Annotated in this window: 56 protein-coding genes, 4 pseudogenes and 1 riboswitch (1 of these 61 cut by a window edge); of the genes and pseudogenes, 6 read left to right on the plus strand and 54 right to left on the minus strand. The window is 51.7% G+C overall.

Annotated features, from left to right (window positions below; all coding sequences use genetic code 11):
- Positions 1-117 precede the first annotated feature (117 nt).
- The gene (locus ACTNCH_RS07410) at positions 118-1335 is read right to left on the minus strand and encodes a C40 family peptidase (RefSeq protein WP_441017461.1); all 1218 of its coding nucleotides are present in this window, start codon (positions 1333-1335) and stop codon (positions 118-120) included.
- A gap of 133 nt (positions 1336-1468) precedes the next feature.
- Positions 1469-2560 carry a hypothetical protein gene (locus ACTNCH_RS07415; RefSeq protein WP_441017464.1) on the minus strand — a complete coding sequence of 364 codons (1092 nt, stop codon included), beginning with the start codon at positions 2558-2560 and terminating at the stop codon, positions 1469-1471.
- A 194-nt stretch (positions 2561-2754) separates the two neighbouring features.
- Here ACTNCH_RS07415 and ACTNCH_RS07420 point away from each other — a divergent pair, with 194 nt between their 5' ends.
- Positions 2755-3054, plus strand: a complete 300-nt coding sequence (locus ACTNCH_RS07420; protein WP_441017467.1) for an ArsR/SmtB family transcription factor — start codon at positions 2755-2757, stop codon at positions 3052-3054.
- Positions 3055-3064: 10 nt separating this feature from the next.
- Here the strand turns inward: ACTNCH_RS07420 and yfcE are convergent, their stop codons facing one another.
- The 3 genes from yfcE to trxA are packed head-to-tail and all read right to left on the minus strand — an operon-like array spanning position 3065 to position 4813.
- Entirely contained in the window at positions 3065-3610 is a 546-nt protein-coding gene (gene yfcE, locus ACTNCH_RS07425) for a phosphodiesterase (RefSeq protein WP_441017470.1), read from the minus strand.
- Positions 3611-3633: 23 nt separating this feature from the next.
- Positions 3634-4500 carry an NAD(P)/FAD-dependent oxidoreductase gene (locus tag ACTNCH_RS07430; RefSeq protein ID WP_441017473.1) on the minus strand — a complete coding sequence of 289 codons (867 nt, stop codon included), beginning with the start codon at positions 4498-4500 and terminating at the stop codon, positions 3634-3636.
- A 1-nt stretch (position 4501) separates the two neighbouring features.
- Entirely contained in the window at positions 4502-4813 is a 312-nt protein-coding gene (gene trxA / locus ACTNCH_RS07435; RefSeq protein ID WP_441017476.1) for a thioredoxin, read from the minus strand.
- A 233-nt stretch (positions 4814-5046) separates the two neighbouring features.
- On the opposite strand from trxA, the gene ACTNCH_RS07440 reads away from it, so the two are divergent.
- A complete protein-coding gene (locus ACTNCH_RS07440) occupies positions 5047-5316 on the plus strand; it encodes an autorepressor SdpR family transcription factor (protein ID WP_440321762.1) in 270 nt (89 codons plus the stop codon).
- Complete coding sequence (locus ACTNCH_RS07445; protein ID WP_441017480.1) at positions 5316-5960, plus strand: SdpI family protein; 645 nt, start codon at positions 5316-5318, stop codon at positions 5958-5960. The genes ACTNCH_RS07440 and ACTNCH_RS07445 overlap by 1 nt, the downstream gene beginning before the upstream one ends.
- Before the next feature lie 86 nt (positions 5961-6046).
- On the opposite strand, the pseudogene ACTNCH_RS07450 reads toward ACTNCH_RS07445, so the two are convergent.
- The 8 genes and pseudogenes from ACTNCH_RS07450 to ACTNCH_RS07485 all read right to left on the minus strand — a co-directional run.
- A pseudogene (locus tag ACTNCH_RS07450) lies at positions 6047-6472 on the minus strand (DUF5692 family protein); the annotation flags it as partial.
- 20 nt (positions 6473-6492) lie between these two features.
- Positions 6493-6657 (minus strand): annotated as a pseudogene (locus ACTNCH_RS07455) (hydrogenase maturation nickel metallochaperone HypA); the annotation flags it as partial.
- 170 nt (positions 6658-6827) lie between these two features.
- Positions 6828-8153: an IS200/IS605 family accessory protein TnpB-related protein gene (locus ACTNCH_RS07460; protein ID WP_441017483.1), complete on the minus strand. Its 1326-nt coding sequence runs from the start codon at positions 8151-8153 to the stop codon at positions 6828-6830.
- Between the two features lie 16 nt (positions 8154-8169).
- Positions 8170-8613 (minus strand): IS200/IS605 family transposase, encoded by a 444-nt coding sequence (tnpA, locus tag ACTNCH_RS07465; RefSeq protein WP_441017486.1) that lies wholly within the window; start codon positions 8611-8613, stop codon positions 8170-8172.
- Between the two features lie 2 nt (positions 8614-8615).
- Positions 8616-8807, minus strand: coding sequence for a hydrogenase/urease maturation nickel metallochaperone HypA (locus ACTNCH_RS07470; protein ID WP_441017489.1), 192 nt, complete (start codon positions 8805-8807; stop codon positions 8616-8618).
- 18 nt (positions 8808-8825) lie between these two features.
- Positions 8826-10766: pseudogene (locus ACTNCH_RS07475) on the minus strand (hypothetical protein).
- A 160-nt stretch (positions 10767-10926) separates the two neighbouring features.
- The gene (locus ACTNCH_RS07480; RefSeq protein ID WP_441017492.1) at positions 10927-11748 is read right to left on the minus strand and encodes a lysostaphin resistance A-like protein; all 822 of its coding nucleotides are present in this window, start codon (positions 11746-11748) and stop codon (positions 10927-10929) included.
- 13 nt (positions 11749-11761) lie between these two features.
- A complete protein-coding gene (locus ACTNCH_RS07485; protein ID WP_441017495.1) occupies positions 11762-12598 on the minus strand; it encodes a putative manganese transporter in 837 nt (278 codons plus the stop codon).
- A gap of 195 nt (positions 12599-12793) precedes the next feature.
- Positions 12794-12902: riboswitch (THF riboswitch) on the plus strand.
- Positions 12903-13009: 107 nt separating this feature from the next.
- Between ACTNCH_RS07485 and ACTNCH_RS07490 the strand changes: the two genes are divergently transcribed.
- Complete coding sequence (locus ACTNCH_RS07490) at positions 13010-13585, plus strand: folate family ECF transporter S component (RefSeq protein WP_262670624.1); 576 nt, start codon at positions 13010-13012, stop codon at positions 13583-13585.
- Positions 13586-13658: 73 nt separating this feature from the next.
- On the opposite strand, the gene ACTNCH_RS07495 is transcribed toward ACTNCH_RS07490, so the two are convergent.
- The 9 genes from ACTNCH_RS07495 to ACTNCH_RS07535 form a co-directional block, all read right to left on the minus strand.
- Positions 13659-14300 carry a Spy0128 family protein gene (locus ACTNCH_RS07495; protein WP_441017498.1) on the minus strand — a complete coding sequence of 214 codons (642 nt, stop codon included), beginning with the start codon at positions 14298-14300 and terminating at the stop codon, positions 13659-13661.
- A 6-nt stretch (positions 14301-14306) separates the two neighbouring features.
- Positions 14307-15050 carry a class B sortase gene (srtB, locus tag ACTNCH_RS07500; protein WP_441017501.1) on the minus strand — a complete coding sequence of 248 codons (744 nt, stop codon included), beginning with the start codon at positions 15048-15050 and terminating at the stop codon, positions 14307-14309.
- 3 nt (positions 15051-15053) lie between these two features.
- Positions 15054-16124, minus strand: coding sequence for a DUF7601 domain-containing protein (locus ACTNCH_RS07505; protein ID WP_441017504.1), 1071 nt, complete (start codon positions 16122-16124; stop codon positions 15054-15056).
- Between the two features lie 34 nt (positions 16125-16158).
- On the minus strand, positions 16159-16656 hold the full coding sequence (gene lepB, locus ACTNCH_RS07510; RefSeq protein WP_441017507.1) for a signal peptidase I: 498 nt from the start codon (positions 16654-16656) through the stop codon (positions 16159-16161).
- On the minus strand, positions 16646-18523 hold the full coding sequence (locus ACTNCH_RS07515) for a vWA domain-containing protein (protein WP_441017510.1): 1878 nt from the start codon (positions 18521-18523) through the stop codon (positions 16646-16648). Before ACTNCH_RS07515 ends, lepB begins: the two co-directional genes overlap by 11 nt.
- 251 nt (positions 18524-18774) lie before the next feature.
- Positions 18775-19581, minus strand: a complete 807-nt coding sequence (locus ACTNCH_RS07520; RefSeq protein ID WP_441017513.1) for a sirohydrochlorin cobaltochelatase — start codon at positions 19579-19581, stop codon at positions 18775-18777.
- A gap of 28 nt (positions 19582-19609) precedes the next feature.
- Positions 19610-20257, minus strand: coding sequence for a DUF3786 domain-containing protein (locus ACTNCH_RS07525; protein WP_441017516.1), 648 nt, complete (start codon positions 20255-20257; stop codon positions 19610-19612).
- Between the two features lie 37 nt (positions 20258-20294).
- Positions 20295-22226, minus strand: a complete 1932-nt coding sequence (gene acsV, locus ACTNCH_RS07530; protein ID WP_441017519.1) for a corrinoid activation/regeneration protein AcsV — start codon at positions 22224-22226, stop codon at positions 20295-20297.
- 173 nt (positions 22227-22399) lie between these two features.
- Positions 22400-23458, minus strand: a complete 1059-nt coding sequence (locus tag ACTNCH_RS07535) for a PTS transporter subunit IIC (protein WP_441017522.1) — start codon at positions 23456-23458, stop codon at positions 22400-22402.
- Between the two features lie 269 nt (positions 23459-23727).
- Between ACTNCH_RS07535 and ACTNCH_RS07540 the strand changes: the two genes are divergently transcribed.
- The gene (locus ACTNCH_RS07540) at positions 23728-24171 is read left to right on the plus strand and encodes a hypothetical protein (protein ID WP_441017524.1); all 444 of its coding nucleotides are present in this window, start codon (positions 23728-23730) and stop codon (positions 24169-24171) included.
- A gap of 107 nt (positions 24172-24278) precedes the next feature.
- On the opposite strand, the gene ACTNCH_RS07545 is transcribed toward ACTNCH_RS07540, so the two are convergent.
- From ACTNCH_RS07545 to ACTNCH_RS07625, 17 genes and pseudogenes are all read right to left on the minus strand, one after another.
- Positions 24279-25049: a Cof-type HAD-IIB family hydrolase gene (locus ACTNCH_RS07545; protein WP_441017526.1), complete on the minus strand. Its 771-nt coding sequence runs from the start codon at positions 25047-25049 to the stop codon at positions 24279-24281.
- A gap of 15 nt (positions 25050-25064) precedes the next feature.
- Complete coding sequence (locus ACTNCH_RS07550) at positions 25065-25649, minus strand: hypothetical protein (RefSeq protein ID WP_441017528.1); 585 nt, start codon at positions 25647-25649, stop codon at positions 25065-25067.
- A 179-nt stretch (positions 25650-25828) separates the two neighbouring features.
- Positions 25829-27964, minus strand: coding sequence for an acetyl-CoA decarbonylase/synthase complex subunit alpha/beta (gene acsB / locus ACTNCH_RS07555; RefSeq protein ID WP_441017530.1), 2136 nt, complete (start codon positions 27962-27964; stop codon positions 25829-25831).
- Between the two features lie 197 nt (positions 27965-28161).
- On the minus strand, positions 28162-28896 hold the full coding sequence (locus ACTNCH_RS07560) for an amino acid ABC transporter ATP-binding protein (RefSeq protein WP_158361991.1): 735 nt from the start codon (positions 28894-28896) through the stop codon (positions 28162-28164).
- On the minus strand, positions 28886-29554 hold the full coding sequence (locus tag ACTNCH_RS07565) for an amino acid ABC transporter permease (protein WP_441017532.1): 669 nt from the start codon (positions 29552-29554) through the stop codon (positions 28886-28888). Before ACTNCH_RS07565 ends, ACTNCH_RS07560 begins: the two co-directional genes overlap by 11 nt.
- 151 nt (positions 29555-29705) lie before the next feature.
- On the minus strand, positions 29706-30530 hold the full coding sequence (locus ACTNCH_RS07570) for a transporter substrate-binding domain-containing protein (protein WP_441017534.1): 825 nt from the start codon (positions 30528-30530) through the stop codon (positions 29706-29708).
- Positions 30531-30675: 145 nt separating this feature from the next.
- Entirely contained in the window at positions 30676-31266 is a 591-nt protein-coding gene (locus ACTNCH_RS07575) for an AAA family ATPase (protein ID WP_441017536.1), read from the minus strand.
- 150 nt (positions 31267-31416) lie between these two features.
- Entirely contained in the window at positions 31417-32205 is a 789-nt protein-coding gene (gene acsE, locus ACTNCH_RS07580; protein WP_441017537.1) for a carbon monoxide dehydrogenase/acetyl-CoA synthase methytransferase subunit, read from the minus strand.
- Positions 32206-32235: 30 nt separating this feature from the next.
- The gene (gene acsC, locus ACTNCH_RS07585; RefSeq protein WP_441017539.1) at positions 32236-33588 is read right to left on the minus strand and encodes an acetyl-CoA decarbonylase/synthase complex subunit gamma; all 1353 of its coding nucleotides are present in this window, start codon (positions 33586-33588) and stop codon (positions 32236-32238) included.
- A 24-nt stretch (positions 33589-33612) separates the two neighbouring features.
- Positions 33613-34554, minus strand: coding sequence for an acetyl-CoA decarbonylase/synthase complex subunit delta (gene acsD, locus ACTNCH_RS07590; protein ID WP_441017541.1), 942 nt, complete (start codon positions 34552-34554; stop codon positions 33613-33615).
- An 86-nt stretch (positions 34555-34640) separates the two neighbouring features.
- Positions 34641-36770 (minus strand): acetyl-CoA decarbonylase/synthase complex subunit alpha/beta, encoded by a 2130-nt coding sequence (gene acsB / locus ACTNCH_RS07595; RefSeq protein WP_158361984.1) that lies wholly within the window; start codon positions 36768-36770, stop codon positions 34641-34643.
- A 154-nt stretch (positions 36771-36924) separates the two neighbouring features.
- Positions 36925-37557, minus strand: a pseudogene (locus tag ACTNCH_RS07600) (nucleotide-binding protein); the annotation flags it as partial.
- Between the two features lie 42 nt (positions 37558-37599).
- Positions 37600-39492, minus strand: coding sequence for an anaerobic carbon-monoxide dehydrogenase catalytic subunit (cooS, locus tag ACTNCH_RS07605; protein ID WP_441017543.1), 1893 nt, complete (start codon positions 39490-39492; stop codon positions 37600-37602).
- A gap of 37 nt (positions 39493-39529) precedes the next feature.
- Positions 39530-40303, minus strand: coding sequence for a nucleotide-binding protein (locus ACTNCH_RS07610; protein WP_158361981.1), 774 nt, complete (start codon positions 40301-40303; stop codon positions 39530-39532).
- A gap of 76 nt (positions 40304-40379) precedes the next feature.
- Positions 40380-41315: a methylenetetrahydrofolate reductase gene (locus ACTNCH_RS07615; protein WP_441017546.1), complete on the minus strand. Its 936-nt coding sequence runs from the start codon at positions 41313-41315 to the stop codon at positions 40380-40382.
- Positions 41316-41399: 84 nt separating this feature from the next.
- Complete coding sequence (locus ACTNCH_RS07620) at positions 41400-41594, minus strand: CooT family nickel-binding protein (RefSeq protein ID WP_441017548.1); 195 nt, start codon at positions 41592-41594, stop codon at positions 41400-41402.
- Between the two features lie 15 nt (positions 41595-41609).
- Complete coding sequence (locus ACTNCH_RS07625) at positions 41610-41951, minus strand: cobalt transporter (RefSeq protein ID WP_441017550.1); 342 nt, start codon at positions 41949-41951, stop codon at positions 41610-41612.
- Between the two features lie 240 nt (positions 41952-42191).
- On the opposite strand from ACTNCH_RS07625, the gene aroE reads away from it, so the two are divergent.
- Positions 42192-43067 (plus strand): shikimate dehydrogenase, encoded by an 876-nt coding sequence (gene aroE / locus ACTNCH_RS07630; RefSeq protein WP_441017552.1) that lies wholly within the window; start codon positions 42192-42194, stop codon positions 43065-43067.
- Here aroE and ACTNCH_RS07635 read toward each other — a convergent pair.
- The 15 genes from ACTNCH_RS07635 to ACTNCH_RS07705 form a co-directional block, all read right to left on the minus strand.
- Complete coding sequence (locus ACTNCH_RS07635) at positions 43064-43816, minus strand: TraX family protein (RefSeq protein ID WP_441017554.1); 753 nt, start codon at positions 43814-43816, stop codon at positions 43064-43066. The two genes, aroE and ACTNCH_RS07635, sit on opposite strands and share 4 nt — an antisense overlap.
- The gene (locus tag ACTNCH_RS07640) at positions 43809-44477 is read right to left on the minus strand and encodes an acyltransferase (protein WP_441017556.1); all 669 of its coding nucleotides are present in this window, start codon (positions 44475-44477) and stop codon (positions 43809-43811) included. The genes ACTNCH_RS07635 and ACTNCH_RS07640 overlap by 8 nt, the downstream gene beginning before the upstream one ends.
- The gene (locus ACTNCH_RS07645) at positions 44474-46513 is read right to left on the minus strand and encodes a DNA topoisomerase (protein ID WP_441017558.1); all 2040 of its coding nucleotides are present in this window, start codon (positions 46511-46513) and stop codon (positions 44474-44476) included. The genes ACTNCH_RS07640 and ACTNCH_RS07645 overlap by 4 nt, the downstream gene beginning before the upstream one ends.
- 32 nt (positions 46514-46545) lie before the next feature.
- Positions 46546-47478: an RluA family pseudouridine synthase gene (locus ACTNCH_RS07650; RefSeq protein ID WP_441017560.1), complete on the minus strand. Its 933-nt coding sequence runs from the start codon at positions 47476-47478 to the stop codon at positions 46546-46548.
- Between the two features lie 46 nt (positions 47479-47524).
- Positions 47525-48808 carry a tRNA(Met) cytidine acetate ligase gene (locus ACTNCH_RS07655; protein WP_441017562.1) on the minus strand — a complete coding sequence of 428 codons (1284 nt, stop codon included), beginning with the start codon at positions 48806-48808 and terminating at the stop codon, positions 47525-47527.
- 1 nt (position 48809) lies between these two features.
- Positions 48810-49439, minus strand: a complete 630-nt coding sequence (locus ACTNCH_RS07660; protein WP_441017564.1) for an HAD family hydrolase — start codon at positions 49437-49439, stop codon at positions 48810-48812.
- Positions 49440-49519: 80 nt separating this feature from the next.
- A complete protein-coding gene (locus ACTNCH_RS07665) occupies positions 49520-50884 on the minus strand; it encodes a PFL family protein (RefSeq protein ID WP_441017566.1) in 1365 nt (454 codons plus the stop codon).
- Between the two features lie 25 nt (positions 50885-50909).
- Entirely contained in the window at positions 50910-51179 is a 270-nt protein-coding gene (locus tag ACTNCH_RS07670; RefSeq protein WP_441017568.1) for an ACT domain-containing protein, read from the minus strand.
- A gap of 33 nt (positions 51180-51212) precedes the next feature.
- On the minus strand, positions 51213-52010 hold the full coding sequence (locus tag ACTNCH_RS07675) for an MBL fold metallo-hydrolase (RefSeq protein ID WP_441017570.1): 798 nt from the start codon (positions 52008-52010) through the stop codon (positions 51213-51215).
- Positions 52007-52636 carry a dephospho-CoA kinase gene (gene coaE, locus ACTNCH_RS07680; protein ID WP_441017572.1) on the minus strand — a complete coding sequence of 210 codons (630 nt, stop codon included), beginning with the start codon at positions 52634-52636 and terminating at the stop codon, positions 52007-52009. Before coaE ends, ACTNCH_RS07675 begins: the two co-directional genes overlap by 4 nt.
- Before the next feature lies 1 nt (position 52637).
- Positions 52638-55298: a DNA polymerase I gene (gene polA / locus ACTNCH_RS07685; RefSeq protein WP_441017574.1), complete on the minus strand. Its 2661-nt coding sequence runs from the start codon at positions 55296-55298 to the stop codon at positions 52638-52640.
- On the minus strand, positions 55295-55624 hold the full coding sequence (locus ACTNCH_RS07690) for an anti-sigma factor family protein (RefSeq protein WP_441017576.1): 330 nt from the start codon (positions 55622-55624) through the stop codon (positions 55295-55297). The genes polA and ACTNCH_RS07690 overlap by 4 nt, the downstream gene beginning before the upstream one ends.
- Before the next feature lie 230 nt (positions 55625-55854).
- Positions 55855-55974 (minus strand): Ltp family lipoprotein, encoded by a 120-nt coding sequence (locus ACTNCH_RS07695; protein ID WP_441017828.1) that lies wholly within the window; start codon positions 55972-55974, stop codon positions 55855-55857.
- On the minus strand, positions 55971-56507 hold the full coding sequence (locus ACTNCH_RS07700) for a zinc ribbon domain-containing protein (RefSeq protein ID WP_441017578.1): 537 nt from the start codon (positions 56505-56507) through the stop codon (positions 55971-55973). The genes ACTNCH_RS07695 and ACTNCH_RS07700 overlap by 4 nt, the downstream gene beginning before the upstream one ends.
- Positions 56508-56523: 16 nt before the next feature.
- Positions 56524-57220 carry the 3' portion of a zinc ribbon domain-containing protein gene (locus ACTNCH_RS07705; RefSeq protein WP_441017580.1) on the minus strand. It continues 194 nt past the right edge of the window, so only the last 697 of its 891 coding nucleotides appear in the window; its start codon lies off the right edge, out of view — the gene reads right to left on this strand; it ends in the stop codon at positions 56524-56526.

Genomic DNA, 57220 nt, shown 5'->3' on the forward strand with positions numbered 1-57220 from the left:
ATATCATATATATACATTATAGTCAATCATTTTTTGCATTTAATTTTGCCGTAAAAAGCGCCTGCCTCCGGTTTCCCGAAAGCAGACGCCTGTAAGCTCTGTCTGTTTTATTTCATTTTAATAATATCTCCTGACCGAAAGAATACTCCGGTAGGTGGCAGAGCTGATCTTGATACCCGTTTTGGCTGTGCTGGCATGGACGATACGTCCTCCGCCAATATAGATTCCCACATGGCCGCCATAATAGATGATATCTCCCGCCTGGGCGTCCGCATAGCTGACAGACTTGCCGGAATGTCCCTGGGCGTCAGACTGCCGGGGAATGGAAATGCCAAAATTCTGGTACACTGCCCAGGTAAAACCGGAGCAGTCCGCGCCGTTGGTCAGACTGGTGCCGCCGGACACATAGGGATTGCCCACAAACTTTAAGGCATAGCTGGCGATAGACGCGCCGGAACCTCCGCCGGACACAGTGGCTGAGGATCCGCTGCCGGAGCTGTTGCCGGAACTGCTGCTTGCGGAACCGGACGAAATGGTTCCTGTAGTTGTCTTTTTATCATTCTTGGCCGCTGCAGCAGCTGCCTCCTGTTCTTTTTTCTTCCGCTCCGCTTCCAGCTTCTTCAGCTGGCTCTGCTGCTCCTGCAGTTGCTTCTTATATGTGGCTGCCTGGGATTTGGCGGCCGCCAGCTGACTGTCATAATCGGCCTGCTCTGCCTTCTTCTGCGACAAAGCGGCCTCCGTAGCGCTCTTCTGATCCTCGTACTCCGCCTGCAGATCCTCCATGTCGGCCTTTTCCTGCTCCAGCTCCTCCAGCAGATCCGCTACCTCCTGCTTGGTCTCCTGGTATTCCAGAAACATCTCCCGGTCCTTGGTCTGAATCTCCTGGGCAAAATCTGCCCGGTTCAGGAAATCCGAGAAATTCTCCGCCTGCAGGAACAGAGAGAGATAATCCATATCGCCCTCCTCGTATATGTACTGAATCCGGAGCTTCATGGCCTCATACTGCTCTTCTTCTTTCTTCTTGGCCGCCTCGTAATCTGCCTGAGCCTGCTCCACCTCTTCCGCCTTCGCCTCGATATCGCTTTCCAGAAGCTCCATGTTCAGCACCAGCGTCGTCAGTTCGGAATTCAGGGAATTCACCTGGCTCAGTACGCTGTTCCGCTGGCTCTCGATGGACTTCATCCGGGAATTGATCTCATTTAACTGCTTCTGTGTGGCCTGCTGCTGTTTTTTGATCTCCGACTCTGTGGTCGCCGACGCGGTAATGGAGAAGCTCATGACTCCCACCAGCACCAGCGCCGCAATTTTCTTACCTGTATATCTGAATTTTTTCATCCAAATGCTCTCCGTATTCTTATGGTTTTCCCTGCTCATAGATGTCTTAATTATAGCTGTTTTTCAGCCCTATTTCAAGCAATAATGGACAATTTCAGTTTCCTTTTTCTGGGAAATTCCTATCTGCGTATTTTTATCCCTGCAGCACTTTTTTCAAAAGCTCCAGTCTGTGGCAGAACATCTCATAGTACTGCGGCAATGCTGCGAAGCAGGCCCGTTCCACTTCTTTTTTCTGGCACAGGCCGACGCGTCTGACCGCCTCAACAGCCGCCTCCTTCTGCGTCTTGTGCTCCCGGTGAAACAGCGTCTGACAATTTGCTCCCTCTTCCGTATCATAGGCATAAAACGCCCGGTTAAAATCCATCAGCTTATGCAGACCCACCGGCTTATTGGTTTTATTTTTTACCAGCACGCCCCAGTTTCCCCAATGCCGATCCGTATTGCCCGTCAGATAATCCAGAATATTCATCATGTAATAGCTGTGGCGATCCAGTCCCAGCACATATTTTTTTGTATCCCGTCCATGATTGGCCGAATAGATTTCAAAAGCCTCCATAGAAACAATGGAATATTCCTTGGAGGTAATATTATCACTGGCCGTCACCATTACTCCGTCAAAATAGTCCTTTTCATAAAGCACCTGATTTGCGTCAAAGCAGCGACAGATTTGACTAGCCAGAAGCTCCCGTTCCACTGCTTCCTCTCCGCCGTCTTTCAGTAATCGGAAACCGCCCTCCACTCTCTGCCAGGCCTTGGGAAAGCAGCCGTTGGTGGCCAGATCCTGCGCCAGCTGTTCATGATTTACCGTATATTGTTTTCCCCGCAAGGCGATATCCATAAAGGTGTTGGAAAGGTGGTTATCGTAGAGATTCACCTGTGCAAAGGTGACCTGTTCTTTCTGATTGCGGACCCAGAATACATCCGTCAGGGACACACAGCGATAGGACAGGGCAATCCGGGCACGTTCCCGATCCGTAACGGCCTGCTGCATTCCGATGCTGTTCAGAATCTCCTTTGCGTACTGCCTGTCCAGCGTCAGGACGCGGGTGGAGCACCAATAATAAAAATTCGTCACATTATTGACCAGTGTATCAATATCCGTCTCTTCTTCCAGATACAGATTGTAGGGCAGAAAAGAGCGGTAATAGATTTTACACCGCCCGGAAGTATCGATTCTCGCTACCCGTCTGTCCATATGCATAATTTCATAGATTTCTACGCCCATCGGTTCTCTCTCCCTTTTCTTCATTCCTTATTATATACCAGATTTCCGGCGCTTTTCCACTGTTTTTTACATATGAATCAGTAAATACATATTCTCATATCATCATATTTTCAAATATTATTCTTGTCACCTTTTTTTTCTTATGTTAAAATAAATACAGTTTTATCAAATATTTCCAAAAGGAGGGATTGTTTTTGAGCAGTGAACTGACGCCCGCCGATGACGAGGTGTATTATCTTTCTGAATTTTTTAAGGTGTTCGCGGATTCTACGCGGATTAAGATTCTGTTTGTTCTCCGGGAAGGGGAAAAATGTGTCAACGATATCGCTACGGGGCTGGAGATGTCCCAGAGCTCTATCTCCCACCAGCTGCGGGTGTTAAAGCAGAATCGGCTGGTAAAATTCCGCCGGGACGGCAAAACCATCTACTATTCTCTGGCTGACGACCATGTGGTCAACATTCTGTGTCAGGGACTGGAACACATCGAAGAATAAAGGCCGGATTTTATTCCGGCCGAAATTCCTTCTGTATTGTTCCATCTAAATCTTTCCAGGTAAAGGTACCATCCTCCAGAAGCATATAGCCATGCCAGCTGTCCTCCTTCGGGATCGACACGGAGCCGGGATTCAGATAGACGTAATCCTCCGTCTCCCTGCATACGGGCACATGGGTATGTCCGTGAAGCAGAATGTCGCCCTTATGAAGCTGCGGCAGGTTCTTCTCGTGAAACACATGGCCGTGGGTGGCGAAAATCATCCGGTTATCCAGATACAGGATACAATAATCTGCCAGAATCGGGAATTCCAGCACCATCTGATCCACCTCAGTGTCGCAGTTTCCGCGCACACAGAGAAGGTCCTGCTTTCTGGGGTTCAGCATGGCAATCACCTGCTTGGGCGCGTAATCCTTCGGCAGATCGTTGCGGGGACCGTGGTACAGGATATCGCCCAGCAGCAACATTTTATCCGCCTTCTCCTCATCGTAGGCTTTCAGAAGCTTTTCACAGTAATAAGCGGAACCGTGAATATCTGACGCTATCATCAGTTTCATTTTTCATTCTCCTTTGTTATCCATTATTTTTTATGCTGCCGTACAAACCGAATCATGCTCATGGCAGCTTTTGCGCCCTCGCCTACTGCCTTGGAAATCTGCAAAAGGCCTCCGGTGCAGTCTCCAGCCGCGTAAAGACCGGGTACGTTGGTGGCCATTTCTTCGTCCACCTTGATGCTCCGACCTTCGGTCATGGCACCGATTTTCCGGGCCAGGTCCGCAGCGCCGGCGCTTCCGAGCGCCACGAAAATACCGTCCAGGGCAAGGCTTTCCCCGTCCTCAAAGGTGACGCCCTCCACCTGCTCTTCTCCGTTTACAGCCGTAAGTTTCTTCTCATAAACCGCTACACCCTCCGGCACGTCTGTATGCAGAGGCTTTCCATTGGTCAGAAGCACCGCCTCTCCCACCACCGGAAGAAGCTGGCCCAGCTCATGGGCGGCATAGTCCTCATTTCCCAGAACGCCCACCTTCCGTCCCCGGTAAAAGAAAGCGTCGCAGACAGCGCAGTAGCTGATGCCGCGGCCCTCCAGCTTCGAAAGGCCCGGAACATCGGCTGTCTTCCGGGAGGTTCCCGTAGCCAGCAGCACGGCCTTCGCTTCATAGGTTTCCTTCCGGCCTTCCAGCCGGAAGCTTCCGTTCCAGCTGATATGGAAGATCTCGTCCTCTGTAAGCTCTGCTCCCAGCGTTTTCGCCTGCCTCTTGGTATTCTCCACCAGCTCGCAGCCGGATACCGGCTCTGCCATGCCGAAATAATTTTCGATTTTATCCGCCTTGGTCAGGGCGCCGTTGTCCTTGCCGATCACCAGGGTCTGAAGCTTCGCCCGGCTGGTGTAAAGGGCCGCCGACAATCCGGCCGGCCCGTTTCCCACTATAATTACATCGTATACCATCTTATACTCCTAACAGCTGCTTCACGGTATCCTTGGACTGCAGACCCACCAGGGTGGCGGCTGCCTGTCCGTCCCGGAAAAGCATCAGGGTCGGAATGCTCATGACCCGGAACTTCTGGGCCAGGCCCATGTTCTCGTCCACATTCAGCTTTCCAAACTTTACGCCCTGTACCTCTTCCGCCAGCTCGTCGATAATAGGTCCCTGCATCTGACAGGGTCCGCACCATACAGCCCAGAAATCCACCAGTACGGGAACGTCGGACTTCAATACCTCAGCCTCAAAGTTTGCTTCTGTAATCTCTATCACTGCCATTATATCTGCCTCCTGTTATACGAATTTTTCTTACCGCTTTACTCTATCACATTTCCATTGAAAATGCTACCTTCTGTTCTCAAAGCTTCCCCGTTTTTGTTCTTTTATTCATTTTTTATCCATTATGAATGTGCTTGACATTTGGATGCCTCTATGGTATTTTGTGTTTAGATAGTTAGATAATCGTCTAATTATCTAACTGTCGGTTTTGGATTGCTTTGAAAGGAGGAACTATGTTAAATGACGCATTTAAGGCTCTGTCGGATCCCACCCGACGGCGGATTCTGGAGCTGCTGACCGAGGGAGATCTGACTGCCGGGGAAATCGCCGGCTGCTTCGATATCTCCAAGCCTTCCGTCAGCCATCACCTGAATGTCCTGAAGTCCTCAGGCCTGGTGCTGGACGAGCGCAGGGGCCAGAACATCGTCTACAGCCTGAATATGACCGTTTTTCAGGAACTTATGAAATGGTTTTTTGACTTTTCCAAAGGAGGAAATAAATAATGAAATTAACGAAAAAGGATTCTTTTTTTATCGGACTTTCCGTAGTCTCTCTGCTGGCCCACGCCTGCCTGCTGCCGGAGATGCCGGATATCGTGCCTACCCACTGGGGCTTTGACGGGACGGTCAACGGCTATTCTAACAAATACGTGACCCTGTTTCTTGCGGCGCTGCCCTGTATCCTGTTCTTTTTCATGAAGCTGCTGCCCTGTATCGATCCGAGAAAGAAAAGCTACACGCTCCATAAGAAGGCCTATGATATTTTTATTTACACCATGACCCTGTTTCTGATCTGCCTTACCTGGGCTACCGACGCTGTCATTTTCGGCCTTCCGGTGCGGATCGAGCAGGTGGTTCCCGTGGCCGTGGGAATTCTCTTTCTGGCCATCGGCAACTATATGCCGCAGCTTCGCACCAATTACACCATGGGAATCAAGACGCCCTGGACCCTGGAAAATGAATATGTCTGGAAGAAAACCCACGCCATGGGCGGCGTTCTCTTCTGTATCATGGGAATTCTCCTGATCCTGTCCGGCATCTTCCCCTCCAGACTTATGACCGTGCTGGCCTTTGGCTTCATTCTTGCAGGCACCCTCTGGCTCTACGTATATTCCTGGCTGGTATACCGGAAGCAATCCGGCTCATAATCCGTTTCTTCAATATCTTCAATAAGGGGCGTGCGCGGAGCGGAATTTTTTCGTCCCGGGCACGCCCCTGTAACTGTTTCAAAGCCTTATCTGGTTCTGGCCATTGCCTCCTGATAATCCTTCGTATCCACGAATATCTCTTCCTTCCACGGATTCTTCTTCTGTACCTTCGCCTGCTTCAGGATATAAGCGAAGCTAAATACGTTGACTGCAAACGCAATCACAGAAATCAGTCCCTGCGCCGTAGGATTCGCGGTAACCGGCATGGTGCTTCCCATTGCCGCGGCTATGCCGCCCTCGCCGTAGACGGAGGTCACCGTAGTGAAACGGCTGGCGTCCTGGAACAGCGGAAATACCTGCGCGAACATACACCACAGTGCCAGGGTATTGGCACGGTTCTGGATCCAGCCGCCCTTATTCCAGAGAGCCGCTGCAAAGGTGGGCGCCAGAAGCAGCGCCAGACCGCAGTACCAGGAATGGGTCGGCAGATTCAGATAGGTATACTGGAAATCTTTTTCTTATAGCTCGTGAATTATTCCACTTCTATTTCCTTAATGTTGAACTCATTTCCGTGCAGAAGATAGGTCTGCCCGCTGCCGCAAAAGGGGCAGGTTTTCCCATGCTCCACCGTGGGATAGGTTTTCTTGCAATCCTCACAGTAGGTAACTGCGGGAAGCGTCTCAACAATAAGTTCTGCTTTGTGAACCTCACATGACTAAAGTCACGTGCTTCTCAGCCGCCTTAAGCGGCAAGACTTCATATCGGCGGATACGCCTGCGACTTAGAATCGGCGCGGTTACGCACTTTTTCTGGCCGGATACGGTCAGTTTCCACATCTCAGGTAGTCCACTGTATATCTGCCTGTATCTATGCTGCCTTCTGGCTCGCCAGTTCTGCACTAAGCAGCCGTAAGTCTGCATAGACGCATGAGGTTCTACGCTTTACCGAAGGAACTTTTGCCTCCAGCAAAGACCTTTCCGTTTCCGAAAAGGGTTTGAGTAATTCCCGTATAAAATATCTTGCTCCGATATTATAAGCTGCAGACAGATCACAGTTATACTGTTTTCCTGTCGGGAAGGTACAAAGGCTGTGATTCTCCGGATTTCGAACTACCGGACCGCTTCCATCATATGCCAGCCTGCTGGTGTTTCGGGCGCTGATCCTGGATACGTGGATTCCTTGCCGGTGCGCCTGATGCTCGCACTGCTTCTGGATATCCCGTTTTCTCCACAAATGCAACCTCTGCTTTTTATTTCCGCTGATCTTGCCCTGCATTTCCAGATACTCAAAAACGATAACATCTGCGTGATTTTCCGCAGCGTAGGCTGTAATGGCCGCCGCTGTCTTCCGGGCCAGCTCCATATTCAGCCGCTTTGCGTAAGCCCAGCGGCTCTGTGTCTGTCCGGAGCCATGCTTTCTCTGAAATTTGCGGATTCTGCCCAATGCATGATGCAGCCGGTCTTTATCACTGGGGAAGTCGATAAACTTCCGTCCCAGGACAGTTCCGTCTGCCTGCATGATGGTGCAGGCCGCGTCCGTGTTGATTCCCAGATCCACACTGCAAATGGTCTGTTCTTTGATATCTGTTTTGGTAAGGCTTACTTCTTCCGTATAAGAAAAGCGCAGAAAGTACTTGTGATGTCGTTTTTCCAGAGTAGGAGCAGAGGCCTTTTCCCTAACCCAGTTTTTTCGCAGATATTCCATATCCGTATGGAGCAGCTTTACCCGGAACCATTTCCAGTCGTGGCCGTCATACAGCTTCAGATACGCCGCATCCTCCTGCGGTTCTGCCTCCCGGTACATGACGTCACGGTAAAATACCGGCATGGCATGATTTTCCGAAACCAGCTTCGGTTTTCCCGTAAGGAGTCCATTTTCCCATAAATCAAGTCTTGTTTCATAGGAAGCGACGCTTCCAAGCGCATGCTGTATCGCTGCCCTTCTCAGGTAAGATGGCATCTTCGGAAAATGCAGGTCGAAATCATACCTTGCATGGTTCTTTTTCGTCTCATGCACCAGATGTTCCGCTGCATTAAACCGCTTCTTTGCGTTATCAATCTGGGAAAGTCCTTCCCAGCTTTCCGCGTACACCTGAATCAGATAACTGACTGCAGAGCGGTAAATCCGCAGCGTATGGCGGATGGGAATATTCTGTTTTTTGATTTCCACGCCATAACTGGATGTGAGCCGCATGATAAAACCTCATTTTCTAGTTTCTTCGCTTTTCTTTTTCTTTCTGCCCCTCAATGTATGCCAGGACCTGTTCCCTGCTCCGATCACTGACTGTCACCGCGCAATAAGATGGATTCCACAAATGCCCGCCCCACAACTTCTGCTTTAATTCCGGATGTACAAGAAACATTTGTCTTGCCAGATTTCCTTTCATGATTTTTATCATATCAGAAATAAAAAACTGTGGTTTACAATCCACCAGCAAATGGATATGATCCGGCATAACCTCCATGGCCAGAATCTGAAAGCGGTATTCCTCCGCCAGCTTTTGCAGCATTTCCTTGCATTCTGTATCAAGGCCATCTGTCAACACCTTTTTCCGGTATTTTGTACACCAGACGAGATGATATTGCAAAGAGTACACATAACCTCGACCATATGAAAGAATGTTTTCTCTGATAGTAAATATATCTTTTCCCATATTTATATCTTACCATATGTAGCACAGAAAGTAAACATCAGTTCTGCTTTTTGGTCAAAATGGAGATAGGACTCAATCACCGTAGAGACCTCCCCCAGCTCCAGAACCACCTTCCGGACCCTTTCCAAATCATTTTCCTGGGCTACCTTCTCCAGCTGATCCATGATGTGAAACGTCACGCCTAATTCATGCATGCCTGCATTCTCCGATCCTTATTTCTTCTTTGCGAATTTTACCTTTACCGACTGCTTTACCATATTCGGAAGAATGTATTTCAGCTTGTCCTCAGAAGCGCGCATAACCGACGCTCCCGGAAGCTCTCTGTGCAGATGGATCGCGTCGAAGACGCACCGGGTCGTACAGATTCCGCAGCCGATACATTGATTCGGATCTACCACAGAGGCTCCGCAGGACAGGCGGCGGGAGGTTTCCACCTTTACCTGTTCCTCGGTCAGACTGTGGGACAGATCCCGGAAGGTTGCCGCCTGGGCTTTCTCATCCGCTTTTTCCGGAACCTAGCGCTTGGAGGTATCATAGCTGTCGATGGAGATATTCTCCTTGTCCAGCTCCACAAAATCACGGCGGTTTCTTCCGATGGTCAGCGTACAGTTTTCGTGTACATACCGATGCAGGGAAATCGCTCCCTCCCGGCCTGCCGCAATCGCGTCAATGGCAAACTTCGGTCCGGTATACACGTCTCCTCCCACGAAGATATCCGGCTCTGAGGTCTGATAGGTCAGTCTGTTGGCCAGGGCTCCTCCATTGGGCCGTCTCTTCAGATCCAGATTGTCCAGCATATTGCCCCAGTCAATAGCCTGTCCCACAGAGAAGAGCACATGCTTACAGGGAACCGTAATGGTCTCTTCCTCGTCATATTCCGGTGAAAATCTGCCCTGCTCATCCAGAACCCGGGTGCACTTCTTGAACACTACCGCCGTTGCTTTTCCATTTTCTTCCAGCACTTCCCTGGGACCCCAGCCGCAATTTAACTGAATTCCTTCTTCCAGCGCCAGATAGTATGCGCAGGAGAGTCCTGCGGGACCCGCTCCGATTACCGCGATTTTTTCCTCAAATCCGCCCTTCAGGGAGGGAACGGTCTTTTTCGGAATGTATCTTGTCTCCGTCTTCAGATCCCGCTCTGCCAGGAAGCGTTTTACTTCATCGATTGCTACCGCCTCGTCGATGGTTCCTCTGGTACAGGCGTCCTCACATCTTCGGTTGCAGACATGGCCGCAGACAGCCGGAAGCGGATTATCCTTTTTGATCAGCACCAGAGCCTCCTCATAGCGGCCTTCCTTTGCCAGCTTTAGATAGCCCTGCACCGCGACATGGGCCGGACAGACCTCCACACACTTGCCGCAGGCTACGCAGTTGGCCTTTTCTACCTTCGCCACATAAGCGGAGCGGGACATATTCGGCGTGTTGAACAGCTGGGAGGTGCGCAGCGCGTAGCAGACATTTACATTGCAGTTGCAGATGGCAAAAATCTTGTCCGCGCCGTCAATGTTGGTAATCTGGTGTACGAAGCCGTTATCCTCCGCCGCCTTTAAAATCTCCAGCGCTTCCTCGCGGGTAATATAGCGTCCATCCTTCTGGGTTTCCACCACATAATCCGCCATATCGTCCACTGCGATACACCAGCCCTCCGGATCGTCCGCGCAACCCTCTCCGTGAGTAAGGCGGGATATGTGCTCAAAGAAAGTTCCCATCTCCGGATTGGATTCCAGGAGCCCTGCGTTCATGTTGAAAATTTCCGAGCAGCCGGGCACGTACATGGGAAGCACATACTGTTTTTCGTGTTTCTCATTTTCCCAGTTGTATTCCAGAAGGCCTTTTCGGGACATTTCCTCCAGCATAGCTTCGCAGGCCTTCTCCTCCATACCGGAAAGCTTCACGATCTGCGCCAGCGTCTTGGACTTTCTTACGCCCAGCTTCAGGGCCAGCTCTGCCTCTTCATCGGTCAGAACCCCGGCCAGCCCCCAGTATTCCGGATCGTTTCGGGTAATCTTCTTAAGACCCAGCTTCTGCGGAATCCGGTCGGTAATCTTCTTTCCCAGCTTCGCAATGGGCTCCCGGAACGCCTCGTCCGGATCCGGGGTAAATTCCGGATAGACATACTCCGGATACAGCTCTTTGTCCAATTCTTTCTTCATCTTCTTTCTTCTCCCTCGTTTATCTTTTTTATCACGCGTTTCCGGTCTTCCATTCCCGCACCTGTCCGATCGGCTCCCGATCAATCCGGAAACATAGACAAAAAAAGTGAGAGATGATTGGTGAAAAAGTCATCTCTCAAATCTTATTTCTATTGTATTTTTATCCGATGGTCCGTTCTTCTGTTTTCCGTATCAGTCTCCGCAGGGGCAGCGCCACAAGAAGCAGGCCGAATACCACGAGGCAGATCACCTGCAGTACCTCAGGTAAAAAGCCCAGGGCTCCGGCTACCAGCGGTTCCACAAGGTAATACCCGTTAAACAGCATATGGAAGGCAATCCCGGCCCAGATGGAACGGCAGCGCAGCACCAGATATCCGGCCAGAAGACCTATCAGAAAGGCATAGCTTCCCTGTACCAGGTTGAGATGGGCAATGCCAAAAAACAGAGCCTGCAGGATATTGATCACCCAGAAGGAGGCTCCCGCCCGCTTCAGATATTCGACCGTCAGGCCGCGGAAGATCAACTCCTCCGCAACCGGGCCGATGATGACCGTCGCCAGGATCGCGGAAATTCCGCTTTCTCCAAGCCCAGCGCCCTCTATCAGATCCGTGTACTCCTGCATGGATTTCGGATCCAGCACCTCCCAGCCGCTCATCAGAATCCCTATCAGAAACTGCGCGCCCACCGCCATCAGAAGTAATCCTATCAGATCTTTTTTTTGAAACAGCGACGTCTCCCGGATCCCGTATTTCTCCCGCCGCCGTACCACACTGATATAATACCAGAGACCTGCTACGCCAAGCAGCAGTACGTCCGAGATCAGCAATATCGTCATGGTATCGTTCATGTATATCTGTGTTCCCTCTTCCACGCCATATTGCACTATGAACCTTATCATCTGAACCGTAGAAGCCGCAAATTGTATCCCCAGCATAGCCACCAGCGGCAATATGCTCTTTAAGTATCCCCCAACCCTTTTCATAAGTACCTCCTTATTATAAGACAAGCTCCAGCAACAGGCCAGCACCTGCGGAAAGCAGATACAGAAGCGCTACAATCCCAATATTCTCCTTCATGGGGTGGTTTTCCCGGAACAGCACGGCCAGACCGATGCCCGCTCCGGCGCACAGTCCCCCCATGGCGGAGGCCAGGCTCAAACCGCCGGCCAGATACAGCTCGGTTATCAGAATCGAGGACGCGCAGTTGGGAATCAGGCCCAGGAGCGCCGTCAGAAACGGCTGGAACCAGGTGTCCTTGCCCAAAAAGGTGGTCAGGGCGTCCATACCCACCAGACCCAGCACCAGATTCAGGACCGCCGTAAACAGGAAGATATAGAGCGTCAGCTGAACCGTATGACGCACCGCAGGCTTCACGATACCGCTGTCGTCGCTGCAGCCGCAGCCCCGGCACATATCCCCGATATGCTTATGCTCTTTTTTATTCCGGAACAGGAAATCCAACAGATAGCCGAACACAATTCCGATCGCAATCTTACCCAGGAGAAGCTGCGCGATGACCCGTCCGCTGCCCGGATGGCCAAACAAAATCAGCACCGCCTCATCGGATGTAGAGAGAAATACGGCCATCAGGGTTCCCAGGGTAATGACGCCGCCGGAATAGAGATTGGCCGCCGTCACCGAGAAACCGCACTGGGGTACGCAGCCGAAGATGGCTCCCGCCAGCGGTCCCGCCTTTCCCATTTTTCCAAGGGCCCGGTTCATATAATTATTGGAATAGTGCTCCAGCGCCTCCAGTATCAGGAACGCGATCAAAAGGAAGGGCACGGTTTTCACCGTATCCAGGAGCGCGTCCAGCAAAGCATCCAGAATCATGGTTACACCTCTTTCTATCACATTTCTATCACAAAACATTTGTTTTCTAGAATACCATGTCCTGAAAAAATATGCAAGGAGCAGCTGCAAAAGTTTTGTTAATTTTTTGATAATCTTTCTTGCTTTTTTAGGAATCTATGATATAATGTACCTGTTCCGATACAATTCCAGTATCCGCGGACAGAAATAAATAATAGCGAAGTAGGATTTTATGCGTCAAGTGTTCGCAGGCTGGGGAGTCGCCGCGAAACGAAAAGTAGAGTTTCTGACTCGGTCTTACGATATATTATCCGCACCCGTTGCTACAGATGAGTACATCTCATGTGTGGAGGAATCGGGCTTCATAAGCAGTCTTGATATTATTTATTTTGTAACCTGTTTCTCACACATCATTATGGAGGTGTATTTTTTATGCAGTTTTTTTCCAAAGACGCCCTCGCCTTTCGTGATCAGTTTAACAATCTCCGGAAGGTTCAGAGTATCTGCCTCTGCGGTCTGTTCGTGGCCGCTTACGTGGCGCTTTCCTTTTTCAATTTAAAGCTTACTCCCTATCTGGAGTTCCGCTTCGCGTTCCTGGCGCTGGCTGCTGCCGCTGCCTACGGTGGACCTGTGATGGGTATGACAGCCGGTATCGCAGGCGATGTGGTCAGCTTCTTTGCTGCCCCCCAGACAGGCCCCTTCTTTCCGGGCTTCACACTCAGCTACGCGATTCTCGGCTTTGCCTTCGGTCTGATCCTGTACCGTTCCAAAGTGACCCCGGTCCGTATTTTTGTGGCTACCTTTTTTGAGTTTGTAGAAGCCTGCACCCTGAATACCCTGTGGCTGCACTTCATGTACGGTATGGAATGGAAGTATCTTTTCACCATTCGTCTGGTGAAGTGTATCGTATCCCTGGGTATCAATACCGTGCTGCTCTTCATCTTTATGAAGGCCTTCAGCAAGATTATTTCCAGTGTTCTGACTCCCGCAAGCGCATCCAGATCCTAGGATTCTAAAAGAAATAGATTCTAAAAAACCACAGTCCGGAGAATCGAGCTCCGACTGTGGTTTTTTGCCTTTCTTATGCTTTTCTTCTGCGGCTTCCCATATAGCTCCACAGACAGCCGAAGCCTGTCAGCGCCGTGGCTCCCGCTGCCAGAAGCCAGCCTGCCGGGTTCTTTGTATCCCCGGTCTGAACCGCCCGGACGGTACTTCTGTGGCTTCCGGCTCCGGAGCTTTGTTCCGGAGCGCAGTATTGATTCGAAAATCGGATCGCTTCTGCCTTCTCCTTCTTTCCCTCACGCTCCACGTAAAGCCTTGCTGTCAGCGCCTGATTTTCAAGCCTTGTCACCTGCACCGTCACCAGATACTTCTCCCGGTCACAGGTGAAGCCTTTTGTCTCCTCCGTGGTCTGGAGAATCCGGTACTGGTATGTCCCGACCTTCTCATAGGATACCGGCCCAAGCTTCACCAGACCCGCCCCGGTCCGGCTCTTCTTCCTTTCTGCCGGAAGGGGCGCGTCCTTCGTCACCGCCTCCAGCGCCACCTGATACTCCTTTTTCCCCGGAATATGCTCTCCTTTTGCCTCGATCTCCACCGGAATCGTCAGCTCACAGCCGTTTCCTGCCGCCTGTACCCTTCCGGGAACTGACAGTCCCAAAAGCAGAAGCAGAAGCGGCACCCAGATCCGGCCCTTTTTTTTCTTTTCCTTCTTTTCTTTCATAAGTGTCTACACCTCCCTTCCGTCCGGCTCCTCCAGAAGCCAGCCGAATATCACTGCGCGTCCGTTGGTCTCTGTCTCATCGGCACAGGTGGAAAGTCCGATCAGGTTCTCTCCCTTTTCTATATCCCGGTACTGCACCGACCGTTCCCGGATATGCGACAGCAGCTTTTCCGGATCCGCGTCTTCTCCGCTGTGATAAATGATTTCATCATAGGCGTCCGTCTCCACGCAGGCGAAGAAACAGATGCGATAGCTTTTCTCCGGCAGATAAAGGGTCCCGTCCGGGTGATCTTTAAAATACGCTTCTTCCTTAAATCTTGTCACATCTCCAAACATGGCTCCATTTTCCATATGGTGTCCGTATAGCAGACTGTAGCCATCTGTGAAATCCGGACGGTTCTGACTGGACAGAAAGATGGCTCCCGACAGAGAAAACGCCCCGTAAACGTCCTGATTCACGTAGACCATGTCATGTTCTCCCTGCACCACCGGATAATCGATATGGGTACCCGGAACCGTAATCCAGGCCCGCACATCCGGGTTCAGCTTCTTAAGATCCTCCAGGCCTGCCTCTCCCTCTCCCGGCTTGTAGGCCAGAAGCGCCTCTGACACATAGGCGTTTCCCGTAATCTGAAAGGTATCCCAGAGAGAGTAGGTACCGTAGGTCAGCATTACGAAAACCATAAGGCCTGCCGTCACCGTCAGAATCCGGTTGCCCAGTCCGGCCGCCCGGCCAAGCACCCTCCACATACATTACGCTCCGAGATGTTTTTTCTTCCGGCCGAAGAATGCCAGCATAGCCGCTCCAAAGGCAAGCAGCAGGGCATAAGGAGCTACAGTTGTCGCTACGCCGGTGGGAATGCTGGCCTCACGGTGATTGGTTACCGTAACGATAGCTCCATCTGTCTCTGCAGTTCCCGTGTTATTCTGATTGGTCGTAATGTAGCCGTCAGCAGTATAACTCTGCTCATTGACCGTATAGGTATCGCTGGCACTCAGACCAAGAATCTGAATGCTTCCGGTATCTTTGATTGCATATTCCACCGGCTCCTCTCCGCTCTTTACCTGATATTCCCTGGCCGCCGCGTTCCCAGTCTCCTTTACCAGCAGCTTATACCATTCTCCTTCTCCGCCGGCCACAGAAACCTGAAATTTGAACAGCTTATCGGTTTCTCCCATATTTCCGGTTACTTCCTTTTTGATGGTCACGTCATGGGTGCTGTCATTGCTTCCTTCTCCGTAATTATTGGTAAAAGCCAGATCCGCCTTTACCGCCCTGCCATTTTCATCCGGCTTCGTACAGAGGATGCTCTTTACGTACAGGCTTCCGGTCTGATCCCGTAACACAAAGGCATAGAGATCGTACACCGTACCGTCATAGAGCATTCCCTCGTATCGGTCAGCCTCCTCCGGTATGGTCTCCCTTGCCTGATAATGATAGACGCCGGGTTTGGTGAATTTCGACAGATCCACCCGGATACTGTCCGTCCCTTCATAGGAAGCCGCCGGACTGGTTCCGGAGGGAGCAAAGGCAATCTCTCCCTTTTCCAGGCTCAGACCTCCGGCCACGCCGGAGGATACCACATTTCCCTCAAAAACCGCCGGATTCTGATCTCCGCTGTGATCCACCGGCGTCAGCCAGAATCTGAAAATGGTGTTGGGCGCATAGGTTTCGCCGTCGGTGGTTACGGTTTTCTTATAATCCAGCTTCGTTACCGGAGCATTTTCCGGAGCCGCAAACGCGGTTCCTCCAAAGGCGGTAAGGATTACCGCTCCTGCCATTACGCCTGCCGCCAGTCTTTCTGCCATGTTCTTAGTTTTCATAGGATTTCCTCTTTTCTTTCCTGTTCTGTCTGATTTACAGTTCCGATCTACGGACCGCCGTCATGACGATCCCCTTTATCTCCCCGCGCTTCACAGGTCCGAAATATCGGCTGTCCTTTGCCCCTTCCCGGTAATCGCCCAGAAGAAAAACCTCGTCCTCTCCCAGCTTCGCCGGATACTCTACCCTTCCTTCATAAAAGGGGGTGCGATAGTAAATGTCATTTTCCACAATCCGGCTGCCGTTGATATAGATTCCCTCATCGCCGGTCACATCTACCGTATCTCCGCCCCTGGCTACGATTCGTCCGATGTACTGCTGTCCGTCCTTCTTTATGACCACTACGGAACGATCCTTTGGCTTCTTATCCAGGCGGTAATACAACACCAGATCCCCGGCCTCCAGCTTCGGGCTCATAGAATCGTCCTTCATGGATGTCACGCCGAATACAACGCCAAACAACAGCCAGAAAACCACCAGCATGACGCCAAGGCGTAAAAGGAAATATTTTACTTCTGCCTTGTCACGTTCCATGGAGCCGGCCTTTCCGAAGCCTCAGACCACACAGCACTGTCATGAGAAACAGACCCAGCAGCAGGGAAAGCCAGCCACCTTCCGGCTGTCCGTCCAGGGTAAGCCCCGTAGGCACCGGAATATCCACTCCGTCCAGCTTCACCACCGGCCTGGGAAACGCTTCCTCCCGCGGGGTGTTCCCGTTCCAGAGATACGTAACCTTTGCTCCGTCATTGGAATAAAAGCCCAGCCCCTCCGCATGGGTTCCCGTATCTGCGTCCGCCCGATCCGGATAGGCTTCTCCCGCCGCAAAGTATTTTCCGTATGCAGCCTCTGAGGGCTTCATATGCAGGGTAATCCGGTAGGTCCAGCCATCTTCCAGTTCATAGGAGTCCGGAAAATCCAGCGTAAGGCGCCGGGAAGCCCCGTCGTAATGAACGGTTGTCCCCTCCGGCACACCTGCGGCTTTCCCGTCCGCATCCAGGACAGAAAGAGTGTATACCGGCTCCGCTGTGCCGGTCAGGATTTTCCCGTCCTGATCCAGAAGCGCCACATTTTCACTGAGCACGTCGGTAATCGTCACGTCGGTGCAGACCAGCTCCAACATATGGCCCGCCATCTCCCGAAAGGCGCTTTTCAGCTCCTCCAGGCTGCCGCAGAGATAGGGATCGTTTCCCTCCCGTACCTTGCAGCCTCCCTGATTTGCCGCCGCGATCCGTCTGCTCAGCTCCTTTAAGGTATTCGGGTTGATGGCGTTTTCATCTTTTCCAATCCCGATGGTATAGAAATACTGGATTCCTGTCATTGCGTCCGCCTGGGTATACGCCGCCCCGGAGCAGCTTCCCGGATTCACCAGCTGTCCCCACCAGCTTCCGTCCGCATCCTCATTTCCATGTCCTACGGTTTTTCCCGAAGCGTTATAGTAATACGTTGGCTTTCCGTCTGACAGAAACAGAACGGCCTTTTCCGCATCGGAACGGGCCTTTTGAAGCTGTTCGGCCCCGGTGCGGAGCCCCGCCTGATAATTGGTTCCACCGGAGGGTTCTCCGGCCAGGCTCTGATACACCACGGTTCCATTCCCGGCGCTGCTCCAGTCCAGCCGTACCCTGGCGTCATTGTAGGCCCGATCCCGGTCGCTCTGATCTCCGCTGTAGCCCACAATGCTGTATCGCACGTCCAGGCCCTGGTTTGCCGCCAAGGTATTGACAAGCTCGGCTGCCGCCGCCTTGGCGCTTTCCCAGCGGTTCTTTCCGCTTCCGTCATTCATGGCTTCCTTCATGGAGCCCGACTCGTCCACAATCAGAAGGACGTCCAGCTTTCTGGGCGTGCTTGTGGTATCTGTTTTTCCGGTAATTTCCAGTGTCAGATCGTAGGTGCCGTCCGCCCTGCGCTCTGCGTATTTCCGGCGTGCCAACGACACCGACGGCTCCGGATCCTCCAGGCTCAGGAAGACTGGCTCTGGCGGTTCCTCCTCCGCAGGTTTCTCCTTCGCAGGTTCTTCCTTTACCTCTTCTACCGTCTCTTCCGCTTCTGTTGTCTCCGGGGCTTTTGTTTCCTCCGGGACTTCGGTTTCTTTTTCTGTCTCTGTCGCTTCTGTTCCCTCCGGGACTTCGGTTTCTTTTTCTGTCTCTGTCGCTTCTGTTCCCTCCGGGACTTCGGTTTCTTTTTCTGTCTCTGTCGCCTCTGTTTCCTCCGGGACTTCGGTTTCCTCCTGCATGTCCTGTTTTTCGTCCTTTTCTTCTGCTGTCTCAGCTACTGTCTCAGCTTCTGTCACCACCGAAGCGCCTTCCTCCTCCGCCCGTACAGAGAAGCTACTTCCTCCGGTCACTGAAAAAAGCAGCAGAAGCACCAGCAGACCGGCCCAGATTCTTTTTGCTTTTCTCCTCAACTTTCTCATTCTCCTTTTTCGTTGCAAGCTGTCCGGTTCCTCATTCCCTCCTCTCTTATCAGCTACTTTCCATTCTATGTGATTTTTCCCAGATTATTACAATCCATGTTGCAAATCGTTCGCCGGATTTCGCAAAAAAGCGACTAAAAAAGGTCCACCGGACCTTTTTGTCGTATGCTTGGCAACAAAAATACCGTATCAGACAGGAGCTTCTCCTCTCCTTATCTGATACGGTATCTGTCTTTCTATTTTCAGTTCTGATTCTCCAGGCTCTTCCTTGCGGCCTCCGTATGGGCCAGATACATCTTTCGCACATCCGGGTACTCGCCCAGTCCCTTCATGACGCAGGACACCTGATATCCTTCCGCCTCAAACTGGCTTCTCCAGGAATCCTCGTCCTCCCCGGACATATCGTGAATGGCATGATCACCCGCCACTACCATAAAGGGCGCCAGGATCAGCTTTTTGGGCGACAACGCGCGAAGCTGCTTCTTCAGGGATTCCATGGACGGGTAAGCTTCCACCGTTCCCAAGAAGGTTCTGGGATAACCCAGATCCTTAAAGGTATAATCCAGGGCTGCGTATACGCTATTGGCGTAATGGGTGGTTCCGTGGCCCATAAATACCAGCGCCTCGTTCTCCTTCATCTCCCCGAACTCTGCCATAACCGCCTCGATCACCGCCACATGATCCTCCGTCGTTGTCAGCAGCGGATCGCCAAAGGCAATCTTTTCAAAGGCGTCCCTTCTGGCCAGCACAGCCTCCTTCATCAAATCATTCTCAATGCCGTTGATGATATGGGTGGGCTGCACCAGCAGCTCCTGTACCCCGTCCGCAGCCATCTGCTCTACCGCCTCTTCCACCGTGGGAACTTCGATTCCGTCCCGGCGGCGGAGCTTCGCGATGATCATCTTGCTGGTCCAGGCCCGGTACAGTGTATAATCCGGATACGCGGCGGCGATATCTGCCTCGATCCGATCGATGGTCTTTTCTCTGGTCTTGGCAAAGCTGGTGCCGAAGCTCACCACCAGAATCGCTTTTTTCTTATTCTGTTCCATATATCTGTTCTTTCCTCTTGATTCCGTTTTACTTTCCGGCAAGAATCTTCAGGGTCGTAATCGAGATATCTCCTACCACTGCCAGATCCTCTGCCTGGTAAGCATAGGGGAAATTATCCTCGAAAAGGATCTGGGACGCAGGCGGAAATTCATCGTCGCCGGTCCAGAGGATAAAGCGCACATGAAGACCGTTGATATATTCAAATTCATAGGAGGCGTCGCCCAGGGTCAGCTTCTTTGCGCCCAGCTTCTCCATGGCCGCGCAGAATTTGTCCAGTTTAAAGCCAAAACCAAATTTCAGCCTGGTCAGGCAGCGTCCCTCGAACTGACGGAAATACACCTCTCCCCAGGGAACCTCCCGGTAGGTCAGATATTTTCCGGAGCTCTGTACCAGCTGTCCGGAAATCAGAAAACGAAGTACGCTGATCTGCGCCGCTACCGTATCCAGCAGCAGAAACGGCCCTTCCTCTTCCTCATGCTCCTTATGCACCGAAAATTCCGGATAGTCTACCAGATAATGATAACCCATCAGCCGTATATGAAACTGCTGCTTTTCTTCATCATATTCCACGTTGCAGCGTTCCGCGGCGTCCTTCGGATCGATTTTCCGGTATTCATTCAGGTAGTGCTCCAGGGGGATTCTCTCTTTATTGTCCTTCTCGTAAGGAAATTCCATAGTTAGCTTGTCTCTCTTTCTCGTTAAAATTCTGTCTTTATAACTGTTCCATCACGGTCGGGAACAGGGAGCTGTCCGTATGGGGCAGGAAGCAGCAGGCCACAAATTCGTCCATATATCCGGGCTCTGTGGAAAGCTCCAGATAAGTCATATTTCTGGCAAGTTCATAAACCTTGCGCTCTGCCTTCGTAGACAACAGCATCGCGTAAGCGCCGCACAGGGAGGAGTTGCCGATATAGTGGTAATATTCGATCGGAATATCCGGGAACATACCGATATTCACTGCGTTCTGCATATTGATACCGCTTCCGATACCGCCTGCCACGTATACCTCCTCGATCATGCTGATATCGAAATCCAGGCTCTTCAGCATGGTCCGGATAGCGGAGAAAATCGCGCCCTTGGCACGGATAAAGTTGTCGATATCTACTTCCGTGATCTCCACATCCTTGGAGCTCTCAGCCTCCTCTTCGAAGGCCAGCACGTAGCTTCCCATGCCATAGTGGTCATGCTTGATCCGCTTACCCTCCCGAACAAACTTGCCCTTGGGGCTGATGATACCACAGCGGAACAGCTCTGCAATCACATCGATAATACCGGATCCGCAGAGACCGATGGGCTTCTGTCCCGGATCACCGATGATATCAAAGGTCGGCTCCATGGTTTCTTTATCAATCTTACATGCCTCGATGGCGCCGTCGGTCGCGCGCATACCACAGCTGATGTCGCCGCCCTCGAAGGCAGGACCTGCTGAGCATGCACAGCTCATCATAAAGTCAGAATTGCCGAACACCAGCTCGCCGTTGGTTCCCAGGTCGATAAACAGGGAGAAATGCGGCTGGTTCCAGAGCATGCTGACCAGTGCTCCCGCTGTAATATCGCCGCCTACGTAGCTGCCGATATTGGGAGCCATAATGATATGGGCGTCCGGATGTACCTTCAGGTTAATATCGGACGCGTAAAAAGCATTGGTCTTAAAGAAGGCCGGAATATAGGGCTCCATACGCAGGGGATCCGCATTGACGCCCACCAGCAGATGATTCATGGTAGAGTTGCCCGCGATAGCCAGCCGGTATACCTGCAGCGGACTGATTCCGGCGGAATGGCACATCTTAAGAATCATGGGATTCAGGGTTTCCTCCACAATCGCGTCCTGCAGCTTCTTATGTCCGCCCGGCTTCTGGGACTCAATGATACGGTTGATGACGTCCGCGCCGTACCGGATCTGTCCGTTGCCTGCGGACGCCTTGGCCAGAATCTTTCCGGTCAGCATGTCTACTGCAACTGCAGATACGGTGGTGGTTCCGATATCGATCGCCACTCCGGCCGCCACAGCCTTCTTTTCTTTTTCCAGAACGTCGTAGACAAATACCTGGGTCTTGCCCTGGGCAACGACACACTGTACATCAAAATCGCTGGCCCGCAGCACGTCCGGCAGCTTCTTCAGCACGTGATAGGGAATCCGCACCTTCTCGACGCCGGTCTCTGCCTGCAGCGCCCGCTCCAGACGCTCCACGTCCGGCATGGTATCCTCCAGACTGGGGACATCCATCTTCACGGAAAGGATCCGCATATTGTTGCCATGCTCCAGATCCGCTTCCTTCAGATGCTCCATACAATCATCAAAGATCTTGATCTCCTGGGGAGAGCTTAAATCTGCCACCTTCATACGGCTCCGGTAGGCGGACGCAATATCCGGTACCATAATCTGCACGTCTCCCACTACCTTACTGCAGCAGGCCAGACGCCAGCCCTCTGCGTACTCCTCGTCGCTGATATGACGGGTCTTCTTGGAATCCAGTTCTCCGCCTAACAGCTTTACGCGGCACTTTCCACAGGAACCGTTACCGGAACAGGGCGCGTCAATGACCACATTGGACTTCCGCGCCGTTTCCAGCAGGTTCTCGCCAACCATCGTTGAAACCGTCACCTTTTCGCCGTTTTCAAACTGGAACGTTACATTTGCCATTTATTATTTTCCTCCTGACTTATTCCCTTCTTGAACAAAAAAATCCCTTTGGTACGAGTATACCATACTCTTCGCATAGAACGCAATCGCACTTCCGGGATTTTTCTACTTTTTCAACTTTTCTCTTGTCCGCCCGGGACATTCTGCCAGGAGGAGCCGGTTCTGCTTTTGCTCTAGTCCAACTTCAGATCTCCGTCCTTGATCCAGCCCAGCTTCCGCTCGATTTCACAGAAAATCACGCTCAGGACTGCCGGAAGCACAAAGCAGATCAGAATCAGGCCTGCCCAGTCAAAGCCGGTAATCGCCGCTCTGGTGCCTGCCTCGATCTCATTCATCCAGCCTGTATACACGCCAATCTGGCCTACCAGACCGCAGGTTCCCATACCGCTGGACACCGGGGTGCCGTTCATGGTCATATGGAAGATACAGGTGGCAATCGGTCCGGTAATGGCGCTGGCCAGTGTGGGAGCAATCCAGATACGGGGATTCTTTACGATATTGCCCATCTGCAGCATACTGGTACCGATACCCTGGCTGACCAGGCCGCCCACGCCGTTTTCTCTGTAGCTCATGACCGCAAAGCCTACCATCTGGGCACAGCAGCCTGCCACAGCGGCGCCGCCTGCCAGACCGGTAAGACCCAGAGCCGCGCAGATTGCCGCGCTGGAAATCGGCAGCGTCAGCGCCATGCCGACCAGTACAGACACGATCATACCCATCAGCAGCGGCTGAAGCTCGGTCGCCCACATAATCAGCTGACCTACGCTGCTTGCCGCCGCGCCGATTCCCGGCGCAATCAGCTCTGCCAGGCCGACGCCCACGAAAATTGTCACGCCCGGAGTCACCAGAATATCAATCCTGGTCTCCTTGCTGACCAGCTTACCACATTCCGCAGCGATAACCGTGATGACCAGAACTGCCAGCGGGCCACCTGCGCCGCCCAGGATATTGGCTGCATTTCCCACTGCCACCAGGCTGAACAGTACCAGAGGCGGACACTGAAGCGCCCAGCCGATGCTGACTGCCATGGCGGGTCCTGCTACGGCGCTGGCATAGCCGCCCAGCTCTGTCAGATATTCAATCCCCAGCTGCTTGCCCAAAGTGCTGACAATCGTACCGATCAGGAGGCTGGCAAACAATCCCTGCGCCATAGCTCCCAGTGCATCTACCAGATAGCGTTTTACGCTGATCTCCACATTCTTCTTTTTCAGAAAAGCTTTCATTTTCTCCATTTCCTTACTCCTCTTTTCTTATGCTTCTGTTGTTGCCTTTCCATCATACCATACAGGTGACAAGACAGCAATCCAAATGTACATTTTGTTTGTTCTTTCTTTTTGTCCGCTTGTCTCGAATTCTGTGGAAATTTGTGATTTTATCTGAATCTTTTTATATTATTCTGATATTTATAATATAATTCTAAAGATTTCATCATAATTTCGTAATATATTCCTGCTATGATAAATAGTAGAAAATGAATTTGAATCTTAAATGAGGTGATCCTATGAAAAAAATATCCTGTATCTTTTTCGCCGGACTGCTGGCCCTGGCACTTTATCTGGAGCCTCTTTCCGTAAATGCTGAACAATTGCCGGAGGAAACCGCTCCGGAGGTTTCCCTTACTTATACCTCCCTGGAGGAATCTGAAAAATGGATTCTGGACGAGGTTCTCTCCGATTACGTATCGGAACACGTAGTCGATATGGAAGAGGCTTCCATTCCCTGCACCATCGGTGAGCTGGTGGATCGGGGTACTTCCTCTTACCTGTTCTATCAGGACGAACAGGCGGACGGCACCGTCTATACGGCAGCCGGTTACGCTTTAACCGGAGACGGCAGCTACGTATACTTTGAGCTGACGAGCGCTTCCCCGCTGGATACTGCCACCGTTGATTTTGAGATTGCAAGGAACTTCGGAAGCACCGGTGACGCCAGCTCCTTATCCTAAAGAAAAGTTTCCTTTGTGTCCTTTGATTCCGTATTATACACAGAAAGCCCCGGCTGTCATTTCCGACAGACCGGGGCTTTCCCGTCGCTTTCTTCTTATGTTATGTCTTATATCAGTCCAAAATGAGCCAGGGCATGGGCGATACCGCCCTCTCCGACGCCTTTGGTCACATAATCCGCGATTTCCTTTACCTTAGGATCCGCATTTCCCATGGCCACGCCGATTCCCGCATAGGCAAGCATTTCCATATCATTTTCCCCGTCGCCGAATGCAATGATTTCTTCCCGGCTGATACCATAATGGGCCAGCATACGCTCCATGCCCCTGGCCTTGCTGTTGCCCGCGGCGATAATATCCACGCCGTAGGGATTCCAGCGGGTCATGCTGCAATGGGGCAGATCCGCCAGCACCCGGGCTACATCTTTCTCATCGGCAAACACATTGATCAGATAGACCGGATTGCCCGTAAAGCTCCCCGTCTCCGGCAATTCCGAGGAAATATCCGCCTGGGTCTGCCGCACCCGATCGTTGATGAAATTGATATAAATCTGTTTTTCTTCCACAAAAGCCATCGGCAGCTCTTTTTCCCGAAACCAGCGCAGCGCCCCCTGAATATCCTCCTCCGGTATGGGCCTGGAATCCAGGAGCTTTTCATTCCGATCCAGGCATATCTGTCCGTTCAGAAGCACATGACCGTCAAAGGGAATCCTGGTGATACCCAGCTCCTTCAGTTCCTTTAAATGGCGGCCGGTACTGGTGCAGACCAGGATCCCGTTTTTCTGCAGCTTTTCCAGCGCTTCTTCCGTATCCTCCGGAATTCTTCCGACACTGTGATCCAGTAATGTCCCGTCGATATCAAAAAATGCCGCTTTTATCATCTCTGTAAGCCTCTCTTATTCCGCGTCCAGAAGCACCACGCGGACTACCTCCTCCTGCTCGTTCTGCCAGATGAGACACCGGCTTCCTTTCTGAATATCCTCAGCCCGGACTACATTCCGGGTACGGAAGGGCTTTATCTCCGCCGTGTCCGGAATCACATAGCTCTCTCCATCTTCAGCAACCACCTTCAGGCCGCCGTCTTTCGCAACCGGCTTCCGGGCAATCACTGCGTAATAGGGTGCCGCTTCCTTCTCCGAAACATTGGTGAACACGACCTCCGGCGTACACTGAGGCGGTAATGACAGGGTCATGGCCGGTCCCAGATATGCCACAAAGCTTCCCTTTTCCACATCAGAAAGCTCCAGCAGCAGACCGCTCTCCCCATCTACCAGAACCGTATTCTCCGGATCGATCGTCAGAATCATCTCTCCCTGGGAAGACATGTCAGACTGATTATCTACGATGATATCTTCTTCCGAAACCTCCTCAATCTCTCCATAGATACGGACTGCCGTATCCTCTGCCTTACTGCCGCAGGCGGTCGCTGCCGTCAGCGCCAGGGTCAGTCCCAGTATCGGTATCACTCTTTTTAATTTCATATTCGTCCTCCTGAATCTTTTTCCCTAACCTGTCTCTCCCTACAGGTTAGCCCCATTGTATCAGATGGATGCAGAAAAAGGAAGCTTTCTTAAGAACAATTAAGAATCCAAAAATGGGGTCTGGCTTTCTGCAGCCAAACCCCATTTTCTGATTCTATCGTTTTATCAAAAACCCTGTGTTACATAATCGGATCCAGACCCAGTACCGGATGGTTCTTCTCCTGCAGGAACGCCATCAGAGTTTCCTCATCGGTTGCTACGGTCTCGTCTGCGATCATATCGGTAAAGTTATCAATACCGTATTTCTCCTTTGCAGACTTATTCAGTCTCTCGGCTACGTCGTCCTTCAGCTCCTTCGGCATCCATACGATACGCTCAAAGCCGCCCTCAGCGCTCATGAACTTCTTGGAGGCGATAAAGTGACGTCCATGACCCATGAAGCCCGGCGTCTGAACTCCGCCGCCTGTCATACTTGCCAGCTCACCGAAGGTCATGCCAAGAGGCGTCATGCCTGCGTACTCACGGTTGGCAATGATAACGCCATTGGAGAAGGGCTCGATACCGCAGATACACTCGAAGCAGCCGCAGGAGGTCATCGGGTCTTCCATAATGGAGTACAGGGTTACTTTCTCAAGAGCTCCCTGAGTTGCCTCAGCTACCATACGGTTTACATCCGGGTAAATTCCCTTTACTTCGTCCTCGCAGCCTTCCTTGGAAATCGGCTGGCAGGGTCCGGTGGGATTCAGCTCCTTGGTTGCCTTTGCATCCAGCCATGATACAGCTCCGCAAAGTCCCAGACGCTCCGGAGTTACCACGCAGCAGTGTGACGGCGCGAAGGACTGGCACAGAGTACAGGTGTAGAACTGATCTACGCTCTCATCAGTCAGGGTCTCCAGACGCTCGTCACGCTTCTCATAGGTCGGCATAGCGACGGTATCCAGAAGCTCCTGAACCTTATCGGTATCGGTTACGATGGTAACCTGACATTTATCTACGACGATATCAAACTCGTCCATGATCATATTGTAAAGCACCTCTGCGAAATGGGTCAGGCGGAGTCCTGCCTCATAAGCAGCCTTGCTTACACGGACACGGATCTGATTTCTCTGGCCGGTGTGCATCACACCTTCCATATAGTTGTACCATGCATGAATCTTACGCTCGATAACCGGCTCGAAGTCAGGCTGCATCTTTGCTCCCGCTACCTGTACATAAGTAGCCAGCGCGAAGGTCTGTCCCTGCTCCAGCTCGTCCAGATCCTTGCCGACAATGGTAATCTTGTGATCCTCAATCTCATCTGCATTGCAGGTCTGTACCAGCTCGCAGGTGGGCGCCTTATGGGAACTGAACTCTACCTGCATATCGCCTCTACGGATAATCTCACCCTCAAAGGCAGACGCGAAGGCAACCGGAATCGGAAGCTCAGTTACTTTAATCTTAATGTTGCGCAGCTCCAGGGACTTCTTCACGGTCATGCTGTGATCCAGAACAGACTCCAGCGCGCCCGGAACCTGATTCTCGCCCAGATCCACGTCTACGACTACCGGGAAGCCCAGCGCGATAGCGCCTGCGCCTGCGGATACAACCACCTCGTTCAGAGCGCCGAAGGTATTCACGAATGCAGGTACTCTTTCCTTGGTGTATTTTAACAGTCCCGGCAGATCGCCCGGCGTTACATTACCGAAGATCAGAGCCGCACGGATCGCTACGGTTACGACATGGATCACTGCGGTCACATCATGTCCCAGCGGAACTACACGGAAATCCAGGCCAATCTTTACGCCGCCCTCTGCGCACTGCTCGATGACGTCGCCAATCAGGAAGGTCATGATACCCTTGCTCTGGTAATCTTTTACAACTGTCACTACATCTTCTGCATGGTCAGCCTTGCCGAGTACAACCGCTACGCCGGGAATATCTCCGGTTACAAGCGGAACGCCCAGAGAACGGATAACCGGGTCCGGTACGAAGCCGATCCCGCTGTCATTCGCATAGGGGTCTGCATTGTCTACATATTTCAATGCCTCGATGATCTCTGCTCCCACTGCGGTAGCCAGACCTGCGTTCAGTGCCTCTCCCAGGTCTTCCTTGTTGCTGATCAGGCTTTTCATTACGCCTACACAAGCCGGCAGATCGCCAAGCTTTGTAACCTTTACGCCGGTAGCAGCGTAGATGGTCGGCAGGAAGTACGCCGTATCCGGCATTGCCACCTTCTTGTCCTCGCCATACTTTGCAATCGCGTCATTGACTGCGCCTTCGGTCAGTCCTGCGACTGCGTTTGAGCCTCCGTAGATTAAATCTGTTAATACGCTCATTTTTCATGTCCCTCCTTGGGTTATGTAGCTGTATTTTTTGGAAATAACTCTTAATGCTTAAATTTTAGCACTGCCGCATAAGGAAGTCAATATCCCCCGGGCGGGGATTTTGGGAAAATAACAGATCAATCAAAGTAAAACAAAAACAGCCGCGGCTGCGTCATCTGCAGCTGCGGCTGTTCTATTCCTGTATTTTATTACAGCACCTTACTCAGGAAATCAATGGTTCTGGGCTCCTTCGGATTCGCCAGTACCTCCTCCGGGGTTCCCTGCTCTACGATATAGCCGCCTTCCATGAAGACTACCCGATCTGCCACCTCGCGAGCAAAGCCGATCTCATGGGTTACGACTACCATGGTCATACCCTCCCGAGCCAGCTCCTTCATAACCGCCAGAACCTCGCCGACCATCTCCGGGTCAAGGGCAGAGGTAGGCTCGTCAAAGAGCATGATATCCGGCTTCATAGCCAGAGCACGGGCAATAGCCACACGCTGCTTCTGTCCGCCGGAGAGCTGGCTTGGGAATGCCTCCGCCTTATCTGCCAGGCCGACACGGGTCAGAAGCTCCATAGCTTTTTTCCGGGCCTCGTCCTTGGTCATAACCTTCAGATGGACCGGAGCCAGCGTCATATTGTCCATCACATTCAGATGGTTGAACAGATTAAAATGCTGGAACACCATACCGATGTTCTGACGCACCTTATTGATATCCGTGTGCTTGTCCGTCACGTCATAGCCGTCTATCAGAATCTGGCCTGCCGTCGCCGTCTCCAGCTGGTTCAGGCAGCGCAGGAAGGTGGATTTACCGCTTCCGGAGGGTCCCAGGAGAACCACAACCTCGCCTTCGGTGATATCCATACTGATATCCTTCAGAACCTCCAGCTTTCCAAAGTTCTTTTTCAGGTTCGTTACATGAATCTTATTATCTGCCACGGTTTACCCTCCTCTCGATTCTCTTTGCCAGCTTACTTAAGGTAATGATGACAATCATATACATCACGCCGACGATGGCCCAGGACTGCAGCGGCTTTAAGGTATTACCGGAAATGGTTTTACCAATCAGCGTCAGCTCCGGGAACGCGATAACGGAAAGAATCGACGTATCCTTCAGGGTAATGATAAACTGGTTAATGATAGACGGAATCATGGTGCGTACCGCCTGGGGTACTACGACCAGCGCCATGGAGGAACCATAGGAAAGTCCCAGACTCCGGGAAGCCTCCATCTGTCCCCGATCCACACTCTCGATACCGGCGCGGATAATCTCCGCCATGTAAGCGCCGCAGTTTAAGGAAAGGGCGATAGTACCTGCCTGAAGCGCGCTCAGACGGAAGCCTCTCATTCCCATACCCTGCATACCGGCCGGAATACCGAAGAATACAAAATAAGCCAGTACGATAAGCGGAACGCCTCGAATTGCGTCCACGTAAACGGTACCGATCAGATTCAGTACCCGGTTGCGTCCCACGTTCATCAGGCCGAAAATCATACCAATGATCGTCGCGATGACCAGGGTCAACAGTGTCATCAGCAAAGTCTGTCCCATGCCCTTTAAAAGCATGATTCCATACACTCGAAGAATTGCTGCCATATATCTTTTCTCCTCACTTGTTTACTCCCGCTGTCCGCGGGGCTTCTCTGCCGCGGAATACTTCCTGCATTGTGGAAACCTCCGTATCCGGGAGCTTTCACAGTACAGGAAGCAGCTGCATCGCTACGCAGCTGCTCCGCACCTTTTATCCCTATTCGCCAAGATACTTGTTCAGAATCTCATCGTAGGTTCCGTTGTCCTTAATCTCCTGCAGTCCCTTGTTGAACATATCCAGAAGCTCCTGATTGTCCTTGTTCATGATAGCAAAGCCATAGGGAGCCACCTCACTTGCGGTACTCTCAACGATGGTCAGATCCAGTCCGCCGGTCTTGATGTTGTCCGCCATAATCGGCTTATCCTCTACGCAAGCGTCTGCCTGGCCCAGTACCACTGCCTGATACATGGTCGGTGAATCCTCGTAGGTATCAATCTTAAAGCCATACTCGTCCTTCAGGCTCTCTGCGTAATTCGCACCTGCTGTAGCGTTCTTTACCGCGATGGTCTTGCCCTTCAGATCGTCCAGGCTCTCGATACCGCTGTCTGTCTTTGCAGCGAATACCTGATAGGAATCATAATAGGAATCGGAGAAAATCCATCCGTTTGCCTTACGCTCGTCTGTGATGCTCGCGCCTGCCAGCAGCGCGTCTGCCTGGCCTGCCTGAACCGCGGTAACTGCAGCGTCCCAGCCAAGGCTCTGAATCTCAATATTGAATCCCTGATTTGCTGCCACTGCCTTGATGATATCCACGTCGATTCCTACGAACTCACCATTTTCATCGGTGTACTCAAAGGGACGGAATACGGTATCCATTGCGATAACCCATGTTTTGTCAGAGCCGGTGCTCTCAGCAGCGTCTGTGCCTTCGGTTGTCTCTGCAGGCGCTGTCTCAGCAGCCTTATCAGAGCTGGAGGATCCGCATGCAGCGAGACCCAGGGTCATGCTTGCAGCCAAAGCCAATACAAGTAACTTTTTCATAATGTATACGCTCCTTTTCCCCGGCTCATTGGCCGGTCATATTTAACACAAGGGCGATGTATAGTTATACACCGCCCTTGATGCCACTTCTTAAGTATAATTTTTTCTGTTAAAGTTGTCAAGCAAAAAACTTTTTCGTTTTCCCTTAAATCTCCTTAGCAGCTGCCAAAACCATTTCTACTGCCCTGTCAATTCCCAGTTTTTCTGTGTTGATCGTCAGATCGTAGTTCCGGGCGTCCCCGTAGGTCTGCTTCGTATAATACTCGCAGTTCTTCTTACGGGAGCGATCCGCATCGCGGATATCCTTCTCCACCTGGGGAAGCGGTACCCCCGGCATCATGGCGGACATACGGTTGACTCTCCATTGGAAGCCGGCATGGGCAAATACGTGGAGACAATGATCGAATTCCCTTAAGATATACTCGCTGTTCCGGCCTACAATCACACAGTTCTCATGATTTGCCATTTCACGGATCGCGTCTCTCTGAGCTTGCCAGAGCTCCTCGTCCAGGGGCTTATTGTAGAAATCAAACAGACTCTGGGCAAAGCCAAAGTTTTTCGGCACTCTCTCGTCCCATTTCCGCACCAGCTCCGGATCCAGCTTCGAATTGGCCAGGGCTGTTCTCAGAATGATATCCTTATCGTAAAACTCAATTCCCAGCTCCTTCGCCACTCTCCGGCCGATTTCACCGCCGCCTGCACCGAATTCACGGGCAATCGTAATAATCTTTTTCATGAAAGCTTCCTCCGTTCTGTAAGCCTGTCGGCTCCGTCTTCTATTTCATTATAACGAACAAAAAGAGTTCGGGCAACCCCTTTCTCATAGAGATTCTCCACAACAAAAGAGCACCCCTGATTTCTCAGGGATGCTCTTAAAAATTCCGAATTAAACCTCAAGATAAGAATCTGCGTACAGATTGTTGTTCTTGATGATATCGCAGGACTTGATGGTCTCCATCAGTCTTAAGTCGTTCGGGTTAACGATAGCGGAGGTCAGACCGTTCATCATAGCCATAGCTACCATAGCGGAGTCCATGATCGGACGGATGTGCTTCGGCATACCGTTGGAGTTGTTGGACAGACCACCTGTGGACTGCATACCCATGTCGGAGATCATCTTGATGAACTCCAGAACCTGCATCTGCTTGTCCTGCATTCCCTTGATAACCAGGAATAACGGGTCAAACCACATATCCTCAGCAACGTCCATACCATGCTCCATACCACGCTCCATCATGGTCTGCATGTACATCATACGCTCGTCGTTGTCCTTAGCGATTCCCTCGCCGTTGCACAGAGCGATAACGATAGCGTCGTTAGCCGCTGCCAGGTCGATGTACTCGATTCTTCCGGCTGCGTCTGCAGAGTTAACGATGGGTTTTCCTTTTGCACGGTTGTATACAGAGATACCAGCCTCGATAGCTGCTACGTTGGAGGTATCCAGTGCCAGCGGAACGTTGTCGAAGTTGCCCTGAAGCAGCTCAACTGCCCACTTCATCAGCTCCGGTCCGTCGTTCTCTGCCGGTCCGATATTTACGTCCAGATATGTAGCGCCTGCATCCAGCTGCTGTTTTGCACGCTTCAGGATCGGCTCCGGATCTCTCTCTGTAAACGCTTTGTTTACAGCCGGTGCTGTGGTGGAAAGTCTCTCACCGATGGTAATAAATTTTGCCATAGTTTTCTTCTCCTTTTATAAATAAAATAATTAGATCTCGCCGTTAGCCTGCAGATCCTTCAGGAACTTCACAAGCTGTACTGCCTCGTTGGGAGCTACGATAACTTCCCAGCCCGGCAGCTTCGCCTCGATATCGCCCTTCAGAACTGCTACCTTTCCGGGGATGATCAGCTTTCTGCTCTTAACCTTCGGCTCTACGTTCTCCTGGATAAACTTGGAAACAGAGGTAGAAGAAAGCTTACCAGCTGCCCAGGCTGTCAGTACGGAAAGTCCGCCTGCATCGTTGATGATCAGGTTGCAGGGAACGCCGGAACGCTCCAGCTCGCCAGATACTACGAAGTAGGTCAGCGCGAAGTCTACGGTGGTCAGACATACGGAATTCTCATCTCCGCCGTTCAGCGGGTAGATGCCCGGCTCAACCTTCATGGGCTTCTGCGGGTCGGTAAATACGTTCTGACGCAGACCGTACAGCGGCAGAGCCTGTGCATAGTTCATGCCTTCCATAACGATGATGGAACCGTATTTTACAGTGAACATAGAAGCAAGTGCTGCCTGCATGATCGGATCTCCTGCAGCCAGTGCTCCGACATTAACGATAGAGGGATAACCGAAGGTTCTGTTCTGATCCTTCAGAGCCGCGCGACGAATCTGTACTGCTGTTGCAAATGCATCCTTAACAGAAGCAGTTCCTACATTCAGAACCAGGTTCTTGTTGCCCAGCTTCTCAAGAGCTGCTGTGGTATCATAGAGCTCGTTGATGTCTGCGCCACGAACACCCAGAACAACGCCTGCCTCAGTAGCAACCGCATTCATAGCCTCATAGTTGGAAGCGTCTGCGCCATCCAGAACCGGCTTCGCGTCCTTGCATACAGCCAAAGCTGCCTTTGCAGCCTCAACATCGGTACAGTCAAGTACCAGAGTCTTGCCGCAGTTCATAGCCTTCTTAACCAGCTCAACGTAAGCGTCTACGCCGCAGCTTCCGCAGTAGCTTAAGTACAGCATCTCTACGTGCATACGCTCACCGATACGATCGTAATCTACCTTCTTAGCTGCCTCGAGCTTAGCGTCAGCGTCTGCGTCACAGCAGGAGATGGTAGCTGCGTATCTCGGCTTGCTTACGAAAGTCTTCTCATGACGGAAGAGAACGGTCTCGCCGCCCAGTGTATACTCAGCCTCGCCGGTACCAACCTTGATGGTCTTCATGGGCGGAGCAGTTGCCTCTGACAGAGTAGCCAGCGCTTCTTCAGACATATGCGGACACTTGCTGAGATCTACAGCGCCCTGAGCAACCTTCATAGCAAATGCCATACAGGTCGGGCTTCCGCACTCCTTACAGTTTGTCTTCGGTGTTAATTTAAAAATATCCAAGCCTTTTAATGCCATGGTAAATTTCTCCTCCTTCCTCGATTAAACCAGTGCTTTAATTAATTTTGAAATCGTTGCAACCGAGGTCGGATGTTTCAAAATTACTGCATTGGAGCCGGATGCCAGTACTGCTGCGGCTGTCTCAACTTCCATATCAATTCCACGCTCTTCCTGGGCTCCCCACTCCGGCATATCTGCTTCGGAAGCCATAGCCTCTTTTACATTCCATGCCTCGTCAGCTACCGGTGTCATAATCGGCATCTGAAGCTGTACATCACCCTGAGCCAGAGCTGCTGCCTTTACACGGTCCATAGTAGAAACTACGTACTCAAAACCGTATCCGGCTGCTGCGGAACCTACGTTCATGACAACGTTAGCCTGATCTACGCCCAGCTGTCCGATCAGCACGTTCAGCTGTTTTGCAAGGTTGATATCTACGGCAGACTCTGCTCCAACCTTCTGGCCGTAAGCAAGACCAGCTGCTGCTGCAACTGCCTTGTAGTTCTCTTCTCTTGCGGACAGGATCAGTACGTTCTTTCCCTGAAGCGCTTCTGCAACCTTGGAGAAAAGCTCTGCATCCTTCTCTACATTCTTACATCCCTCAATTACAAGAGGAGCTGTGATCGCGTCGCCAACCTCTTTCGCGATAGCTACGCAATCCTCAACGGAACGGTTCTCGCCATTCGGATCCGCTCCCTCAAAGCGGAGAACAACGAAATCTGCTCCAGGCATTTCTTCGGCTTTCTTTGCAATCTCTGCAAAACTTGTAGCACCTGCATAGTAGTCCTTGATTCCTGCAACTTCATTCTCCAGACCCATGTCTGTAATCAGAACTCCAATCTTCGGTGCATTCTCGATCGGCGCGTCAAATGTATAAAACGGCAGTACATTCTCTCCGCCAAGCTTCACTGCCTTATCTCCGGTTCCGATTTCTACGGTACGGATAGCAGCGTTGAATTTTCCTGATTTTCCAGTAAACGGCATTTCTTAGTTACCTCCTTGTCCTTTACGTGGTTTTAACGCATAGGGGCACAGCCCCTATGCGTAAACCAATTATCTTACATATTATACTACATCATCGGGTCCATGCCAAGTGCCGGATGTCCTTTTTCTGTAAGGAATGCCAGCAATGTTTCCGGATCCTCTGCGATAGTCTCGTCACCGATCATATCGGTAAAGTTGTCGATTCCATAGAGATCTTTTGCTGTCTCATTGAGACGCTCTGCTACGGACTCCTTCAGCTCCTTGGGCATCCATACGATACGCTCGATTCCGCCCTCAGCCTTCATAAACTTCTTGGAAGAGATGAAGTGCTTTCCATGTCCCATGAATCCAGGTGTCTGAACTCCACCACCGGTCATACTTGCCAGCTCGGAGAAGGTCATTCCCAGCGGAGTCATACCTGCGTACTCACGGTTGGTGATAACAACGCCGTTGGAGAACGGCTCGATACCACAGATACACTCGAAGCATCCGCAGGAGGTCATCGGCTTCTCCATGATGGAGTACAGGGAAACCTCTTCCAGAGCACCCTGGGAGTAAAGCTTAACCGCCTCATTGACATCCTCGTACTCACCGATTCTCTCATCGATGGGCTTCTCTTTGGTGATAACCTGGCAGGGTCCCTGGGGATCCAGCTCGTTGGTAGCCTTTGCGTCCAGCCATGAAACGGCACCGCACAGACCCAGACGCTCCGGAGTAACCACGCATACGTGGGACGGGGAGAATGCCTGGCACATGATACAGCTGTAGTATACGTCTACAGACTCGTCAGTCAGAGTAGCCAGACGGTCGTCACGCTTGTCAAACAGCGGGATAGCAGTCTCATGACGCATCTTGGTACACAGCTCCGGATCGGTGATAACCTTAACCTGGCACTTATCTACAACTGCGTCAAACTCATTCTTAATTCTTGCGTACAGAACCTCACCGATGTGCTTTGCACGGAAGCCTGCGTCGAAAGCGTTCTTGCTTACACGGATACGGATCATATCACGCTGACCGGTATGCATAACACCCTCGATGCAGTTCAGGTAGTTATGGAACTTACGCTCGAATACCGGCTCAAAGTCAGCCTGCATGCTCTTGCCGGCAACCTCTACAACGTAGCCGATGCTGTGCTTGCTGCCTACCTCGAACTCGTCGAAGTCCGGTCCGATTACTTCGATCTTGTGATCCTCAACCTCAGACGCATCCTTTGCCTCAACCAGCTCGAAGCAGTCCACACGGGAACCGTCGAACTCTACCTGCATATCGCCGCGGCGGATAATCTCGCCCTCGAATGCGGATGCGAAGGAAACCGGGATATCGATCTTGGTAACCTTAATCTTGATATCTCTTGCTTCAATAGAAGTAGCGTTGAACTTAGATACGTCCTCCTGAACGATCAGGCTCTTCGGTACACGGAAGATGTTCTCAGTCTCGTTGGTAACTACCGGGAAACCAAGAGCGATTGCGCCTGCACCGCAAGCTACGATAACATCATCCAGCGGCTTGAACGCATTTACGAACGCCGGTACACGGTCCATGGTGTACTTCATCAGCGCGCCTGCGTCGCCCGGTGTTACGTTGCCGAAGATCAGAGCCGCACGAAGCGCTACAGATACAACGTGGATTACTGCGGTTACGTCCTTGCCAAGCGGTACGATACGTACGGCGTTGCCCATGTTCAGGCCTGCCTCTACGCACTGATCGATAACGCCGCCTACCAGAGTAACCAGACAGCCCTGTGCCTGATAGCTCTTAACCAGCTCTACTGCTTCTTCTGTAGAAGGAGCGCTTCCCAGGATAACAGCTACGCCCGGGATATCGCCGGTTACAAGGGGTACACCCAGCTCACGGATGATAGCGTCTGCCAGATGTCCGTAGCAGGGCTCCTCGTACGGCTTTGCGCCGTTCATGTACTTCAGTACCTCGATGAACTCTGCGCACAGAGCTGTTGCAACACCGCTCATGAATGCGTCGTTCAGTCTCTTCTCTCTGGTCATCAGAGTTTTTACAACTCCCAGAGCTGCCTTCAGTTCTTTCAGGTTGGTAACCTTGCTTCCTGTTACGGCATAGTAGCAGGGAAGGCTGTATGCAGTGTCCGGGAAGGATACTGCCGCATCTTCTCCGTACTGTGCGATTGCGCCGTCGATAGCAGCCTCAGTCAGTCCGTAAACTGCGTCGTTGCCGCCGAATACTCTATCAAATAATGTCACGGTATTTTACCTCCAAATTTTAATTCGATTGATCGAGGATTTCCTTAATCTTCCGGATCTCCTCCTTTGCGGACTCGCTTACATCGTAGGGGGATTTGCCCTGCCGGTCCGCATCTATCACTTCCGGGTTGTAATGAATAAATCCAAGTAAATCCTCTGCCGGGATCTTCGAGCGGATGAACTCCTCATCCTCTGCTCCGCGGACTTTGTTGGCTACTACGCGTACGGTCTGAATTCCCAGGTCATGGGCCAGCCGTTTTACATTCTTATAGGTCTGAATGCTTCTCGCTCCGGGTTCAATGACTACCACGAACTGCTCCATACCTTCGCAGGTACCGCGGCCCAGGTGCTCCAGGCCTGCTTCCATGTCCATGATAACCACGTCCTTGCTCCGAAGACTTAAGTAGCTTAAGATCCGCTTCAGCATCACATGCTCGGGGCAGACACAGCCGCCCCCTCCGGTCTCTACAGTGCCCAGCGTCAGGAGCTTGACTCCGTTGTAGGTCTTGCTGTAGGTATCCGGGATATCATCCACCTTGGGATTCAGCGTGTACATGGCATTTCCGGGGCCTGCCCCTGTCCGTTCCTCGATGAGCTTTCTCATCTTGGAAATCGGAACAATCGAGTCCAGAACCTCCTCCGGAAAACCGAGCGCCAGACCTAAATTCGCGTCCGGATCCACATCGGCTGCCAGAACTGTACATCCCTCCTCCGCATATAATCTTGCAAGGGTGGCTGCAAAGGTCGTCTTTCCGACTCCGCCCTTTCCGGTAATTGCAATTTTCACGTTCTATTCCCTCCGGTTCTTTCTTTACTCTTTTTATCCGGATTAGATTCCCAGTGCGGTTCTCTTCTCCTCGATACGGTCGATCATCTTGTCAACCAGCTTCTCGATGTCTGTCTCGACAGTATAAGCTGCTTCAACCCAGTCACGAACGCCCTCAGTCAGCCACTGGCCCATCTCGGAAGAACCGGCTACATACGGGTCAACGCCCAGGAAGGTATCGATACCGGTTGCTACTACGTAGTTACCGATGGAAACAGCCTTCTCAGACATCCACTCCGGAGCACAGCCTACAACCGGAAGCTGAGAAATATTCAGTCCGGAATCCTTGGCCAGCTCTGCTACCAGAACCATCATACGGCTGATATCTACACAGGAGCCCATGTGAAGTACCGGCGGGATGTCTGCCAGCTCACATACTCTCTTCAGACCGGCGCCGCAGAGATCCTTTGCTGCCTTGTCCATCAGACCAGCCTTTGCTGCTGCCTGTGCGGAACATCCGGATGCTACCACTACGATATCGTTGGCAATCAGTTTCTTCATCAGCTCGATATGCGCGTAGTCCGGGCGGATCTTCGGGTTGTTACAGCCTACCATAGCGACTGCACCACGGATAACACCCGAGGTGATACACTCGATAAGCGGCTTGGTGGTACCTGTTACATCTACCTGGGAGTTGGTTACACCATCCAGAGTCTTTACCAGAGCCTCCAGAGAGTATCCAACGGTTGCCTTCTGCTTCATATCCGGAATGTATACCAGATCCGGCTTACGGTTCTTGAAGTTCTCACATGCAGTCTTAACGATCTGCTTTGCCTTCTCTGCAGCGGTACCTACATCAAAACGGATGTAATCGGAATCCGGCATCTGCGCGATCGGAGAAGTGGTGATGAACTTGGTATGGAAGCACTTGCTCAGGGGTCCGAGTGCCGGGAAGATACACTGAACGTCTACAACGATAGCCTCACATGCGCCTGTCAGAACTACGTTCTCCTGCTGCAGGAAGTTACCTGCCATCGGAATACCGCGACGCATAGCTACCTCGTTGGAGGTACAGCATACACCGGATACGGTGATTCCCTTCGCGCCCATGCTCTTTGCATATGCGATCATCTCCGGATCGTCTGCGTACTCACAGACCATCTCAGACAGTGACGGATCATGTCCGTGTACTACGATGTTTACATTGTCAGCGTTCATAACGCCCAGGTTTGCCTCGGTATCGATGGGCTTCGGAGTTCCGAACAGTACGTCGGAGAACTCGGTTCCGCACATGGATCCGCCCCAGCCGTCAGCCAGACCTGCTCTCAAGGACTGACGAACCAGTGCCTCCGGCTTGGAAGAACATCCCATATGAGTCATATGTAAGGAAGTAGCTACCTCTCGGTCAATGGCTCTCGGCTCGATCTCAGCGTCATGCCACAGCTTCTGGGTATGCTCCGGAGCTCTCTTAAGCCATCTCTGTACACCGAAGGGCTTACCATACTCCATCAGAGCTGTCTCTGCCATCTCGTGAGCCAGATCGTAGATATCCTTACCCTCGGTCTCTACGCCCCACTCCTTTGCGATACGGATCAGCTTCTCCGGATCCTTAACCTTGTAAGCTCCGTCCGGCTGTGCAGCATACAGTGTGTGGCAGATCTCACGGCCATGGTCAGAGTGTGTAGCTGCTCCGCCTGCTGTGAATTTCAGATAGTTACGGCCTACGATACCATGTACGTCACATCCGCAGATACCTCTCGGTGCCTTCGGTGTAATACGGCACGGTCCCATAGCACAAATTCGGCAGCAGACACCCTGCTCACCAAACTTACAGTGCGGCGTCTGGTTCTTCACACGAAGCTGCCAGGCATCAGCACCTACCTTTGCTCCTGTCTCCAGAAGTCTGGCTGTTGCGGCTTCCATTTCCTCCACCGTTGTCAACTTTAAATCTCCCATTATAAACCTCCTACCTTTTTTTATTTTCATAAATTTATTATGAAAGATCCAACTGGTCAATAATACTGTACAGCGCCTTGCGGACCGGAGAATCCTCCGGAAGCTTTACTGTGGGCACGCCGTCACAGTCATACTCAAACACCTGCTCGTCCTGAGGAACGACGCCCAGCAGATGAAGGCCCTGTTTTTCGATCTCTTCTTTCGTTCCCGCATTCAGCACTCCACCCGGAGCGCGATTGATAATCAGTCCTACGGACTTGGGCTTCAGTCCACATTCCGGAATCAGCTTCGCGATACGTCCTACCGCCTGCACGCCTCTGCGTGAGCAGTCGCTGACCAGAATAATGGTATCTACCGACGGAAGAATTCCGCGGCTGATGTGCTCCATTCCCGCTTCATTGTCTACTACTATATATTTGTAATTCTTGGCATATCTTGCAATCTGGGTCGTCAGGAGCCCGTTGACGAAGCAATAGCATCCCTTTCCCTGTGTGTGACCCATCACCAGCAAATCATAATCATCCTGCTCGGAAAGCGCTTCTCCGAATTTGAGCTCCGCGTAATCCTGCTTGGACATTCCCTTCGGAATCGGGTTGGAACCCGCTGTCTCTGCCTTTGCAATCTCCTCACGAATCTCGCCCAGGGTCGGAGCAGCCTCCACGCCCAGTACCTCGTTCAGATTGGAATTGGCATCTGCATCTACAGCCAGAACAGGTCCCTGCTTCTTCTGGCACAGGTATTCAATTAAAAGTCCTGTAAGTGTAGTTTTTCCCACACCGCCTTTTCCGGCTACGGCAATTGTATGTGGCATATCTTTGTTCTCTCCTGCCTTTTACCGCGGGCAGGTTTGTGCCCCGCCCGCAATTTTAATAATCAATTTTAAGTAACTAGATTAAGGTCTTCAGACCTGCGCGGTCGATGATCTCGGATACATCTTTCCACTTGTTCAGAGCGTACAGATGGATACCGTTTACACCCAGAGAACGATAGGTATCGATCTGCTTGATGGTGTACTCGATTCCTGCCTCGCGGAATCTCTTAATCTTATCATCATAGAACATATCGAACGGCTTGCCCTCAGCGTCCTTAGCTGCGAACGGGTTCGGGAACAGCCAGTTCTGGGAAATAATCTTGCACAGCTCGTGATCCATTACACAGCCGTTGCGGGACAGTGCCATATTGATGGTAGCTGCCTGATCCAGAATCGGCATAACTCCTACGTCTACCGGCATGGTAACACCAGCGGAGTAGATAGCGTCCAGCCAGTACTTGAACTGCTCCATATCCCAGCAAAGCTGAGTCATGATGTAGTCAGCGCCGTTGTCCTGCTTCTGCTTCAGAACTGCGATATCGGACTCCAGGCTTCTGCATGCGATGTGTCCCTCCGGGGAACCTGCTACAGCGATCTCAAACTTATCGCCGAACTCATCACGTACAAACTTTACAAGGTCTGTAGCATACTGGAAATCACCACAGGTAGTAGTCTCACCCAGCGGAATATCTCCACGGAGAGCCAGAACGTGATCTACGCCCTCGTTCAGGTACTGCTGCAGCTGATCCTTCATGCCTTCCTTGGTGTTCTTGATTACGGTAAAGTGGGTAACCGGTGTAGTGCCAGCGTTCTTAATCATCTGACATACCTCGCGGTTTGCTCCTACGTTTCCGCCGCCTGCGCCGTATGTACAGGAAATGTAATCCGGCTGATACTTGCACAGATGCTCAATTGTGCCCGGAAGATTCTCCATACCCTTCTCAGTCTTCGGCGGGAAAACCTCGAAAGACAGCGCCATGCGCTCGTTCATGATGTCTGTTAACTTTGTCATTTCAACCAACCTCCATTATTTTGCTATATCAACATTATTGATATCACTTTGATCGTCCGCCTGCCATGCGGACTGCTGCCCCGCTTACGCAGACGGGCAGTTTAACTTTACGACGGAACCGGTCAGGTCTACAAAGGAAATCGTTCCTTCTACCACTACCTCCGCGCCCATAATATCTACCAGGCGCACCTGACTTCCTTCCACGTAAATCTTGCTGACATTCTTCAGCACAACCTCTTCTGTATCCTTCGTGTTCTTATATACAGTTGCCAAACACATAATGATGCCTCCTTATTACTGTACTAAGGAAAGTGCCAGACTCAGATACAGATTGCCCTTGTCAAAATTCTCAATGGCCTTTTCAATCTGTACAGCCACGTCTTCCTTTCCAACCTCGCGGAACTTCTTAGCCACATCTGCCAGCTCAGCCGCATGATGCTTATTATGATCTAACATATAAGAAAGAAGCGCCTCCTGCTCACTGCCCGGCTTATGATCGTGACCGCCGCAGCCGCAGCTGCAGCCCTCATGGCTGTGATCGTGAGTATGCTCATAGCCGTGGTCATGGCAATGCTCATGATCGTGGTCATGCTCGTGTCCGTGACAATGTCCGTGTTCTCCGTCTACCATATGCATCGCATATTCCTCCTTTTATTTAAACTTAAAATTGTGTTAATTTCATGACAATCTTAATACAATTATACCCTCACGGGGGGATTTTATCAAGTCGAATTTGCCCGAATTCTGACCGTAAATTGTTTTTCTTTCCATACATTCCAAACCCGTCAAAATGCAATTGACATTTTTCCGATTTTTTTGTACCCTTAGTAAAAGTGTACACGATAACCCCAATAACTTCAAGCAAAAGGTGTAAAAATGGACAAAACTTTCAACATAACAGGCGCTACAAACCTTACCTGTCTGCTGGGAAATCCTGTTTCCCACAGCATATCCCCCGCCATGCACAACGCTTCCTTCCAGAAACTGGGAATCGACTGTGTATATCTGGCTTTTCCTGTAGATGAAGCGCATTTTGAGCGGGCCATTGACGGACTGATCACTCTGGGGGCCGCAGGCTGGAACTGCACCATGCCCCTGAAACGGCTTATGTACGACCGGGTGGATACCCTTTCCGATTCCGCCCTTTTAAGCGGCGCAGTCAACACCGTCGTAAACCGGGACGGACAGCTCTTTGGCGACAATACCGACGGCTACGGCTTTCTGCAGTCCATGCGGGACGCAGGCTTCTCCTGCGAGGGAAAGCACGCGGTCCTGCTTGGCAGCGGCGGAGCAGCGGCAGCCATTCTGGCCCAGGCAGCCCTGGACGGCACTGCCTTTATCGACGTCTTCGCCCGAAGCGCTTCTGCATCCACCAAACTAATCGCCGAGGAAATCCAGCGGATCCACGCCCGCTGCGACTGCCGGATCCGTCTCTTTGACCTGGAGGACAACACTTCACTCAGGCACTGTCTGGACGAGGCCGACGTCCTCATCAACGCCTCCTCCGTAGGCATGGCTCCCCGTACAGACGCTTCCCTGATCCCGGATCCCGCTTTCTTCCATCTGGGTCTGGTGGTGGGCGACGTCATCTACAATCCCCGGGAAACCCTGCTTCTGCGCACCGCAAAGGAAGCAGGCTGCCACACCTTCAACGGTATGTACATGTTGCTCCATCAGGGCGCTAAGGCCTTTGAACGTTGGACCGGTCGGGAAATGCCTGTGGAATATATCCGGGAACGTTATTTCCGCTAGAAGATTCTCTTTCCGGATAATACAAAATTTCCCAGAAGCCAGAACAGCAGAAGATGTGACGGATAAAACCAGTAAAAGAAATACCGGGGCTGACGCCCTCTTCTTCCGTTATACAGAAGCAGAGCCAGAAAGCCAGGCAGGGCGTACAGCTCCATTTTTTCTCCCAGGATCAATAACAGCCAGGACAGGGCCAGCGCCGGAATTCTCTGTTCCCGTAACAGATACATCAGGACGATTACCAGGACGCCGGTGGCCCCATAGTCCGTATGGCCAAGCTCCGCCAGGGCTGCGGCCGCTCCCAGAGCCAGAAGCCCTCTCCATTCTCTTCCTGCGCTTCTCTGGAAAGTCCAGATTACCAGCAGTCCGAGCAGCAGGGTAAAGAACACATTCTGATGATTCCACCAGAAAACGGTATTGTGAAGAGCCAGGTTAAAGGGCAGTTCAGAGATCAATGCAAAAACGGCCAGTCTCTGCGCGTATTTCCAGGTATCCCGGGTATGGACCGCTCCCTCCACCAGCAGAAAGCAGAAAATCGGGAAGGCAGAGCGTCCCATATATCGCAGTATCCGATCGGTGTTCCACCACAATCCCACATTCTGCACAAAGCCTGCCATGGGAGAATTGCCATAGCCATTCAGGACAAAAACTTCCATCAGGCTGGCTCCCACATGGTCCATAAACATTAAGAAAATGGCAAGCCATTTCAGAGTGCTTCCTGAAAATGGCCTGCCTGCATTTGTTTTATTCATGCTTTTCGGCAACCTCTCCCTGTTTCTTATAGATCGAATCTGCCGGCACCACGCCGCGCACGGAGGACAGAGGATAGATATTGGTATGGGCGCCAATTACGGTTCCCGGATTCAGGACAGAGCCACATCCTACCTCTACCTCGTCACCCAGCATTGCGCCGAATTTCTTGATTCCGGTTTCCAGATCTCCCTCCGGCGTATGCACCTTTACCAGCTTCTTATCGGATTTTACATTGGAGGTAATGGATCCTGCGCCCATATGTGCTTTATAGCCCAGGATAGAATCGCCCACGTAATTGTAATGAGGAACCTGTACCTTATTGAACAGAATGACATTTTTAAGCTCCGTAGAGTTACCTACAACCGCGCTTTCTCCCACCAGGGCGTTGCCGCGGATAAACGCGCAGTGACGGACCTCCGTATCCTTTCCGATGATACAGGGGCCTGTAATGGACGCAGTGGGCGCCACCTTCGCGGAGCGGGCAATCCAGATATTCTCCCCACGCTTCTCGTATTCTTCTTCGCTTAAGGTAGCCCCCAACTCCAGAATGAAATCATGGATCTTCGGCAGGGCTTCCCAGGGATAGGTCACGCTTTCCAGCAGGGGCTCTGCCAGGGTTTCGCTTAAGGTGTACAGTTCGTTTACTTCCAATGCTTTCATTTCTTCTTCGACTCCTTTACTTTCTTCTCATTTTTATAAAAACGGGCGGACGCGTCAAAGCAGGGGCGCAAGGCCCTCCGGTAATCGGCGGCAAGCACCGCCTGCGTCTTATCCGTAATATACTTTTCCAGCTTCTGCATATAATACGCTTCGGTGATGGTCCCTTCTGCCATCTGGGTCAGTCCCTTCTCCCAGCTGGCTGTCAGCTCCGGATTCAAAAGACCATAGATCGAAGCCCGGACCACATCGAAGATCATTTCTCCCAGAAGGGTCGGCGTGATGATCTGGGTCTTTTTATTCAGCGCGATATACTTGTTATTCACCAGCTTTTTCAGAATCTCCGCCCGGGTGGCACTGGTGCCAATGCCGCTTCCCTTGATTTGGGCCCGCAGCTCCTCGTCCTCGATGAGCTGACCTGCGTTTTCCATGGCCAGAATCATGGAACCGGAATTGTAGCGCTTGGGCGGCGAGGTCTCGCCCTCCTTGATATGAAAGCCGGATGTCTCCACGGCGTCTCCCTTTTTCAGGTGCTTTAGAAGCTCCAGAAACTCCGCGTCCACGCGCATGTCCTCTGTCTCTTCATTTTCCGCGTCAGCCTTTTTCTTCGCCGCCTCGGCAGGACCCTGGGGCAGAACCCGCAGATAGCCCTCCTTCAGAAGCACACGGAAGCCTGAAAAGAACCGTTCTCCCCGCACCTCTGTCACCAGCTGTACCTTCTGATATTCCGCCGCCGGATAAAAGACAGCCAGAAATCTCCGGGCAATCACCTCGTAGATCTGCTCTGACACCGGATTCAGGCTCCGAAGCGCGGACAGCCCCTGTCCTGTGGGTACAATGGCGTAGTGATCCGTAATCTGCTTATCATTGACGTAACGAGTCTTCGCAATACTCTTCCACGCGCTGCCGTTCAGAATCTCGTTTGCGTATTCCGAAAGCTTTCCATAGGAGCGCAGGCCTCCGATATTCTTATAGATCTCCTTTGCCACGGCGCTGGACAGCACACGGGCGTCCGTTCTCGGATAGGTGACCATCTTTTTCTCATAAAGCTCCTGCACCACCCGCAGCGTCTCATCGGGGCTCAGCTTAAAGCGCCGGGAGCATTCATTCTGAAGCTCCGCCAGGTTGAACAGCAAGGGCGGATTTTTCTTCTCCGTCTTCCGCTCCATGGAGGTCAGCCTTGCCTGCACTGGCTGTTCCTCCTTCAGATAGGCGATCAGGCTTTCCGCGTCTTCCTTTTTCTTATAGCCGTTTTCCTTATATAATTTATGCGGCTCGCAGAAGGAAGAACCGGATACAGCCCTCCATTCCCCCTCGAAGCTTCTTCCATGGAGGCTAAAATCTCCCAGCACCCGGTAAAAGGGCGTTTTTACAAATTCCCGGATTTCACGCTCTCTCCGCACCACCATGCCCAGCACGCAGGTCATGACTCTTCCGACGGAAATCACCGTATAACGGGTATTCAGATAATTGGAAATGGTATCGCCGTATTTGAGGCTTAAAAGTCTGGAAAAATTAATTCCCATCAGATAATCCTCTTTGGCCCGCAGATACGCCGCACTGGCCAGGTTGTCGTATTCCGACAGATCCTTCGCCTCCCGGATTCCCCGCAGGATCTCCTCCTCCGTCTGGGAATCAATCCAGACCCGGCGGCGCTTCTTTCCCTTGACGCCTGCCATCTGCTCCACCAGGCGGTAGATGTATTCTCCCTCCCGTCCTGAGTCGGTGCAGACATAGATGGTCTCCACGTCCGGCCGGTTCAGAAGGCCGCTTACGATGGTATACTGCTTTTTCATGGCAGGGATGACCTCGTACCGGAATTCCTCCGGAAGAAAAGGCAGGGTGGAAAGGCTCCATTTTTTCAGGCGCTCGTCATAGACCTCCGGATAGCTCATGGTAACCAGATGTCCCACGCACCAGGTGACGATCGCCTCATCCCCCTCCAGATATCCGTCTTTTCTGGCCGTCTTTAGCCCCAGCGCTTTGGCAAATTCCTGGGCTACGCTGGGCTTCTCTGCTATATACAATGATTTTCCCATTCATTTCTCACTTTCTCTATCAGGATCAAGGGCTATTTTAGCACAGTCTCCATATATCTGGCAATGTCTTTCGGCATGGGCGCTTCGATGTGGATCGCCTCCCCCGTAAAGGGCTGGCAGAAATCCAGGGCCGCCGCGTGAAGGGCTGTCCGCTTTAGTCCGTTTCCCTCCGGCTTTTTGGGGCTTCCATAAAGGGGATCCCCAAGAAGCGGGCAGCCCAGGGACTGCATATGGACCCGGATCTGATGGGTCCGCCCTGTCTCCAGCCACAACTTCACCAGTGCTGTTTTCTCCCATTTTTTTACTGTTTCATAATGGGTTTTCGCGTACTTTCCGGATTCCGCGTCATATGTGCAGATCCGCATGCGGGTCTTGTCTTCCGGATCCGGCTGCAGAGGCTGTTCCACGCTTCCGCTCTCCGGATCCGGGATGCCCTCCGTCAGGGCCAGGTAGGTCTTGTGAAGTCTTCCCTGCTCCCGCTGCCGCTCCAGACGACCAGCCGCCGCCCTGTTTTTCGCCACCAGTACCACCCCGGAGGTATCCTTATCCAGGCGTCCCACGATCCGTATCACGCTTTCCTCGTCCTTTTCCCGAAGCCAGGCCACCAGACGGCCGGCCAGGGTATCCGCCTGAAAGGTTCCCCATCCGGAAGGATGCACCGAGATTCCCGCAGGCTTATTGACCACCAGCAGATCCCGATCCTCATAGAGCACCTCCGGCTTCTCCCGGGAGGCCGAAAGCTGTGCGGAGACCTTCCCGTCCTTTTCTGTCCGCACTGCTATTCTCTGTCCGGCTGTTACCCTGGCCGTCACCTTCCTCTGTACGCCGTCCGCGCAGATCCCCAGGGGAAGAAATTTGGCCCGGCTGATTTCCTTTTTGGTCAGTCCCATTCCGACCCGCAGAAAATGCTGCAGGGTTGCGCCATCGTATTCTGCCGTCACGGTTTTTTCCAGTATCCGATCCATACTGCCTCCTCCTTCCGTGGTTTCTCTGTCCCGCCTCTTCTGCCTGCTAGGGCAACATGACCGGCGTACGGGTATATTCATGCCGCAGTGGCTTCCCGGTCTTCAGTGTCTTCGCCCCTTCATAGAGATGGGCTGCCGCCACATCCTGCCTAAGCAGCTGACAGCGCTCCGGGGACAGCTTTCCGGAAGCGTCCGCCATTTTGGTCAAAAGCGGCGACCGGCTCTCTCTTTTGATGGCGGCCAGAAGCGGACCGGCGCTTTTTTTGAAGCCCAGCGGACGCAGATATACCGGATAATCCAGTGTCCGGCACGCGTCCAGTCTATCCTGGGACAGTCCCAGCAACATATGGCAGAGCGCCCGGGTCACCCGGGTGTGGGTCACCTGACGGGTTTTAATGAGATCCGCAAAGTCCTCTGCCGTCGTAAAGGCAAACCGGTTTTTGTAAATGCGGGCCGCCAGCTCCTCCCCTACCTCCTGCACAGCGCCCAGCTCCTCCTTAGACATGTTCAGTAGCCGGTAAAAAAGCTGCGGCGAAAAGTCCTGCAGGGATACCGTCTCTCCCTTTTGAAGCGCCTGCGTAAGAAGCTTTGCCGAGACTTTCGGAAGCTGGTCTCTCACCTGTTCTTCAAGAGCCCCCTGAAACTGCTCCACGCCTTTTCGAATCGCCGTGGCCGAAGCCATCTCAGCTTCCAGCGTCAATTCATGATAGCCTGCCGACTCCCGGCGGACCGTCAGCGGCCGAATGGCGCTATTCCAGTGAAGCAGCGCCCGCAGATACTCGACGCCCAAGATGTTGTTGGGCTCCTCCAGCACCGAAGCCGCTCTCCGGCAGTCCGCGTCGTCCGCGCAGCAGGGCAGGATCCGCTCGGTACTGTTCCAATATTCCTCCGCCGCCTGTCCCCGGGCCGCCGGAAAGCTTAAGCCCTGCTTCAGATACGACTGTAAGAGCTTCCGGTACAGGGGCGGCTCTTCCTCAAATAGCCGGGCATAGGGCAGAAGGGCAGAAAGCTCTCCCCTCTCACTTCCAAAGCACAGGGCGTCTATGCAGCCCAGCTCCTCCAGAACCGCCACCGCGCCCCGGGCGAAGGTCTCCGCGCTTCCGGTGGCATAGACTGCGGGAAGCTCCAGTACCAGATCCGCTCCGCCCGCAAGCGCCATCTCCGCCCGCAGATATTTATCGGTCATGGCCGGATACCCCCGCTGCACAAAGTCCCCACTCATGACAACCACAGCAAAATCAGCCCCGGAAAGCTCTCTGGCTTTCCGAAGCTGATAGGCATGTCCTTTATGGAAGGGATTGTATTCCGCAATAATTCCGACTGTTTTCATCTTATACAAACTCCAGAATGTCCTCCGGTTTTTTCAGCCTGTAGGTTGCCTCGATTCCGTCGGGCGCAAGACACCCCCAGAGCACCAGAGCCTGATCTACGCCTGCGCTCCGGGCGCAGTCCATGTCGTAAACGGTATCTCCAAAATAAAGAATCTCTTCCTTATCTGCTCCCGTCTTTTCCAGATAGGCGTACATGGGATCCAGATAGGGCTTTCCCTTTGGCGTATCGCTGGAGGTGATAACTGTTTCAAACCAGTCTGTGATTCCCAGTTCTCGAAACTGCGTATCATACTCCATGCGAATCTTTGAAGTAATAATCCCTATCTTCACCTCGCTCTGACGAAGCTGCTCCAGCACTTCCCGGATTCCCGGAAAAAGTTTCATACCCAACTGTCCTGCTATCATCTGATAACGTCTGATCCACTCGTCGGTGGCTGCCACCGGATCTGAAAATCCAAGCTTTTCCATGGTCGAAACTCCTGGAATCCCGAAAGAAAACGTAAGCTTTTCCACCGGAATTTCTTCCCCCCGCAAATCCTTTAAGGTTTTCTGCAAAGATTTCATATGAATGCGCACCGTATCCAGCAATGTTCCATCAATATCAAACACCAGATGCTTATACTTCTTCATGGATATTCCCCTTTTTATTTTTCTAAAATACGGCGCAGAAACCTGTCCTCTGCGCCGTATCCGATCTTTTTATCCTGCTTTTAGTTCTTGAAAGAATGTATGGGTGCCGGAATCCGTCCCTTACGGTTCACGAAGGCCTCACAGGAGAACTGGTTCACCGGCATAATCGGCGCATAGCCCAGAAGGCCGCCAAACTCTACGGTCTCGCCTACGCCCTTGCCGATGACCGGAATCAGACGTACCGCCGTAGTCTTCTGGTTGATCATTCCGATTGCCATCTCGTCGGCAATGATACCGGAGATGGTGCTGGCTTTTGTATCCCCCGGAATGGCAATCATGTCCAGACCGACGGAGCAGACACAGGTCATAGCCTCCAGCTTCTCGATGGTCAGGGCGCCCGCCTTAACCGCGTCGATCATACCCTGATCCTCGCTGACCGGAATAAAGGCTCCGCTCAAACCGCCCACATAGGAGGAAGCCATAACGCCGCCCTTCTTAACCTGGTCGTTTAACAGGGCAAGGGCTGCCGTGGTTCCCGGCGCGCCACAGCGTTCCAGGCCGATTTCTTCCAGAATCTCTGCCACGCTGTCGCCGATGGCCGGTGTGGGAGCCAGGGAAAGATCGATGATGCCAAAGGGAATTCCCAGTCTGCGGGAAGCCTCCTGTGCCACCAGCTGACCCACGCGGGTTACCTTAAATGCTGTCTTCTTAATGGTCTCGCAGAGTACCTCGAAGCTCTCTCCGCGCACCTGGCTTAAGGCATGCTTTACAACGCCCGGTCCGCTGACGCCTACATTGATGATGGCGTCTGCCTCTGTAACGCCGTGGAAAGCGCCTGCCATAAAGGGGTTGTCGTCCGGCGCGTTACAGAATACAACCAGCTTCGCGCAGCCCAGGGAATCCTGCTCCTTGGTATACTCCGCTGTCTGAACAACCATCTCTCCCATCAGACGGACCGCGTCCATATTGAGGCCGGTCTTGGTAGATCCTACGTTGATGGAGCTGCAGACACGCTCTGTCTTGGCCAGGGCCTCCGGGATCGAACGAATCAGGTTCTCCTCGCCCTTGGTCATGCCCTTGGATACCAGCGCGGAATAACCGCCGATGAAGTTCACGCCTACCTCTTTGGCCGCCTTGTCAAGCGTCATCGCCAGCGTCACATAGTCCTCCGGCTTCTTGCAGGCTGCCTCGCCGATGATGGCGATGGGCGTTACGGAAATTCGCTTATTTACAATAGGAATTCCGTAATCCCGCTCGATTTCTTTTCCAACTTTTACCAAATCCCTGGCTGTGGTTGTGATTTTCTCATAAACCTTCTGATTCAGACGGGTGAGATCGGAATCGATGCAGTCCATCAGGCTGATACCCAGCGTAATGGTACGCACGTCCAGATTATCCTGCTCAATCATCTGATTGGTTTCTTTTACTTCATATATGTTAATCATGTGGAATGGCTCCTTTCCCAGTTCATCAGATACGATGCATCTTGTCGAAGATTTCTTCCTGCTGGCATTTGATTACCACGCCGATCTCTTCGCCCAGAGCAGCCAGTCCGCCGGTCAGCTTCTCATAGGATTCCACTTTTCCGGTATCCACGATCATCATCATGTTGAAATAGCCCTGCACGATGGTCTGGGAAATATCCAGGATATTGACCTCATTCTGCGCCAAATAGGTACATACCTTTGCGATAATACCTACCGTATCCTTGCCTACTACCGTGATAATACTTCTTTTCATATAAAAATCCTCCTTGGTTTTTTACCATCTTCCTTATACCGCCACGCATGCGGACTGTTCCTCCCGGCTGGCCACCCACAGAGGGAAATCCCCTGCCTGATAGGGGCTTTCATTCAGCTTAAGTTCCAGCTTCACCGTCTCATAGGCCAACTCCGCGTAGTTGTTCTCTTTGCTGAGATGACCCAGAAATACTGCCTTCATCCGGTCATGCAGCACCTGGCAGAGAAGCTTTCCGGCTGTCTCGTTGGACAGATGTCCCCGGTCGCCGGAGATACGCTGCTTCAGATAATAGGGATAGGCCCCTACCTGAAGCATGTGAATATCATGGTTTGCCTCCAGTAATAGTACATCAAGATCCTTTAAGTGGTCAATAGTATAATCCGTATAAACTCCAAGATCTGTGGCTACCGCCATCTTTTTATCCCCGCAGGCCACCCGGTAAGCCACCGGCTCCGCCGCGTCGTGGGAGATATGAAAGGGGGAAATGTTCAGATCCCCGATGGCGAACTCCTGATCCGCGTGAATCTCATGAAAAAGAGAACTGTCAATTTTTCCCAGATTGTTCATAACCTTTACTGCCTCTGCCGTCCCCGGCGTCGTATAGATGGGGACGCCGTACTTGCGGGACAGGACGCCCAGCCCTTTGATATGATCCGAATGCTCATGGGTCAGCAGAATGCCGTCCAGATCCTTTCCGGTCAGTTCCAGGTTATTAAGTCCCGCTTCCACCCTTTTACCGCTGATTCCCGCGTCAATCAGGATGTGATGCTCCTCCGAGCCTATGTAAATACAGTTGCCGCTGCTTCCGCTGGCGATGCTGCACATTCTCATGTTGCTGTCTGCTCCTTTGTATCTGTCTCGATTCCCAGTTTCTGTAAAAGCAGATCTATCTGCCCGTACAGTTCCTCTTTGGTGCCATTGTTGTCAATGACCTCCCGGCAGTGGCTCCGGAATTCCGTGTCCGTCCGCTGTCTTGCGAAAATGGAATCGATCTTTTCGTCTGAATATCCGCGGGACTCCTTCAGGCGTTCCCGCCGAAGCTCCGGTCTTGTATAGAGATACCAGAATGCTTCACACAGATCCTCGTAGTGATCCTCGATAAGCAGGGCCGCTTCCACCACGAAGAGCTTACAGGTTCCCTGCTGCCGCTCCAGCCGAATCTCCTGCCGGATCCATTCCTTGATGGCCGGATGCATCAGCGCATTCTGCCATTCCAGCTCTTTTTTATCGGAAAAGATAATCCGAGCCACGGCAGCCCGGTCAAGGCTTCCGTCCTCTGCGATGACCCGTTCCCCGAAATGTTCCCGGATCCTTTGGAAGCACTCCGTACCCGGCTCCATCAGAAGATGTCCCACCTGGTCGGCCTCCAGCACCCGGACCACCGGAATAGCTTTCAGATATTTTAAAACCGCGCTTTTTCCGGCTCCCACGCCGCCTGTAATTCCGATTACTCTCATATTAATGGGCCTCATACCAGTTTTTTCCCTGCTTCATATCGATCTCCAGCGGAACCGAAAGCGCCGCGGCTCCCTGCATTTCCTCTGAAAGGATCCGCTCTACAGCGTCCAGCTCCTCTGTGTATGCCTCCAACAGAAGCTCGTCGTGAACCTGCAGAAGAAGCCGGGAACGCAGACCCTCTGCCTTCAGCCGCTTATCCACGCGTATCATGGCAATTTTAATAATATCCGCCGCCGTTCCCTGAATCGGCGCATTCATGGCTACCCGCTCCCCAAAGGAACGCTGCATGAAATTCGAGGACTTCAGCTCCGGCATGGGGCGTCTCCGGCCGAACATGGTCCGGGCGTAGCCCTGTTCCTTTGCCTCTTCCACACAGGTGTCCAGAAATTCCTTGATTTTCGGATAGGTCTCAAAATACTTCTGAATATACTCCTGGGCCTCTTTCCGGGATATGCTCAAATCCTGGGACAGGCCGAAGGAGCTGATACCGTATACAATGCCGAAATTCACAGCCTTGGCGTTCCGTCTCTGGAGATCCGTTACCTCGTCAAAGGGAATGTGGAACACCTGGGAAGCTGTCAGCCGGTGAATGTCCTGGGCCTCCCGGTAAGCGTGAATCAGATTTTCATCTCCGGACATATGGGCCAGCACCCGAAGCTCAATCTGGGAATAATCCGCATCCACCAGAACGCAGCCCTCCTTTGGGATAAAGACCTTCCGGATCTGCCGTCCCAGCTCCATACGGATCGGAATGTTCTGCAGATTCGGTTCTACGCTGCTTAAACGTCCGGTAGCCGTAATGGTCTGCTGGAAGGTGGTATGGATCCGCTCATCCGGGCCGATATAAGCCGCCAGCCCGTCCGCGTAGGTGGATTTCAGCTTCGCAAGCTGCCGGTACTCCAGAATGTCCTTTACGATCTGATTCTCCGGCGCCAGCTTTTCCAGCACCTCCGCCGAGGTGGAATATCCGGTCTTCGTCTTTTTGCCGCCCTTCATTCCCAGCTTGTCGAAAAGAATGACGCCCAGCTGTTTGGGCGAATTGATATTGAAGCTCTCCCCGGCTTCCTCGTATATCTGAGTCTCCAGTTCCCTGATCCGGACTGCCAGCTCGTCGCCGTAGGCCTTCAGCGCAGCGGCGTCCACCCGGATCCCCTCCTGCTCCATGCCAAAAAGCGTCCAGACCAGAGGCAGCTCCATCTCCCGGTACAGGTCTTCCATTCCCGTTTCCCGCAGGCTTTTCTCCAGCACTGACATGGACTGATACAGCACATAAGAGGCGTAGCCGCCGTAGATCCGGAAAGATTCCGCCTTTTCCTCCAGCGCCTTTGTAAGCTTCTCTTTTCCAAAAAACTCTGACCGGGAGGGAATGGTAAGTCCCAGATATTCCTTCGCAAGCTCCTCATAGGAATAGCTGTCCTTCAGAGGATTCATCAGATACGCCGCTATCTCCGCGTCCAGGAATGCGCTTTGCCGCTCTTCCTCCACGGTCACCCCATGGGCTGCCAGACATTTCAGTTCTTCCTTTAATTTCAGGGTGATAAGCTCCGATACCTTCGCGAAAACCGCTTCCAGGCGTCCCAGCAGCCAGTCGGCCGTCACAAAGCCCTGCACGGGAATGCTGTAGGATTCCTGCTCCGACAGCGTCAGGGACAGCGCCAGCACCTGCTCCCCTTCCCGGTGAATCACAAAAGCCAGACGGGACACTCCCGCCGCTTTGGTGAGCACCTGAGCCGCTTCTCCAAAATCTTCCACTATCCGGAAGTTTTTCTCGATTTCATCGTTGGCCGGGGCGTCCAGCTGAAAACGGGACAGCATATTTTTGAACTCCAGCCGTTTCAGGAACCGGTAGGCTTCCTCTGTATAAATATTGCCGAGCCGCGCCTTTTCCCAGTCGTAATCGTAGTCACAGTCAATGTTGATAGTGGCCAGAGCCTTGCTCATCTGGGCCATATCGTAATGCTCCCGCAGGGCGTTCTGCGCCCGGTTGGGCTTGATCTCATCCACATGGGCATAGGCGTTTTCGATACTGCCGTACTGGACAATCAGGTTTGTGGCTGTCTTTTCCCCAATCCCCGGTACGCCGGGGATATTGTCGGCGGAATCGCCCATCAGCGCCTTCAGCTCGATGATCTGAACCGGCGTCACCTGATATTTTTCGATGACGTCTCCGGTGTTGTAATTCTCTGTCTCCGTCACGCCGCCCTTGGTCTTCGGCAGGCGGATCCGGATATGGTCGGTAGCCAGCTGTAACAGATCCCGGTCTCCGGACAGAACCGTAACCTCCATCCCTCTTGCCTCACTCCGTTTCGCTACGGTTCCCAGCAAATCGTCTGCCTCCAGGCCTGCTTTTTCCATGGTCGCAATCCCCATGGCGTGCAGCACGTCCTTCAGAACAGGCACCTGCTCATGAAGCTCCGCCGGCATAGGCTTCCGGGTTCCCTTGTATGCGTCATACATCTGATGACGGAAGGTGGGCGCCTTTACATCGAAGGCCACCGTCAGGTAATCCGGCTTTTCTTCATCCAGCACCTTAAACAGGGTATTTAAAAATCCGTAAATGGCGTTGGTATGCAGCCCCTCGGAATTGGTCAGATCCGTCACTCCGTAAAAGGCGCGGTTGATGATACTGTGGCCGTCCACAAGCAGTATTTTTTCACTCATAATTTCACTATCTCCATTACCATAATTGCCAGAAGCGCTGCCATGGCAAGCACCTGGGAAAACGCATAATATACATTAAAAAAGATACGTCCCCGTACCCGCTGCTCGGAAACGTGCAGCGCCTCCTGAAGCAGGTTATTCATGTCCAGCCCTTCATTCTCGCCGTCCAGCTGGGACAGACCTGCGTAAATCGTATAATAGATCTCCAGCTCCTCATAGCAGTCCTTGCAGCTGTTGATATGCTCCAGAAACGGCCCGAGCTGCTTGTCTGTCAGTTCGTCGTTGATATAAGGCATAATCATCTGTTCTGCCTCTTTACAGGTCATATACGGGCCTCCCTTCGCCAGATTATTTTTATTATAGCACAGAATTTTTTAATTCAGAAGTAATCGGCACTTTTCTTTGCAGTGTTTATTATGCCATTATTGGAAGCAAATTGCAACATCTCTGTATTTGATTTGGAAGATATAAAAATAGCGCCCTCGGTCTGGTAAACTAAAGCGCTACTTTTATAAAACCAATTTACCGACGGCTAGCTATCGCCTTTATCGCCTGGCTATAACCCCGCCCACTGGACACCATATACAGCTTGCTCGTGTGTAAATCCACCAAATTCCAACTGGCTAATTAACTCACTTTTAGAAAAACTCAACCAACTAAGATATGAATATATTATTCCTCACATTCCTTGATTTTTAACATTACAAAGCTTGTTCCCATAACCACTGCGCACACCATACAGCCAACACCTATTACTGAATATCCTGTGAAATATGTACCATTGATAATATAATTGTATGCATCTCTTCCAACATACGCATTTTTGTTTAACGAATAATAATTTTCTGAATTGTAATATTCATTTTTTACATTATTTGCTCTGCTAAAGAAAAAAATTGCTGCTATTCCAAAAACACAAATACCCGTCAATAATATTTTTTTCATCTTACTCAACATCACATTCTTGTTGAGAATTTCCCCTTGCTCATCTTTCACAAAGCTACTCTGAACTTCTATGATATCAGATTTGTTCAGGGTCTCATTCTTTTCTTCCGTATGATTTTCCATTTGTGCCGTAGTTGATTCAGTATTGTCGCTTTCTACGTTTTCCTCATTTTCTAACTCTTCTTCCGGCATCCATCCGCAGCCTACACATTTCTTGGCTTTATCCGAAATTTCTTTTCCACATTTTGGACAATTAATTAACATTCTTATTCCTCCCTCTTTATAATACTGGTAAACTATCTATAATTGGCTGCACCTCATCACTTAATATGGTTACAGCTTTTAATATCGGTTCTGTATACGACATAATTGCTTCTTCAAGCCTTCCTAATGTTTCTGTCGGGTTTATACTCATATCTCCATATGCATACTTTAATAACTCCTCATAACATTTTCTTTCTTTATCATTTGCTGCTTCAATTTCAGATATTCCGTATCCCTCACATGAATACTTTGACATATCAATACTATCTAATCGCTTTATTCCCGCTTGTAGCATTCCAGCATTAACTTCACCATTTCCCATTGCTGTTTCCGGTACCTTACTTCGAACTGTATAATCCGAAGACTTATAATACTTTATTATTGAAAAATATTCACTATAACTTTCTAGTTTCACAGCTTTATTTAGGTAATCGCAAACTAATTCATTTGTGGTTGAATCATCTATGTCTATACTCTCAAGTATTTTTAAATATACTTCATATAAATACAGTTTTTCTAACGAAACATCATTTATTCTATTTATTTGTGTGTCTTTTATTATGTTTTTTATATATAATACAACCTTATTTTTATTATCTTTCGAAAGACCTTCTTCAATAATGTCTGTTGCAGTTTTGAATTTACAATCCTCTATATTTTTCACTATTTCATTATATATTTCTTTATCTCTTTCTGCCTGCTTCTCTGGAACT

Source organism: Candidatus Merdisoma sp. HCP28S3_D10 (assembly GCF_052065835.1).
Taxonomy (GTDB): domain Bacteria; phylum Bacillota; class Clostridia; order Lachnospirales; family Lachnospiraceae; genus Laedolimicola.

Bases quoted from the DNA above. Each gene is read 5' to 3' on its own strand.
- lepB (WP_441017507.1), bottom strand. From the start codon at position 16,656: ATGGAACGTGACAAGGCAGAAGTAAAATATTTCCTTTTACGCCTTGGC.
- cooS (WP_441017543.1), bottom strand. From the start codon at position 39,492: ATGGGAGATTTAAAGTTGACAACGGTGGAGGAAATGGAAGCCGCAACA.
- acsD (WP_441017541.1), bottom strand. From the start codon at position 34,554: ATGCCGTTTACTGGAAAATCAGGAAAATTCAACGCTGCTATCCGTACC.
- ACTNCH_RS07525 (WP_441017516.1), bottom strand. From the start codon at position 20,257: ATGGAATTTCCTTACGAGAAGGACAATAAAGAGAGAATCCCCCTGGAG.
- ACTNCH_RS07625 (WP_441017550.1), bottom strand. From the start codon at position 41,951: ATGCATATGGTAGACGGAGAACACGGACATTGTCACGGACACGAGCAT.
- ACTNCH_RS07570 (WP_441017534.1), bottom strand. From the start codon at position 30,530: ATGAAAAAGTTACTTGTATTGGCTTTGGCTGCAAGCATGACCCTGGGT.
- ACTNCH_RS07665 (WP_441017566.1), bottom strand. From the start codon at position 50,884: ATGATTAACATATATGAAGTAAAAGAAACCAATCAGATGATTGAGCAG.
- aroE (WP_441017552.1), top strand. From the start codon at position 42,192: ATGGACAAAACTTTCAACATAACAGGCGCTACAAACCTTACCTGTCTG.
- ACTNCH_RS07505 (WP_441017504.1), bottom strand. From the start codon at position 16,124: ATGAAAACTAAGAACATGGCAGAAAGACTGGCGGCAGGCGTAATGGCA.
- ACTNCH_RS07690 (WP_441017576.1), bottom strand. From the start codon at position 55,624: ATGACCTGTAAAGAGGCAGAACAGATGATTATGCCTTATATCAACGAC.
- ACTNCH_RS07445 (WP_441017480.1), top strand. From the start codon at position 5,316: ATGAAATTAACGAAAAAGGATTCTTTTTTTATCGGACTTTCCGTAGTC.
- ACTNCH_RS07540 (WP_441017524.1), top strand. From the start codon at position 23,728: ATGAAAAAAATATCCTGTATCTTTTTCGCCGGACTGCTGGCCCTGGCA.
- acsV (WP_441017519.1), bottom strand. From the start codon at position 22,226: ATGGCAAATGTAACGTTCCAGTTTGAAAACGGCGAAAAGGTGACGGTT.
- yfcE (WP_441017470.1), bottom strand. From the start codon at position 3,610: ATGAAACTGATGATAGCGTCAGATATTCACGGTTCCGCTTATTACTGT.
- ACTNCH_RS07545 (WP_441017526.1), bottom strand. From the start codon at position 25,049: ATGATAAAAGCGGCATTTTTTGATATCGACGGGACATTACTGGATCAC.
- acsC (WP_441017539.1), bottom strand. From the start codon at position 33,588: ATGGCATTAAAAGGCTTGGATATTTTTAAATTAACACCGAAGACAAAC.
- ACTNCH_RS07615 (WP_441017546.1), bottom strand. From the start codon at position 41,315: ATGACAAAGTTAACAGACATCATGAACGAGCGCATGGCGCTGTCTTTC.
- ACTNCH_RS07640 (WP_441017556.1), bottom strand. From the start codon at position 44,477: ATGAAAGCATTGGAAGTAAACGAACTGTACACCTTAAGCGAAACCCTG.
- ACTNCH_RS07440 (WP_440321762.1), top strand. From the start codon at position 5,047: ATGTTAAATGACGCATTTAAGGCTCTGTCGGATCCCACCCGACGGCGG.
- ACTNCH_RS07660 (WP_441017564.1), bottom strand. From the start codon at position 49,439: ATGAAGAAGTATAAGCATCTGGTGTTTGATATTGATGGAACATTGCTG.
- acsB (WP_441017530.1), bottom strand. From the start codon at position 27,964: ATGAGCGTATTAACAGATTTAATCTACGGAGGCTCAAACGCAGTCGCA.
- ACTNCH_RS07675 (WP_441017570.1), bottom strand. From the start codon at position 52,010: ATGAGAATGTGCAGCATCGCCAGCGGAAGCAGCGGCAACTGTATTTAC.
- ACTNCH_RS07700 (WP_441017578.1), bottom strand. From the start codon at position 56,507: ATGTTAATTAATTGTCCAAAATGTGGAAAAGAAATTTCGGATAAAGCC.
- acsE (WP_441017537.1), bottom strand. From the start codon at position 32,205: ATGGCAAAATTTATTACCATCGGTGAGAGACTTTCCACCACAGCACCG.
- ACTNCH_RS07635 (WP_441017554.1), bottom strand. From the start codon at position 43,816: ATGAATAAAACAAATGCAGGCAGGCCATTTTCAGGAAGCACTCTGAAA.
- polA (WP_441017574.1), bottom strand. From the start codon at position 55,298: ATGAGTGAAAAAATACTGCTTGTGGACGGCCACAGTATCATCAACCGC.
- ACTNCH_RS07650 (WP_441017560.1), bottom strand. From the start codon at position 47,478: ATGGATCGGATACTGGAAAAAACCGTGACGGCAGAATACGATGGCGCA.
- coaE (WP_441017572.1), bottom strand. From the start codon at position 52,636: ATGAGAGTAATCGGAATTACAGGCGGCGTGGGAGCCGGAAAAAGCGCG.
- ACTNCH_RS07670 (WP_441017568.1), bottom strand. From the start codon at position 51,179: ATGAAAAGAAGTATTATCACGGTAGTAGGCAAGGATACGGTAGGTATT.
- ACTNCH_RS07490 (WP_262670624.1), top strand. From the start codon at position 13,010: ATGCAGTTTTTTTCCAAAGACGCCCTCGCCTTTCGTGATCAGTTTAAC.
- ACTNCH_RS07415 (WP_441017464.1), bottom strand. From the start codon at position 2,560: ATGGGCGTAGAAATCTATGAAATTATGCATATGGACAGACGGGTAGCG.
- ACTNCH_RS07520 (WP_441017513.1), bottom strand. From the start codon at position 19,581: ATGGAACAGAATAAGAAAAAAGCGATTCTGGTGGTGAGCTTCGGCACC.
- ACTNCH_RS07480 (WP_441017492.1), bottom strand. From the start codon at position 11,748: ATGAAAAGGGTTGGGGGATACTTAAAGAGCATATTGCCGCTGGTGGCT.
- ACTNCH_RS07460 (WP_441017483.1), bottom strand. From the start codon at position 8,153: ATGCGGCTCACATCCAGTTATGGCGTGGAAATCAAAAAACAGAATATT.
- ACTNCH_RS07645 (WP_441017558.1), bottom strand. From the start codon at position 46,513: ATGGGAAAATCATTGTATATAGCAGAGAAGCCCAGCGTAGCCCAGGAA.
- srtB (WP_441017501.1), bottom strand. From the start codon at position 15,050: ATGTGGAGGGTGCTTGGCCGGGCGGCCGGACTGGGCAACCGGATTCTG.
- ACTNCH_RS07575 (WP_441017536.1), bottom strand. From the start codon at position 31,266: ATGAAAAAGATTATTACGATTGCCCGTGAATTCGGTGCAGGCGGCGGT.
- ACTNCH_RS07550 (WP_441017528.1), bottom strand. From the start codon at position 25,649: ATGAAATTAAAAAGAGTGATACCGATACTGGGACTGACCCTGGCGCTG.
- ACTNCH_RS07610 (WP_158361981.1), bottom strand. From the start codon at position 40,303: ATGCCACATACAATTGCCGTAGCCGGAAAAGGCGGTGTGGGAAAAACT.
- ACTNCH_RS07495 (WP_441017498.1), bottom strand. From the start codon at position 14,300: ATGAAAGAAAAGAAGGAAAAGAAAAAAAAGGGCCGGATCTGGGTGCCG.
- tnpA (WP_441017486.1), bottom strand. From the start codon at position 8,613: ATGGGAAAAGATATATTTACTATCAGAGAAAACATTCTTTCATATGGT.
- ACTNCH_RS07485 (WP_441017495.1), bottom strand. From the start codon at position 12,598: ATGATTCTGGATGCTTTGCTGGACGCGCTCCTGGATACGGTGAAAACC.
- ACTNCH_RS07410 (WP_441017461.1), bottom strand. From the start codon at position 1,335: ATGAAAAAATTCAGATATACAGGTAAGAAAATTGCGGCGCTGGTGCTG.
- ACTNCH_RS07620 (WP_441017548.1), bottom strand. From the start codon at position 41,594: ATGTGTTTGGCAACTGTATATAAGAACACGAAGGATACAGAAGAGGTT.
- ACTNCH_RS07565 (WP_441017532.1), bottom strand. From the start codon at position 29,554: ATGGCAGCAATTCTTCGAGTGTATGGAATCATGCTTTTAAAGGGCATG.
- ACTNCH_RS07470 (WP_441017489.1), bottom strand. From the start codon at position 8,807: ATGCATGAATTAGGCGTGACGTTTCACATCATGGATCAGCTGGAGAAG.
- ACTNCH_RS07655 (WP_441017562.1), bottom strand. From the start codon at position 48,808: ATGAAAACAGTCGGAATTATTGCGGAATACAATCCCTTCCATAAAGGA.
- trxA (WP_441017476.1), bottom strand. From the start codon at position 4,813: ATGGCAGTGATAGAGATTACAGAAGCAAACTTTGAGGCTGAGGTATTG.
- ACTNCH_RS07535 (WP_441017522.1), bottom strand. From the start codon at position 23,458: ATGGAGAAAATGAAAGCTTTTCTGAAAAAGAAGAATGTGGAGATCAGC.
- ACTNCH_RS07430 (WP_441017473.1), bottom strand. From the start codon at position 4,500: ATGGTATACGATGTAATTATAGTGGGAAACGGGCCGGCCGGATTGTCG.